Origin of the sequence: Streptomyces sp. NPDC032198 (assembly GCF_040636975.1) — a bacterium.
Lineage (GTDB): Bacteria > Actinomycetota > Actinomycetes > Streptomycetales > Streptomycetaceae > Streptomyces.
This window is the reverse complement of sequence record NZ_JBEZVL010000020.1, coordinates 57,672-111,625: the sequence shown is the minus strand read 5'-3', so window position 1 is coordinate 111,625 and position 53,954 is coordinate 57,672. Positions and strand designations below refer to the sequence as shown.

Genomic DNA, 53,954 nt, shown 5'->3' with positions numbered 1-53,954 from the left:
GAGGAGCGGCACGTGGTCGTGAAGGGTGCCCACCCCTCGCCGCTGTCCGCGAAGAAGTTCTTCGGCTCGCGCCCCTTCACGCAGATCGACGAGGCGGTGGCGGCGCAGGGTCACCAGCCGATCGACTGGCGGATTCCGGATCTGGGCTGACCTCCTCGTGGGCTGGGGTCAGCCGATCTCGTACGTGAGGGTGTACGGGACGGTGGGCTCGCCGTGCCGTGCGGTGAACGCGCCGGTGCCGGAGAGGCCCGTCAACTCGCCTGCTCCCGAGCCGGGTTGCACGGTCAGGACGCAGGTGACCGTGCCGTCGGCGCCGAACGTGCCGCGCTGCTCCAGGACGAGGGAGCCCGTGCGGCCGTCGACGGTTCCTTCGATGAACTCGTAGCCCACGAAGGCGCCGGTGGTCTCGTCGGCGTACACGAGCGTGTACTCGCAGGAGGTGCCGGTGGCCTCGATGGCGCCGGTGAAGTCGTTCGTGACGGCGGCGTGCGCGATGCGGGCGCCGCCCTCCGCTCCGGCGACCGGCTTCTCGTCCCAGTGGGAGAAGGTGAAGGTGCCGGTGGCGATGCTGGTGGCTCGCGTGGTCATGGGGTGCCTTTCTCGGGGCGGTGTTGATGTTGGTGGGGTGCCGGGGTTCGGCGGGCCGGGGTGGCCCCCGGGGTCCTGAGAAGAGCTTGGCGCCCGTACCTGACACCTTCTGTCAGGTACGGGTGCAGACTTGATCCCATGCGTGCCGACCGGCTTCTCGCCCTGCTCCTGCTGCTCCAGAACCGCGGGCGCGTGACCGCGCCCGAACTCGCCGAGGAGCTGGAGGTCTCGGTGCGGACCGTCTACCGGGACGCGGAGGCCCTCGCCGCCTCCGGTGTGCCCGTGTACGCCGAGCGGGGTCCGGCGGGCGGCTTCCGGCTGATGGACGGCTATCGCACCCGGCTGACCGGACTCACGGACGACGAGGCCGACTCCCTCGCCCTCGCGGGGATGCCGGCCGCCGCCGCCGATCTGGGGCTTGGGGCCGAACTGGTCACCGCGCAGCTCAAGTTGGGCGCGGCGCTCCCGGCCGGGCTCGGTGAGCGGTCACGGCGGATCCAGGAGCGCTTTCACCTGGACGCGGAGGGCTGGTTCCGCGCGGCGGATCCCGCGCCGCTGCTGTCCGTCGTCGCCGACGCCGTGTGGCGTCAGCGGCTGCTGCGGGCGCACTACCGGCGGTGGGGCGGTGAAGTGCGGCGCGAGCTGCATCCGCTGGGTCTCGTGCTCAAGGCGGGAAACTGGTATTTGGTGGCAGCTTCGGGTGAGGCCGCCGACGACGCCGTACGTACCTACCGGGTGTCACGCTTCCTGGAGGTGACGGCGGCGGACGAGCCTTCCGCGCGGCCCGCCGGGTTCGATCTGGCCGCCTACTGGGAGGGCGCCGCGCGCGACCTGCGGGCGCGGGTGCTGCAGGGCACGGCGCGCGTGCGGATCTCACCGGCGGGGCTCCGGCTGCTGCCCGCGTTGTTCGGGGCGGCGGGGGAGCGGGCCGTGGAGGCGGCGGGCGAGCCGGACGCGGACGGCCGACGGGTGGTCGACCTGGAAGTCGAGACACTGCCCGTCGCGGTGAGCGACCTGCTGAGGCTGGGCCTCGAGGCCGAGGTGCTCGGCCCGCCCGAACTCCGCGCCGCACTGACCAGGACCGTCACCGGCCTGGCCCAGCGGTATGCGTGAGCGCCTCGCGGCCGATCGCGCCTGACCGTGATTGTCGGTGAGGGCGGATAGCGTCGATGACGGTGTGCACGATGGGCGTACGAGCGTGGAGGACCCGGTGGCGGAGCAGCAGGAGCAGGCGGCGGAAGACGCCATGATGACCCGGATCGGGCAGGCGGTCATGCTGCACCACGGAGGCGACCGTGAGGAGGCGCAGGGCCGCTTCCTCGGTCTGTGGTCGGAGATCGGCGAGGACGGAGACCCACTGCACCGCTGCACGCTCGCGCATTACATGGCAGACACGCAGGAGGACCCGTCGGACGAACTGGCGTGGGATCTGCGGGCGTTGTCGGCGGCGGACGAGCTCACGGACGAGCGCCTGCACGAACACCACGACTCGATCGCGGTCCGGGGCTTCTACCCGTCCCTGCACCTGAACCTGGCCGCGGACTACGCGAAGCTGGGCCGCCCCGAGGCAGCGCGCAACCACATCCGGCGGGCGCGCGGGGTGGTCGGGGCACTGGGGGACGACGGGTACGGGGACGGGATTCGGGCGGCCATCGGACGGCTGGAGTTGCAGTTGGGGGAGGGGAGCGAGGTGGAGTGACCTGCAGTGAGGTGGGAGGGGGCGCGGGCTGAGGTGGGGTGACCGCGTGGGGTGGGGTCAGGGCCCGTAGGCGTCCTGGCAGATGGTTGCCTCGGGGCTGCCCGGCTGCCAGCCGCCGTACTGCTTGCCCAGGGCGCAGAGGTCCGCGGTCGTGGGCACGGCGGTGGGAAGAGCGGGCGGTTCGGCGGCCTCGGGCCGGTGGGCGTGGCGGCGCGGGGGCGGGTCCGAGTGCCGTGCGGGGTGCGCCGTGCGCTGGGGTGCGGCGGGGACGGTCGGGGCGGTGCCGGTGGTGCGGGGCGCCGGGGCGCGGGGCGGGCCGATGAGCTCAAGGGCCTCGCGGGCGGGGGCCTCCACGACCCGGGGGCGGGAGTAGCCGTCGGTGCGGGGCGCCGGGGGCGGGGCGCTCTCGGCGGACGGACCTGGGGCGGGGTGCCGCTCGACGCTCACACAGCCGGAGAGGGCGGTGACCGCCACGGAGGCCAGGAGCGTGGCGGCGGTCGTGGTTCGGTGCATTCGCGCAACTCTGGGGGGCGGGGGGTGCTTTCGGCGAGGGAACGGGCGGAAGTTGGCCCGCATGGGTGAGGTCGCCTCTGGCCGGCGGGGGTACGGGGGGCTGGCTTCCCCCCCCCCCCGCTGCTTCGCCGCTCCGTGGTGGGGGCTGGGGGTTCGTGTCCGCGGGCCGACTCCGCCCTGGCCTGCCGCTGCGCGGCAGATCTTTCCCGCCCACCCACCCGATTACCCGGCGGTGCTGCCCGCGGTGCCGGAGCCTCGTCTCGAGCGCCTGCTGGCAGCCGTCGCGGCCGCCGTATGCTGCGGGAGCAGAACTCGCACAGTGGTAGAGGAGACAGGGACAGTGGTGAAGGTCGGCTGTATCGGACTTGGTGACATCGCGCAGAAGGCGTATCTGCCGGTGCTCACCACCCTGCCGGGGGTCGAGCTGCACCTGCAGACGCGTACGCCCGCCACCCTCGCCCGCATCGCGGGCACCCACCACATCCCCGAGGAGCGCTGCCACACCGACCTGGACGCGCTGCTCGCCCAGGGCATCGACGCGGCCTTCGTGCACGCCTCGACCTCCGCCCACCCGGAGATCGTGACGCGGCTGCTCGAAGCGGGCGTCGCCACCTACGTCGACAAGCCCCTCGCGTACGAACTCGCGGACTCCGAGCGGCTCGTGCAGCTGGCGGAGGAGCGCGCGGTCAGCCTCGCCGTCGGCTTCAACCGACGCTTCGCGCCCGGCTACGCCCAGTGCGTCGAGCACCCGCGCGAGCTGATCCTGATGCAGAAGAACCGCGTCGGCCTGCCGGAGGACGCGCGCACGCTCGTCCTCGACGACTTCATCCACGTCGTGGACACGCTGCGCTTCCTCGCGCCGGGACCGATCGAGCACGTCGGCGTGCGCGCCCGCATCCAGGACGGGCTCATGGAGCACGTCGTGCTGCAGCTCGCGGGCGACGGCTTCACCGCGATCGGCATGATGAACCGGCTGAGCGGTTCCACCGAGGAGATCCTCGAGGTGTCCGGACAGGACACCAAGCGACAGGTGCTCAACCTCGCCGACGTCATCGACCACAAGGGTCAGCCCAGCGTGCGGCGGCGCGGCGACTGGGTGCCGGTGGCCCGGCAGCGCGGCATCGAGCAGGTGGTCCTCACGTTCCTCGACGCCGTGCGCGCGGGCAAGGTGCTCAGCGCCCGGGATGCGCTGGCGACCCATGAGCTGTGCGAGCGCGTGGTTCTTGCGGCTCAGGAGCAGGCTGCCTGAGCCGCCCCTTCACGGGTCCCCGCAGGGACCGCACGCCCTCCGCCGCGCACAGCACCGCGAGCACGGCGAGGGCTGTGTGCACGGGCCAGTCGCCCAGCCTGACGTACGGCGTGACGCCCTTAGCCAGCGGTATGTCGTACGTCGACGTGGCGCTCGCCGAGGTGCCGAGCGGCGCCCCGACCCGCTCGCCGCCCGCGCCGTACACCGCGGAGACGCCGGTGAGCGTGGCGTGCACCATGGGGCGGCCGGTCTCGGCGGCCCGCACCGCCGCGAGCGAGGCGTGCTGCTCGGGTGCCCAGCTGGACTGGAACGACGAGGTGGACGATTGCGCGAGCAGCAACTGGGCGCCCTCACGCGTCAGATGCCGGCTCATGTCGGGGAACGCCGACTCGAAGCACACCAGCGGCCCGACCTTCAGGCCGTCCCCTACCTTCATCACCACCGGACGCTCACCGCGCCGACGGTCCTCGCCCGCCGCTTTGCCCACGGACGTCGCCCAGCCGAGGAGCGAGCGGGCGGGGACGTACTCGCCGAAGGGGACGAGCCGCATCTTGTCGTAGCGGTCGCCGGTCGGGCCCTGGGGGCCGACGAGGACGGAGCTCTTGAAGATGCCGGGCTTGTCCGAGCGGCGGGCATCCACGTTCACCAGGATGTCGGCGCCGACGTCCCGGGACAGTGCGGCTATCCGCCGGGCGATGTCGGGGCGCTCCGCGAGGTCGTAACCGACACTGCTCTCGCCCCAGACGACGAGGTCCAGGTCCCGTCCCGCCAGGCCTCGCGTCAGCGCCTCCTCGCGCGCGAGCCGCTTGTCGGCACCGCCGACCCCGTCCATGACACCCGGCTGGACGACGGCCACGCGCATCGTCCGGCCCGTGGGCTCGGGGCGCGGCGCCCAGACCCAGGCGGAGGTGGTCACGGCGGCCACCGCCACGAGCCCGGCGGTGGCGGGGAGGGTCCTGGCCACGGACGCCCGGGATATACCGGAGACCGCGGAGCTCCTGGGCATCCCCGAGGCACGGGGCACCGTTGATGTGCGTGATGCCCCCGGTGAGCGGGCGGCATGAGCCGCGACGAGCGCGGCGACGGCGGTGTTCATGGTGACGATCAGGGCGCTGACCAGCCACACCCCGCCCACGGACATGAGGCGCAGGGCGGGGGCGACCTGCCACTGACTGGAGCCGAGCAGCCCCCACGGACCGCCCAACCCCTCCCAGGATCTGACCAGTTCGACCATCAGCCAGGCGGACGGCAGGACGACCAGCGCGGCCGTGGTCCGCCCCGGTGTGATCGTCCCGCCCAGGAGCCGGCGCACCAGCCAGCCCCACGGCGCCCACAGCAGGCCCAGCAGCGCGGCGATGACGAGGGTGAACACATGGAGGCTCGGCAGCAGCCAGTGATGCACCGCCACCATGAACCCGAGGCCGCCGAGCCATCCGTCGATCGCGGCCCTGCGTCCGGTCTCCGCCGAGCGTGCCAGCAGGATCCAGGGCACGAGCGCGACGTAGGCGAACCACCACAGCGACGGGGCGGGGAAGGCGAGGGCGGGCAGTGCGCCGGCGAGGACGGCCAGGACGCCGCGCCACCGGGCCGACGCGAGCAGCCGCGAAGCCAAGGAGTCCGAGGAGGCCGAGGATGCCGGGGCGGCCCAAGAGGCCCAGGCGGCCGAAAGGCGTGGCCCCCGCCGGTCCCGGTCGTCGCCGAGAAGATCCATGCAGCGCCTCCCTCGCTCCCCGCCACCCGGTCGTTCCTCCAGTGTGCGCGCCCCGGACGATCTAGGACAGTGCGCCTGCGGTGTGATGTCCCGGTGGTCTCTCCGGCACGTTTTCCTGCACCTTTTCGTCCATGTTTGCCCGCACGTTCTCCGGCATGTTCTCCGGCACGGCTTCTCAGCCGGACGCACGCGTCCGGGACCGCTGCTGGACCTGGCGCCATTTCTCGCGCACGGTCACCTGGCGCAGCCGCCAGCCCTGGTGCGTACGCAGGGCCGTGAAGGCGTAGCGGCCTCCGCAGATGAAGTCCGGGGCCGAGGCCTCCGCGCCGGCCTCGCCCTCATGCCCATCCCCTCCGTCCCCTCCGTCCTCGTGCCCGTCGTCGTTCGCCCCCTCGCTCGTGGCGAAGCGCATGGGGTTCACGTAGTCGGCCTGGACCTGCGCGATGTCGCCGATGTCCTGGTCGAGCGTCCCGAACCGCAGCCTCCTGTTGACGATCAGGTGCTGGCGCATCGGGAAGAGCGCCATCGTCCCCGCCAGCCATCCGGCCACCTCGGCGGCGCTTGCGTCGATGCCGCCCGCCGAGCTGTAGTCGGCGCGTCCGTCCGGGGTGAAGAGCCGCTGGTAGGCGTCCCAGTCGCCGTCGTCGACGGTCACTGCGTACTCGGTGATGAGGGAGTCGATGGCCAACCGGTCCATCACGGCGGCGAGTTCCACGCGCTGCGTCATCGGGTCAGTGTTGGGCACGGGGGGTGCGCAGCCAAGAGGTGTGCGGAAACGTGCCGGAAAGGAGATGGCGGCGCGGCGCGTGTGTTGTGGTCGGTACGGGTCGAGCGCGGACCAACTGCCATATTATGCGGGTCAGTTGAGTGCCCACCGAGCATTCGTGGAGTGTTCATGGAGCGTTCTCGGGGAAGCGTGAGCACTCCGAGCTGGGAGGCCCGGTGAAGAACGAGCAGCGCATCGCGGCGTACGAACGGCAGGGCAACCGCAAGGAACTGACGGGGCGGCAGAAGCACCGTATCGCGAGGAAGGCGCGTCAGGGCAAGGGCTGACGCGGCAGCCGTTGACGGCGGGGCCGCCACTCGGCGAAGGTACGGCACATGAGCCCGCACACCCGCGGCGTACTGATCGACGTCGGCGGTGTGCTCGTCCGCGAGTACCTGCCCGCCGTCGCGGCGGCCTGGGGCAGGCGGCTGGGTATCCGGGACGCCGTCTTCATGGCCGCCCTGTACGAGGGAAACGACTCCGGGGTTCTCATCGGCCGCGTCAGCGAGGACGCGTGGTGGGACACCGTCCGGGGGCGGCTCCGCACGGGGCCGGACGTGATCGCCGAGCTGCGCCGGGACCTGGCGGACGCGGAGCACTGGGACGCGGAGCTCGTGGCGTGCCTGCGCGGCCTGCGGCTGCGGGGCGTCCGGACGGCCGTGGTCAGCAACACCTGGCCCGGTCTGCGGGCACGTATGTCGGCCGCCGGCCTGTCGGACATCGCCGATCACCTAGTGCTGTCCTGCGAGGTCGGATGCGCCAAGCCGGACCGGCGGATCTACGAGATCGCTCTGCGGCTGCTGGCCGTCGAGCCCGCGCGGGCCCTGTTCATCGACGACATGGCCGACAACGTCACGGCGGCGCGGGTGCTGGGGATGGCGGGTCACGTGCACACCGGCACGGCGGAAACCCTCGCGCGTATCGCGGAGTTCACGGCTCAGGGCTGAGCGCTCGCAAGCACCGGGCAGGAGAGCCCGGAGGGCGGCTCAAAGGGCGGGCTCGCAGCGCCCGCAGGGCGCCGGGGCCTCAACTCACCAGCTAGGCCGCCTTGACGACCTCTTCGCGCACGGCGGCAGCCCATGCGGTCACCAACTGCTCGTATTCACGGCGCTGTTCGACCGAGAGGCGTCCACCGGCGCGCATCCACAGACCGCGGATCCGCTCGTTCAGTTCCGCGGCAGACCGTGCGGAACCAGGGGGCTGAGGGGTTAAGGGCATGCGTCAAGCCTAGGGGATGGCTACGACAATCGGAACTCTCAGCTACTGGGCAGATCCTCCAAGTGAGCGGACACACAGCGCCCCGGTGCGTCACACGCCGTCACCCGTACGGCGCAACACCGCGCAGTCCCCGCCCGTGGTCCCTGATATCCAGGGGAGAAGGGACGCGCCGGAAGCCGCGCGCCGTGGGGGATTCATCGCCCTGACGCCGTTGTGGCGGCCGGGCTCATCGAGTGGAGGGCCACTCATGTCCCAGTACATCAGTCTCTCCGTGGACTTCACCCAGGGTCTCAACGACGCCTGGTCGAAGGTCGCGCAATTCGTGCCGAAGCTGATCGGCTTCCTGGTCGTCATGGCCATCGGCTGGTTCGTGTCGAAGATGATCGCCAAGGTCCTCGACAGGCTGCTGCGCAAGGCCGGCTCCGAGAAGCTCGCCGAACGTGCCGGTGCGCACCGGATGCTGGCGAACTCCAAGTACGACATGACGGGGATCGTCTGCAAGGTCGTGTACTTCGCCCTGCTCCTGATTACCCTGCAACTCGGCTTCGGTGTCTTCGGCAGCAACCCGGTCTCCACGATGCTCGACGGCATCGTCTCCTGGATCCCGCGCGCCGTCGTCGCCATCGTCCTGATGGTCGTCGCCATGGCGGTGGCCAACGTCGTACGCGACATCGTCACCAGCGCCCTGTCCTCGATGTCGTACGGCAAGACCGTCGGCACGATCGTCTGGGCCTGCATCGTCGCGCTCGGCGTGATCGCGGCCCTCGGCCAGGCGGGCATCGCCACGACGGTCACCCAGCCCGTCCTGTACGCGGCGCTCGCGGCCGGTGCGGGCATCCTGATCGTCGGCGTCGGCGGTGGTCTCATCGGCCCGATGCGTCAGCGCTGGGAGCGGTGGCTGAACACGGCGGAGCAGGAGACGGCCAAGGCCCGCGGCAGCGTCAGCGCCTACCAGGCGGGGCGCGAGGACGCGATGACCAACCAGCCGGTGGAGGAGCGCGAGCGCTTCGACATCTGACCGGATCCGACCGGTCCGGGGACTCGGAGCGAACCGGCCCGGGCCCTCGGTTCCTCGGTCAGGATCCGGCGGACTCCGGCACCAGGTCGTGCCGCCTCACCAGCCACGAGATGGCGGTGAGGCGGCACACCGCGTAGTCGTGGCCCACCGGCTCCCGCCACCCGTTCTCGGACAGCGCGTCCAGGAACCCCAGGGCGTAGTCCGCAAGGATCTCGGGGTCCGGCGTCGGCGGCACCAGCCCGGCCCCGCCCATCTCGAGCCGGTCCCGCAGCTCCGCGACGTGCTGGTCCACGGCGGCCGTGAACCCGGGCTCGAAGGCGAACTCGGCGAAGCGCGGGGCGTACGAGGCGCTGATGCGGGCGAGGGGCGACATCCCCTCACCGTAGGCCGGTCAAACCCTCCTGAAGAGGGTCTTTTGGCATGCCATTGGTCACACGCTCCTCGCCCCGTCATGGCCGGACAACCTCACCGCCGCGCCGCCAAGGCCGTCCCGCCCCTGGCGCAACCTCCAAGGGTGACGCCCCACACATGCCATGAGGTCTGGTCAATCAGCCAAGCATTCGCCAGCCGTCTATGAGATCGCGCGTGGCAGATGCAAGATAGGGGACGTCGTTCGGGATGCGGAGGCCACCGTCCCGGCCCAGGTCCAGGCCCACGAGGCGAGGTCCCCCCATGGTCATGCGCACCCACGACGGCAGCACTCACCACGGCAGCGCAGGCGGCGTCGACCACGGCAGCGTCCGCTCCGGACTCGGCGCGCACCGGCGCCCGGACGCTCGCATCGCCCGCGTCATCGCCGAGGCCCTGGGCGATGCCCGCACGGTCCTCAACGTCGGCGCCGGCACCGGCTCGTACGAGAACGCGGCACACGCCGTCACCGCAGTCGAGCCGTCCCTGGCCATGCGCGCCCAGCGCCCGGCCGAGCTCGCCACCGCCCTGGACGCCGTAGCCGAGGATCTCCCCTTCGCCGACGGCCGGTTCGACGCCGCGATGACCCTCTTCAGCGTCCACCAGTGGTCCGACGTCGACGCCGGGCTCCGCGAGATGCGCCGCGTCACCCGCGGCCCCATCGCCGTACTGACCTGCGACCCCGCCCGCGTACGGGACTTCTGGCTCTACGAGTACGCCCCCGATGTCCTGGAGGCCGAGGCCCGCCGCTACCCGCCCCTGGGCCGGCTCGCGGCCGCACTCGGCGCCACCACCACCGTCCAGCGCGTCCCCATCCCGCTGGACTGCACCGACGGCTTCAACGAGGCCTACTACGGCCGCCCCGAACTCCTCCTCGACCCCGCCGCCCGCCAGGCCTGCTCCGCCTGGAGCTTCATCGACGACCACGCCCGCCAGGCCTTCGACGCCTCCCTGCGCCGCGCCCTGGGATCCGGCACCTGGGACGAGGCGTTCGGCCACCTGCGCCACCGGCCCACCTACACCGGATCCCTCGTCCTCCTGCGCGCCACCCCCTGACGGTCCGGACTCAGCGGCGCGTCCCGAGGAAATCGATGAGCGCCTCGTTCACCTCGTCCGGGCGTTCCTGCTGGGTCCAGTGCCCGCAGCCCGCCAGCTTGACGGGCTTGCGGTGCAGGTGGGGCATGCGGTCGGGAAGCGTCTCGATGAACTCGGGTGTGCCGGGGAAGGCCGCGACGATGTCCCGGTCGCCGTAGACGTACAGGGCGGGCGGGGTGATGACGGCGTCCTGCCACGGCGCGGTCAGTTCCCAGTTACGGTCGAGGTTGCGGTACCAGTTGAGGCCGCCGGTGAAGCCCCCGGCGAAGCTCTCCGTGAGGACGTCGAGGTCGTCCTCGGTGAACCAGTCCGGCAGGACCTCGGGGTCCGGCATGCCCGCGAGCCAGCCTCGCTCGGGGTCGACCATCGGCTGCATGATCTCGCCGGGAGCGTCACCGGAGGCCGCGTAGAAGAACTTTCGCAGGGCGGTGCGGGTGTCCTCGGCGAACTCGGCGTCGGCGACACCGGGACGGTTGAAGTAGTTCCAGTAGAAGCGCCCGCCGAAAGCCTTGTCCATGGCGGCCAGCGGCGGCTCGGGGCCCCGGGAGGGCGGCGGCACACTGAGCCCGGCCACTCCGAGCACCAGGTCCGGCCGCAGCATCGCGGTGTGCCAGGCCACCGGCGCGCCCCAGTCGTGCCCGACGACGTACGCCTTCTCCTCGCCCAGCGCGTGGACCAGCCCGACGACGTCGCCGACCAGGTGGAGGATGCTGTACGCGTCGACGTCGGAGGGGTGGTCGCTGCGCCCGTAGCCACGCTGGTCGGGGGCGACGACGCGGAAGCCCGCGGCGGCCAGGGGGCCGAACTGGTGGCGCCAGGAGTGCCATGACTCGGGGAAGCCGTGCAGCAGCACGACAAGGGGGCCTTCGCCCTCCTCGGCGATGTGCAGCCGTATCCCGTTCACGTCGATCATCCGATGCTCAACCATGGCCACGAGCCTACGTGTTGTGATCCTCCGACGGTGAGATCCGTACACGCCGCGCGCAGGGCGCTCGCCCGCAGCCGGCCGCCCGGAGAGCCGGCGTCCGCGCCCCGCTCAGTCCGCCGATTCGCCCGCGTGCGGGCTCAGCGCGTCCGTTCCCACCAGCACGAACAGGGCGATGCCCAGGGCGATGCGGTAGTACACGAACGGCATGAAGGACTTCGTAGTAATGAACTTCATGAACCACGCGATGACCGCGTAGCCGACGATGAACGCGATGATCGTCGCGAAGATGGTGGGGCCCCAGGACACGTGCCCGCCTTCGCCCGCGTCCTTGAGCTCGAAGGCGCCGGAGGCGAGGACGGCCGGGATGGCCAGCAGGAACGAGTAGCGGGCCGCGGCCTCGCGGGTGTAGCCCATGAGCAGGCCGCCGCTGATGGTGGCACCGGAGCGGGAGACGCCCGGGATCAGGGCCATCGCCTGGCAGAAGCCGAAGATCAGGCCGTCGCGGACACCCAGTTCCTTCAGGCTCTTGCGCTCCTTCACGGCACGGTGCTTGCCGCCGGTCTCGTCGCGGGCCGCGAGGCGGTCGGCGATGCCGAGGACGATGCCCATCACGATGAGCGTCGTGGCGATGAGCCGCAGATCGCGGAACGGGCCCTCGATCTGGTCCTTGAACGTGACGCCGAGCACGCCGATCGGGATCGAGCCGACGATGACGAGCCAGCCCATCTGCGCATCGTGGTCCGAGCGTGGCACCTTGCCGAAGAGGGAGCCGAACCACGCGGAGATGATCCGCGCGATGTCCTTGCGGAAGTAGATCAGCACGGCTGCCTCGGTGCCGATCTGGGTGATCGCGGTGAACGCGGCCCCGGGATCGTGCCAGCCCGCGAAGGCCGCGGTCAGCCGCAGATGCGCGCTGGACGAGATCGGGAGGAACTCGGTCAGTCCCTGGACGAGCCCGAGAATGAAGGATTCAAGCCAAGACATGGAAACTGCGCCGTCCAAGTACGGATCATGGGCTGCGGGTGCGGTCATGTGCTGGGAGATACGGAAGGTATGAGCGCGAGGGGTGATCACTCCCTTGCCGTGGGCAGCGTAGCGTCACTTGGTTACGAGATCGCCGGAGGGCCGCTGTCCGGGGGCGGCGGCCCTCGGTGTGCCGGGCCCGGCGCTCGCTCCGTCAGGACCGTCGCGTCTGCGGCCACAGGCGCAGTTGCAGCATGGCGGCGAAGCGCGCGTCGGTGTCCGTCAGGTCGATGCCGCCCACCTCCGCGAGGCGCCGCAGCCGGTAGCGGAAGGTGTTCGGGTGCACATGAACGGCGGTGGACGCGGTAGCGACGTCGCCGAACGCGTCGAGCCAGGCCCGCAGCGTCTCGACGAGACAGGTGTGGTGCGCCGCGTCGTACGCGCCGAGCCGGGCCACGGGGCCGGACGGCGGATCGCCGCGTTCGGCGATCGCGTCCGTGAGCTCCAGGAGCAACGACTCGACGAGTACGTCGCTGATGCGGGCCACCGAGCGGTGGCCCTCGCCCGCCCGCAGCACCCGCAGCGCCCGGTCGGCGCCGGCCCGGGACGCGGGCAGGGCGGCGCTCTCCGGCGCGCGCGGGCCGACCCCGACGAGCAACTCCTGCCGCTCGCCCACGCGTTCGAGGAACTCCTCGGCGACCCGGGCGGCCCGCTCCTCGGCGTCCGGCCGCCCGGCAGGGGCCGGGACGATGCCGTAGACGACGTCACCGACGAGCGCGGCGGCCGAGCGCGGGTGGACCGCCGTCAGATGCATCGCGAACGCGTCGGCGAGGCGCTGCCGTTCGGCCACGTAACGGACGTGCCGCGCGGCGGACCGGTCGCCGTCCCCGCGGTCGGCGAAGGCGAGGGCGAGCACCGCGCCCGGCTGTTCGGCGAGCCCGAGGCGGGCGACGGCCTCGGCCGCGCCGGGCCCGCCCTCCAGGGCCGTGCCCACGAGGTCGGCGCGCAGCCTGCGTTCGACGTCGGCGCCCGCCCGCAGCCGCAGCAGATGCAGCGCGACCAGCTTGGCGGCGTCGCGCAGGGCCTGCTCGCGCTCGGCGCTGAGCGGACCGTGGACCGCGGCCCAGATGGAGCCGAGTATCTCGTCACCGGCGCGCACGGCGAGGGCCACGCGCGGCAGGCTGAGATCGCCGCCCTCCACCTCCACGAGGGGCTCCACGTAGACGGGCCGGTCGCTGCGGTACATGGCCTGGAAGACACCGCGCTCCTCCAGGACGCGCGTGAAGCGCTCGGGCACCTGACGGCCGAGGATGGTCTCGACGCGCGAGGAATCGGCCTCGTCCTGCCGCCCGGAGAAGGCGAGCACCCGCCAGCTGCGGTCCTCGATGGTGACGGGCGCGTCCAGGAGCGCCCCGACGGCGTTGGCCAGCGCGAACAGGTCGCCGGACGACACCCCGCCCAGGGTCTCCTGGCCCGTCTCCCCGACATCCCCCTCCGCGATGAGCGCGCGCAGCATCGCGGCGAGCTGTGCCCACGAGGCGCCGCGCGTCAGACCGAGCAGCGCGACCCCGGACCTCCGCACCGCCTCGGTGACCTTCTCGTCGGCGGCGACCGGCGCACGGACGACGAGCCCCGCGGCGCCCTGCGTGCCGAGGGCGTCGAGCAGGTGGACGATCTGCACCGGATCCTGCACGGCGACGCCGAGCACGAGCGCCTGCGGGGGCGGCACCGGTTCGTCGTGCGGGTCGTGGATGACGACGCCGCCGATGTCGTCGGCACCGTCCGGGTCGCCGCACACGAGGTCCAGGAGGGTGGGGCCCAGATCCTCCAGGACGCGCCGGAGGCTGGCTCGGGGATGGGTGGTCACCGGGACGAGCACGCTTCCTCCTGCAGGGGGTGGGAATCGGCCGGGGGGTGAGAATCGGCGTCGTGCGCGGCCAGTCGTACGCCGCAGGGGTCAGGAGGCGGGTCTGCCCAGGCCGTCGCGGAAGAGGCGGAGCACATTGCCGCCGAGGATCCGGGCGATGTCGCCGTCGGCCCAGCCGCGCCGCAGCAGCGCCTCGGTCACCAGGGGAAGCCCGGCGGGGCCCTCAAGACCGGGCAGGAACTGGTCGGTGCGCACGCCTTCGACGACCGGGTGCGCGCAGCAGGGCGGGGTGGTGTCGGCCATCACTTCCTGGACGAAGTCCGGTCCCAGGCCCACGTGTTCGAGGCCCGCGACGTCCACGAGGTGCTCGATGTGATCGACGAGGCGGTCGAGGGTGTAGTCGCTCTCGTGGAGGAACGGAGCGAAGAAGTTCACGCAGATCACGCCGCCGTTCGCGGCGGTCGCCCGCACCTGGTCGTCGGTGAGGTTGCGGTGGTGGTCGCGGAGCGCACGCGCGGCGGAGTGCGTGGCGATGACCGGCCGGGACGCCAGCTCCAGTACGTGGTCGACACCGGCGGCGCCGAGATGGCTGATGTCGAACATCATGCCGATGCGTTCCATCTCGGCGAGCGCGGCCACACCCGCCCGGGTCAGCCGGCTCCCGGCCGCGTCCTCTCCGCTGCCGTCGGCGAGCGGCGTACGTCCGAAGTGCGCGAGCGACGCGATCCGTACGCCCAACCGGTGCAGCGTCTCCAGGAGTTCGATGTCGTCGGCGACGCCCGGCGCGCTCTCCAGGGCAAGCACCAGGGCGATCCTCCCGTCGGCCAGGGCGGCGTCCACCTCCGTGCCGTCGCCGCAGAGCCGGACGGCGTCGGCGTTGCCCTCCGCGAGGCGGTGCGCCGCCTCGACCATGCGCAGAGTCCGCCGCAGCGCTCCCTCGGGCCGGTAGGTGTCGTCGATGAACACGGGCAGCACCTGTACGTCGACGCCGCCCGCCAGGAGCTGGGGCAGCCACCGCTCGCGGAAGAACCCCGCCCACCGGTCGACGGGCCGTGCCGTCACCGCGCAGAGCAGGTCGTTGTGGGTGTCGGCGACGACGCTGCGCCGGTGCAGTGCGGCGGCTTCATCCGATGCCGTGGTCATGTGCGGGTTCCCTTCGGCCGGCGGTCACGGAGGCGCCGGGGTCCTCCTCGATCAGCGAGTGTCGCGTCGATCGGGGAGGCGGCGATTCGTTCCCGCGCACAAGAAAGAACAGGGCGGCTGGTGCCGCACGACAAGCGAGTCCGGGCCGCCGTGGAACCCGACGATCATTCAGCCGGAGGGCTTCGGGCGGCTAGCGGCCGCGCAAGTGGTGGCGCTTGCACCACGCGACCACCGCGCCCGCGAGCCCCGTCACCGCGATGAAGCCCATCGCGACGAGGAAGGCGGGGGAGGTCGGCGTCGACGCGCGGGCGCCCGCGATGACGTACGCGGCGGTGTTCGGGATCGACCCCAGGCCCGTCGCGAGCAGGAACGGCAGCCAGCCCATGCGGGACACCGCCGCACAGTAGTTGGCGGCCGCGAACGGCACCCCGGGGAACAGCCGCGCCGCCAGCATCGACCGGAAGCCGTGCCTGCTCAGCTGCCCGTCGGCCGCTTTCAGCCAGCGCCCGCGGAGCAGCGGGCGCAGCGCGTCCTGCCCCAGCATCCTGCCGAGCCCGAAAGCGATCCCGGAGCCGAGGACCGTGCCCGCGAGCGCCGCGGCCAGGCCCGCCTGCGAACCGAAGAGGGCGCCTGCCGCCAGATTGAGCAACGGACGCGGCACGAACGCGGTGGTGCACACGCCGTACGCGACGGCGAAGACCACCACCGCCGCGGCGCCGCCGAGCTGCGCGGGCCAGCCGTCGGACAGGAGCCGCTGCGGCTCGAAGAGCAGCACGCACGTTCCGGCGGCCGCGAGCAGCGCCACCAGCAGGGACAGCCGCGACCACGGCGAGAGCAGCACTCTGGTGCAGCGCTCGGCGAGACCCTGCGGGCGGGCTGCGGCTGAGTCGAACATCCGGGGAGACTAACCGACATATGTGTGTGATCGCCGTATGGAGCGTCTCACGCACGTCACAGTTCTAAGGTGCGTCCCATGAGCGTGACCGTTCCGCACAGCCCCCTGGCCGACACCGTCATGGAGCGGCTGACCGCGACGTACGCGGCGTCGGCCGACCCGGCGCGGGCCGCGCAGGCGCAGGCGTACATGAAGGACATCGCCCCCTTCCTCGGCCTGCCCACACCCCTGCGCCGCGAACTGTCCCGCACGGTCCTTGCCGGGCTCCCGCGCCCGGACGAGGCGGACTGCGCGGCCATCGCGCTGCGCTGCTGGGAGCTGCCGGAGCGCGAGTACGCGTACTTCGCGGTGGACCATCTGCGGCGGCACGTGAAGCGTCTCTCGCCGGGCTTCCTGCCGGTCGCCCGGCACCTCGTGACGACGGTTTCCTGGTGGGACACGGTCGACGCGCTGGCCGCGCACGTCGTGGGCGGCCTGGTCGCCGCCGACCCGGAACTCAAGGCCGCGATGGACGCGTGGATCGGCGACGAGGACCTGTGGGTGGCCCGCACCGCCCTCCTCCACCAGCTCCGTTACAAGGACGCCACCGACAGCGAGCGCCTCTTCGCCTACTGTCTGCGCCAGTCGGGGCATCCCGACTTCTTCATCCGCAAGGCCATCGGCTGGTGCCTGCGCGAGTACGCCAAGACCGATCCGGACGCCGTACGCGGCTTCGTCGAGCGGGAACGCGGCCGCCTCGCGCCGCTCTCGGTGCGCGAGGCCCTGAAGAACCTCTGAGGGCACCGCACTTCACGTACCGCCCCAGCCGTCACACCGCCGGTCGGCCGGGTGAAAACCATTCGACGAACCCCTGCCCGTCGGCGATGATCTGCGACATGTTCCGGTACGCCTTTCACGCAGACACGTCCGCAGTCGCGGACGTCGCGAAGGCTGCCGTCCTCCTCTGCGCCGCGTTTCCCGTCGACGGCGCCCGACGCTGACCCTCCCCGGACACTCCGGCGGACCCCATAGGGGGAGGGTCGGTACGGCCCCGGGGTCCCCGTCCCGAGCGCGCACGCGACGCCGTGCGCCCCGGACTTCAGCTTCGAGTTCCGAAGAAGGAACCGCCATGCCCAAGACGGCTTACATCCGCACGAAACCCCACCTCAACATCGGCACGATGGGCCACGTCGACCACGGCAAGACCACCCTGACCGCCGCCATCACCAAGGTCCTCAGCGAGCGCGGCACCGGCACGTTCGTGCCCTTCGACCGCATCGACCGGGCCCCCGAGGAGGCGCAGCGCGGCATCACCATCAACATCGCGCACGTCGAGTACGAGACCGACACCCGGCACTACGCGCACGTGGACATGCCGGGCCACGCCGACTACGTGAAGAACATGGTCACCGGCGCCGCGCAGCTCGACGGGGCGATCCTCGTCGTCTCCGCGCTCGACGGGATCATGCCGCAGACCGCCGAGCACGTCCTGCTCGCCCGCCAGGTCGGCGTCGACCACATCGTCGTCGCGCTCAACAAGGCCGACGCGGTCGCCGACGGCGAGGACGCCGTGCTGACCGACCTCGTCGAGCTGGAGGTGCGCGAGCTGCTCTCCTCGCACGGGTACGGCGGCGACACCGTCCCCGTCGTACGGGTCTCGGGGCTGAAGGCGCTGGAGGGCGACCCGCGGTGGGCCGCCGCCATCGAGGCGCTCCTCGACGCGGTGGACACCTATGTGCCCATGCCCGAGCGGTACGTCGACGCGCCCTTTCTGCTGCCGGTGGAGAACGTGCTCACCATCACCGGGCGCGGAACCGTCGTCACCGGGGCCGTCGAGCGCGGCACGGTGCGGGTCGGCGACCGGGTGGAGGTGCTCGGCGCCGAGACGGAGACCGTCGTCACCGGCCTGGAGACGTTCGGGAAGCCGATGGAGTCCGCGCAGGCCGGCGACAACGTCGCGCTGCTCCTGCGCGGGGTGCCACGCGACGCCGTACGACGCGGGCACGTCGTGGCGGAGCCGGGCAGCGTCAGTCCAAGCCGCCGTTTCACCGCCCAGGTGTACGTCCTGTCGACGAAGGAGGGCGGCCGGTCGACGCCGATCGCGACCGGCTACCGGCCGCAGTTCTACCTCCGCACCGCGGACGTGGTCGGCGACGTCGACCTCGGCGGAGCCGCCGTCGCCCGGCCCGGCGACACCGTCACCATGACGGTCGAGCTCGGCCGCGACATGCCCCTGGAGACGGGCCTCGGCTTCGCCATCCGCGAGGGCGGTCGCACCGTCGGCGCGGGCACGGTCACCGAGGTCGGCTGACGTCCGACGCCCGCCTCCCGCGGGGATCCACCCCCGGGGGAGGCGGGCACAATGGAGCGGTGACAGAGGACGAACGCGCGGACGAGCCCATGGCCGTCATCAAGGACGTCGATCACGGCACGGCCAAGCTGATGCCCGACGTGGACCGGCCGCACGCCTGGCTGCTCACCGTCGACGGGGCACCCCAGTCGTACGTCGATCTGGACGAGCCCACCTACCTGGAGTTCGAGTACGCGCAACGGCTCGCCCATGTTCTGGACACCGCGGGCGACGCCGACCGCCCGCTGGACGTGATCCACCTCGGCGGCGGCGCGCTCACCCTGCCCCGCTACGTCACCGCGACCCGGCCCGGCTCCCGGCAGGACGTGGTGGAAGCGGACCGGGGGCTGCTCGAACTGGTCACCGAGCGGCTGCCGTTGCCCGACGGCTCCGGGATCACCGTGCACGGCGCGGACGCCCGGCAGTGGCTGGAGGCGGCGGCCCCGGACAGCGCCGATGTACTCGTCGCCGATGTCTTCGGCGGCTCGCGGGTGCCCGCCCATCTGACGTCGGTGGCCTACGCGCGCGCCGCGGACCGGGTACTGCGCCCGGGCGGCCTCTACGCGGCGAACCTCGCCGACGGGGCGCCGTTCGGCTTCCTCCGCTCCCAGCTCGCCACGTTCGCCGAGGTGTTCGGCCAGGTCGCGCTGATCGCCGAACCGACCGTGCTGCGCGGTCGGCGCTTCGGCAACGCGGTGCTCGTCGCCTCGCACGAGCCCATCGAGGTCGAGGCGCTGGCCCGGCGGACGGCGGCCGACGTCTTCCCGGCACGCGTCGAGCACGGGGCGGCGCTCAGTCTGTTCACCGGTGACGCGAAGCCGGTGCGGGACGAGGACGCCGTCGCCTCACCCGAGCCGCCCGACGGGGCCTTCAGCATCGGCTGAGGGACCGGTCGCGGGCTCGGCCGCGGGCCCGTCCGCAGGAGCGGACGAGGGCTCGACCGGGAGCCCGGCCGCCAGCTCGGCCGACGGCTCCACCAGGGGCGTGGCCGCCTTGGCGACCTCCTTCGACGACGCGCGCCGCGTCAGATTGCGCACGTCCGGCACGAAAAGCACCAGCGCCGTCACCAGGACCACCAGCGCCGCGCACCCCCACAGTGACGCCGAACGCCCGAAGGCGGTCTCCGCCGGGCCCGCGAGCGCCGTGGCGAGGGGGACCATCGCGACCGAGCCGAACCAGTCGTACGCGGCGACGCGCGACAGCTTCTCCTCGGGGATCTCCTGATGCATCGCCGTCATCCACGAGACGCCGAACACCTCGATCGCGACGCCGCTGACGAACATCACCGCCGCGAGCCCCCACACCGGCAACGGCACCGCCAGCGCCGCCGACGGCGCGGCGAGCGGGAAGACGCAGAGGGTGCCCGCGAGGAGCAGGCGCCGCGGCTTCCACCGCATCATCAGGAACGCGCCGCCGACCGTGCCCGCACCGAACGCGCCGAGCGCGAGCCCCCAGGGTCCCGCGCCGCCGAGCTCGTCCCGGGCGACCAGCGGCCCGAAGACCGCCTCGGCGGCGCCGACCACCGCCACCACCACGGAGAACTGCGCGACGATCGCCCACAGCCACGGCCGGCCGATGAACTCCCGCCAGCCCTCCCGCAGATCGGAGAGCAGCCCGCCGCCGGGTACGCGCGCAGGAATGTGACTCACGTCGAGGAACGACCGCAAAGATCCGGCCACCGCGAACGCCACCGCGTCCACCGCGAGCACCCAGCCGGGCCCGAGCCCGGCGACCATCAGACCGCCGAGGGCCGCGCCGCCGAGGCCCGCCCCCTGCATCGCCATGCGGTACAGCGCGAAGGCGCGGCTCGCCTGTTCGCCGCTGACGGTCGACATCAGCATGCCTTCGGCGGCCGGGCCGAAGAACGCCTGGCCAGTGCCGCCGAGCGCCGTGAGCAGCATCATCGACCACAGCGGGGGAGTGCCGGAGATGACGAGCACCGCGAAGACCGCCTGCGAGAGGCAGTTGAGGGCGTTGGCCGCGACCATCACGTGGTGGCGCGGCAACCGGTCGGCGACGGCGCCGCCGATGAGCAGGAACAGCACGAGCGGCAGCGTGCGGGCCGCCGCCACCAGACCCACGTCCCCGCCGTCACCGCCCGAGTCGAGCACGGCGAACGCCGCCGCGATCAGGGCACCGTGGCTGCCCAGATTGGTCACGATCGCGGCGGCGGTCAGCAGGCTGTAATTGCGCCCGGCCCAGGAGGGGCGGCGAACGGCGGCGGGTTTGGTCACCAGGGGACTATCCCCGCCGGAACACCGACTTGCCAAACCGTTTCCGTACGGGGCCGGAACCCCTCCGAAGGCTCGGCGGCTCAGGACTCCGAGGGGTCCCCGTGCAGCCGTACCGTGCTCAGGATCTTCTGCACCGTCGCGTCGGGGATCTCGTCCTTCACGCCCTTGGCGCCGTACAGCGACCAGGCGACGTACTCACCGTCGGCGTTCTTGAAGGAGAACGTCGTGGCCTTGCCGTCCGAGTCGCACTTGTCCTCCTTGACGACGCCGGAGGTCGTGGAGGTGGCGACGCTTCCCTTGATGCCCGACGCGGTGGTGTACGACTTCACCTTGCTGATCTTGATGCGCTTCTTGTCGGCCTTCTTCTGGCCCGTGTAGCCGCCGAAGACCCACCAGGCGGAGTCGTTGCGCGCGACATCCTTGGTGTTCTTGGCGCCGTTCTGGCCCTTCGTGCCGACGGCGCCGAGGGCGGTGTCGTCCTTCGTGCCGTCCTTGTCGTCGTCCGAGGAGCACCACTTGGACTTGTAGTGCGCGGGCGCGGACATGCCGATGAGCACGCTGCCGTCGCCCTTCTCGTTGTCCTCGAAGCCGATGAAGGTGTCCGGGGTGTCGACCTCCCAGTCGGCCGGGACGTCGAAGGCCGTGCCCCACTTGGGGTTCACGACGACCTGCCAGCCCTTGACCGTCGGCTTCGGACCCTTGTCCGTGCCGCGCTCGCTGCCGCCGTCGCCCGTCGGGCTCGGGGTCGGCTTCGGGGCGGCGGACTTGGCGGGAGTCTTCTTGTCCGCCTGGTCGTCCTTGTCGCCGCCCAGGACCAGGAAGCCCGTCACACCGGCGGCCACCAGGACGGCCAGGGCCGCGACGATCGCGGTGACCTTCGTCTTGTTTCCGTCCCCGCCACGGCCGCCGCCCGGCTGGGGCGGCATGGGAGGCGGCGTGGGTGCGGCCCACTGCGGCTGCTCAGGCTGCGAGAAGGCGCCCGGGTGCGGCTGCTGCTGGTATCCCGGCTGCTGATACGGGTTCGGCTGCTGGTACCCCGGCTGCTGGTACGGATTGGGATTCTGGTCCTGCGGGTTCTGCTCGCCCCCGGGCGGCTGCTGTCCTGGCCACATGGGCAGTAACCATAGAGGGGCTTGTGGCCTGATGTCATCGCTGACCCCCCTGGGGGACCGGCACATCGGGTCACAAGCCCCGGTGGGGTACGAAACGCCTCAGGATTCCGTGGGGTCCCCGGACAGCCGGACCGTGTTGAGGATCTTCATCACCGTCGCCTCCGGGATCTCGTCCTTGACGCCCTTCGCCCCATAGAGACTCCATGCGACGTACTCGCCGTCGGAGTTCTTGAAGCCGAACGTGATCGCCTTGCCGTCCGAGTCGCACTTGCCGTGCTGCGGCGTGTTCTTCGACTGGGCGCGGGCGATGCTGCCCTTGATGCCGGTCTTGGTGGTGAAGGGCTCTGCCTTCTTGTCGGACGTGACGCTCTTCTTGTCGGGCTGGGTGTACCCGCCGAAGACCCACCAGGGCACCTGGTTCACCGCGACCTCGTCGGTGGACTTCGCGCCGTTCGCGCCCTTCGTGCCGACGGCGCCGAGGGCGGTGTCGTCCGCCGTGCCGTCCTTGTCGTCGTCGGAGGTGCACCACTTCGACTTGTAGTACGCGGGTGCGGACATCGTGATCAGCGGCTTGGCGTCGGCGCCCTTGCTGGCGTCCTCGAAGCCGATGAGGGTGTCAGGGGTCTGCACCTCCCAGTCGGCCGGGACGTCGAAGGCCGTGCCCCACTTGGGGTTCACCACGACCTGCCAGCCCTTGACCACCGGCTTCGGACCCTTGTCCGTGCCCCGCTCGGAGCCGCCGCCACCGGTCGCCGGGTCCGTCTCCGGCTTCTTCGGGGCGGACTTCGCGGGGGACTTGGACGGCTTGGCGTCCGCCTCGTCGTCCTTGTCGCCGCCGAACACCAGGAAGCCGGTGACACCGGCGGCCACCACGACCGCCGTCGCCGCGACGATGGCGACCAGCTTGGTCCTGCCGCCGTCGCCCCCGCCTCCGCCGGGCTGCTGCGGCACACCCAGAGGTGCGGTCGGCGCACTCCACTGGGCCTGCTGCTGATACGGGTTGGGCTGCTGATAACCCGGTTGCTGGTATCCCGGCTGCTGATACGGGTTCGGCTGCTGGTACCCCGGCTGCTGGTACGGGTTGGGATTCTGGTCCTGCGGGTTCTGCTCGCCCCCGGGCGGCTGCTCTCCTGGCCACATGGCCGGAAACGATACGGGGTGTTGGAGCGGACACGTCACGCCCGCGCGGGAGACGAGGCGGCCGTGACGGTCCGGCCGTTCAGGACTTCGGCTGCTTCATCTCCCGCACCGTGCCGAGCATCTTCCTGACGGTCGCGTCCGGGACCTCGCCGCTCACGCCGGTGGCTCCGTGGAAGGACCAGGAGGCGAAAGCGCCCTCGGAGTCCTTGAACGCGAAGACCGTGGCCTTGCCGTCCGAGTCGCACTTGTCCTTCTTCTCCACGCCCGAGGACGAGGCGTTCACCACACTGCCCTTGAGGCCCGACTTCGTGGTGAAGGGCTCGGCGGCCCCGGTACTGACCTTCTTCTTGTCGGGCTGGGTGAAGGCGCCGTAGACCCACAGCCCGGCGTCCTTGCTCGCGGCCTCCTCGGTGCTCCTGGCCCCGTTGTTGCCCTTGGTGCCCGCCGCCGCGAGGGGCGTGTAGTCCGTGGTGCCGTCCCTGTCCTCGTCGGTCCCGCACCACTCCTCCTTGAGGTACGCCGGTGCGGCGAAGGCGACGATGGGCTTCTCTTCGGGGTCGTCCGCCTCCGCGACCCAGCCGGCCCAGTCGGCCGACTTCAGCTTCCACCCCGGGGGCACGTCGAAGGCGATGCCGCGCTTGGGGTTCACGACGGTCTGCCAGCCCGGGATCGTCGGCTTCGGACCGCGGTCCTTGCCGCGCTCCGATTCCCCGGACCTGGTTGGAGCCGCGGACGAGGACTGCGCGGGGTCCGGCTTCGCGCTGTCGTCCTTGTCACCACCGAGCACGACGAAGCCCGTGACGGCGGCGGCCACCACGACCGCGGCCGCCGCGACGATGGCGATGACCTTGGTCCTGTTGCCGCCGCCTCCTCCGCCCCCGCCGTTTCCTTGCGGCGCCTGGGATGGGCCACCGGGCACGGTGGGCGCGTTCCACGGCGCGGGCTGCTGATACCCCTGCTGCTGATAACCCGGTTGCTGATACCCCGGCTGCTGGTACGGATTCGGCTGCTGGTCGGGCCCGCCCCCGGGCTGCTGCTCTCCTGGCCACATGGGCAGCAACTCTAGGTGACCGCGATCTACGCCGAGCACGCTCCTGGTCAAGAACGCTACTCGTGGGTAACATCCCGGTCATGAGCGCTGACCAGATGTCGATCGGCGAGATGCTCGCCGCCACCGTGCCGATGGCCCGGACCCTGAACCTCGAGTTCCGTGAGACCACGCCCGAGAAGGCCGTGGTCGCCCTGCCCGACCAGAGCGAATACCACAATCACGTCGGCGGGCCGCACGCCGGAGCGATGTTCACGCTGGGGGAGTCGGCGAGCGGGGCGATCGTGCTCGCCGCGTTCGGCGAGCAGCTCTCGCGGGCCGTGCCCCTCGCCGTCCGCGCCGACATCGCGTACAAGAAGCTCGCCATGGGGCCGGTGACCGCCACCGCGACCCTCGGCCGCCCGGCCGCCGAGGTCGTCGCCGAGCTGGACGCGGGGCAGCGCCCCGAATTCCCGGTGGCGATCGCGATCCAGCGCGAGGACGGCGCCGTGACCGGCGAGATGACCGTCGTCTGGACGCTGCGCCCCAATAACTGAGTCGCGTAAGGGCGTTCGCTTCCGTACGTTCGTTGAACACACGGCGTCGCGTCGGCCGGGTCACGGGGGTCCCGACCGGCGTGGCGCCGTTCCCCCTCCCTGAATTCCCGCCATTCCCACCGGTCTTCTGTTCACTTCATTGACACGAGTCAGTGGCCGTCATAGTTTTCCCGCCGCCAGTGGGCCGACGTCGTTCAGGGGAGTCGCCGCATGAGTCGCAGGAGAAGAACGGGAAGAACGGGACGCAGCACGTCCGCCTTCGTCGTCATGGCCGCCGCCGCGGCCCTGCTCACCCCGCACACCGCGCAGGCGGCCCCCGAGGACGCGTCCCGGCCGGGCGGCGGCACGCTCGTCCGTACGGACGCGGGCTGGCTGCGCGGTGAATCCACCTCCGAGGGGCGGCAGTTCCTCGGCATCCCGTACGCACAGCAGCCCGTCGGCGGCCTCCGCTGGAAAGAGCCACGTCCCGCCACGTCCTGGCACGGCGTGCGCGGTGCGACCTCCTTCGGCAACCGCTGTGTACAGACGTCCAGTTGGGACCCCGGATACGAGAACCCCAGCCACACGGAGGACTGCCTCGACCTCAACGTCTATGTCCCCGAGGGCAAGCGCGAGCCGCGTCCCGTCATGGTCTGGCTGCACGGCGGCGGGCTCACCGCGGGCGCGGGGGAGGACATCGTGCCCGACGCCTTCGCCCGGCGCACCGGCACGGTGGTCGTGACCGTCAACTACCGCCTCGGCGCGATGGGTTTCCTCGCGGGCAAGGGCCTCGACAAGGAGGCGTCCGACCACGTGTCGGGCAACTACGGGATGCTCGACCAGCAGGCCGCGCTGCGCTGGGTGCGCGCCAACATCGGCTCGTTCGGCGGCGACCGGCAGCGCGTCACCATCGCGGGCGAGTCGGCGGGCGGCCGCTCCGTCTGCACCCAGCTCGCCTCACCCACCGCCAAGGGCCTCTACCGCGGGGGCATCGTGCAGAGCGGCGCCTACGGAGACTGCGCGGCCCGTGAGCGCGAGGAGGCGCTCACGCAGGGCGCGGCGTTCGCGAAGAAGGCGGGCTGCCCGGACCAGGCCGCCGCCCCCGCCTGCCTGCGCAAGAAGCCCGCGGCGGAGATCCTCGCGGCGCAGGCCGGGTTCGACTGGGGCCCGGTGGCGGGCGGTGACTTCCTGCCGGTACAGCCGACGGACGCGTACCGCGAGGGGACCGCATCCCGCGTGCCCGTCCTGAACGGCGCGAACAGCGACGAAGGACGGCTCTTCGCCTACGGTCAGTTCGACGGGCAGGGCAAGCCGCTCACCGAGGCGCAGTATCCGGGCGCGCTCACCCGGACCTACGGCGCGGAGCTCGGGGCGAAGGTCCTCCAGCGCTATCCGCTCGCCGGGTATGCCTCACCGACGCATGCGTACGCGGCCACCCAGGGCGACCAGATGTTCGCCTGCTCGGCGCTGCGCATGGACAGGTCGCTCGCGGGCCGCGGGCCCGTCTACGCCTACGAGTTCGCCGACCGCACCTCGCCGCCCTTCGCCTCGATCCGCGACGCGGGCAGGACGTTCGACTTCGGGGCGACCCATGTCAACGAAGTGCAGTACCTCTTCAAGCACTTCGGTCTCGCGTCGCCGCTCAATGCCGAACAGCGTGACCTGGCCCGGCAGATGGTCCAGTACTGGGGTTCCTTCATCCACGGCGGTGCGCCGCGCGCCGATGACCAGCCCACCGCGCCCGACCAGCGGACGCGGCCCGGCCAGGTGCTCTCGCTGCGCACCGCGTCCGCCGGCGGGACCGAGCTGAGCACCGCCGTGGGGCGCGAGCACCGGTGCGACCTCTGGGACCGCCAGGGTGCGACCCCGGCCGACGCCGGGTGAGCGGGTAGGCTGCCCGGCGTGCGCGGCCCTGGGGGGAGCGCGCACGCCGGGTACAGACACACCAGCACAGGAGGAACCGGCCTTGCACGTCCAGGAATGGCTGGAGACCGTACCGGCCGTCAGTATCTACGCGCTGGTGGGCGTGGTCATCGGTCTGGAGAGCCTGGGCATCCCGCTGCCGGGTGAGATCGTCCTCGTGTCCGCCGCGCTGCTCTCCTCGCAGCACGGCGAGCTCAACCCCGTCGTCCTGGGGATCTGCGCCACCGCGGGCGCCATCATCGGCGACTCCATCGGGTACGCGATCGGACGCAAGGGCGGCCGGCCGCTCCTGGCCTGGCTGGAACGGAAGTTCCCCAAGCACTTCAGCGCCGCGAACGTCGGAAGCGCCGAGCAGTCGTTCCAGAAGTGGGGCATGTGGGCGGTCTTCTTCGGCCGCTTCGTCGCCCTGCTCCGGATCTTCGCGGGTCCCCTGGCCGGTGTGTTGCGCATGCCGTACTGGAAGTTCCTCATCGCCAACGTCCTGGGCGGCATCATCTGGGCGGGCGGCACCACCGCCGTCATCTACTACATCGGTGTCGTCGCCGAGGACTGGCTCAAGCGGTTCTCGTACTTCGGCCTGGCCATCGCCGTGCTGATCGGCGTCGGCTCCATGCTGCTCGTCAAGCGCCGCGCCAAGAAGGCGGCGGCCCGCTCCGCGGAAGAGGCCGGGAGCGGTGCGCAGCCGGCGGCCGATCCGGTCTCCGTCCCGGCCGCCGACTGACGTCACTTGGCGTGGGCGTCCCGGTGGGCCTTGGCCAGCTCGACGTACATCGTGCCGTTGAGGGTGATGCCCGCCCGCTCCTCGTCGGTGAGCGGGCGGCGCACCTTGGCGGGCACGCCCGCGACGAGTGAACCGGGCGGCACGACCATCCCCTGCGGCACAAGGGCCTGCGCCGCGACCAGCGAACCGGCGCCGATCACCGCGCCGTTGAGGACCGTCGCGCCCATGCCGATCAGACAGTCGTCCTCGACAGTGCAGCCGTGCAGGACGGCGTTGTGGCCGACCGAGACCCGCTCGCCGATGGACATCGGGAAGCCCAGGTCGACGTGGAGGCTGCAGTTGTCCTGGATGTTGCTTCTCGCGCCGACGACGATCGGCCCGCCGTCCGCGCGGAGCACCGCCCCGTACCAGGTGCTCGCACCCGCGTGCAGCGTCACCTCGCCGATGACGACCGAGGTGGGCGCGGTGAAGGCGTCCTGATCGATCTTCGGGTCCTTGCCGCCGATCCCGGTGATGAGTGCCTCGTGGCTCATCGGATGTCTCCATTCGTACGTGACGCGCGCCTGGCGGAACCGTACGGGACGGGGGCGGGTGTGCCGCCCCGTGGGGTGAAGATCACAGGGGGCCGGGACTGCCGGGCGGCGCGGGGCTGAGTAACGTGAGCGCGTGCCGAAGAACAGGAACACGTTCTCATCCGCGGTCGCCGACTGGCGCCGCCGCGCGACCCAGCGCGCCGTCCACGCGGGCTGGGCATGGGTGCAGCGGACGGGCGCCGTCACCGCGCAGCGGCCGGGGCGGCTGCGGTTCGGCGCGCTCGGCGACCACACGAAGCTCGCGTTCCCGCAGGGGACCGTCTTCGGTGAGCCGTGGATCCGGATCGGCGACCACTGCATCATCGGCGAGCAGGTCACCCTCACCGCCGGGATGATGCCCGACCTCGACCTCGGCCCCGACCCGATCCTGCGCATCGGCAACGGCGTCGTGCTCGGCCGCGGCAGCCATGTCATCGCCGACACCACGGTGACGATCGGCGACGACTGCTACTTCGGGCCCACGGTGTACGTGACGTCCACGAACCACTCGTACGACGATCCGCATACGCCCATCGGCAAGCAGTGGCCGCGCATGGAGCCCGTCGAGATCGGTCCGGGCTGCTGGATCGGCACGAACGCCGTGATCCTGCCGGGGGCGCGGATCGGGCGCAATGTCGTGGTGGCCGCGGGCGCGGTCGTGCGGGGCTCCGTGCCCGATCACGCCGTGGTGGCGGGAGCCCCCGCTCGCGTCGTGCGCACGTGGGACGCGGACAAGGGGTGGCAGCCGCCGCTGCGGACGCCCGCGCCGGTGCCTATTCCTGACGGGGTCACGCCGGAACAGCTGGTCGCCCTGGGCGAGCTGGACGATCTCGACCTGGGCGAGCAGGTCTGACACGGCGCGGCAGCGGTCAGCTGGCCAGCAGCACCGTGCCCACCAGCGCGAGCCCCGCGCCCGCCGCCTGCACGCCCCGCAGCCGTTCCTTCAGCACCGCACGTGCCGCGAGCGCGGTGATCACCGGGTAGGTCGAGGAGAGCACGGCGGCCAGGGTGACCGGGCCGTTCTGTGCGGCCAGCGAATACGTGCCGTTGGCCGCGACATCGGCCAGGCCGACGAAGGCGAGCGCCGGGAGGGCCGCCCAGATGAGCCCCATGCCCGTGCCCTCGGGGAGCGCGAGGCCACCTCGCCGCACGGAGACGAACAGCGCGGCCCCGCCCGCCGCCACGTTCGTCACGCGCTGCACGAACAGGGCGAGGAACAGCCCGGTCAGGTTGCTCGAAGCCTCGGAGATGAGGGCGAGTACCGCGCCGAAGCCGAAGGCCGCGAGCAGCGTGAGCAGGACCGCCTGCCGCTGCACGGGGGCGCCGCGCAGCTCGGGGCCGCCCGCGAGCACGATGCCCACGATGGCGACCGTGAGCCCGGCGAACTGCGGGACGCCCGGCCGCTCGCCCAGGAAGAGGCCGACCCCCACCGGTACGACGACGCCCACGGAGGCGAGCGGTGAGACGACGCTCATCGGGCCGATGGCCAGGGCCTTGTAGAAGGCGAGCATCGCCACCGGGCCGAGCAGGCCCGCGGCCACCGCGAACCACAGCTGCGGCCCCCACTCCGTCCAGCCGCCGGTGGCGACGACGATGATGCCGAGGACGAGCACGGCGATGGTCTGCGAGGCGACGACGACGGTGAGCGCGGGGATGCGCCGGGTCAGCAGTCCGCCGCCGAAGTCGGCAAGGCCGTACATCAGGCTGGTGGCCAGAGCGAACAGTGCTGTCATCGAAGATCCTCGCAGTACAGTGTGGTGAACCTTTAGGTGCACCACACCGTAGTTCAGTATCGTAAACCCTGTCATCCAAAATATTGGACGGAATGTGTCTGACCTTGATCAGCTCACGCAGTCGCTCGCCCGCAACCTCAAGCGCTGGCGTTCGGAACGGGGCTTCACGCTCGATGCGCTCGCGGCCCGCGCGGGCGTCAGCCGCGGCATGATCATCCAGATCGAGCAGGCCAGGACCAACCCCAGCGTCGGCATCACCGTGAAGCTCGCCGACGCCCTGGGCGTCAGCATCACCACGCTCCTCGACTACGAGCAGGGCTCGCACGTCCGCCTCGTGCCGCCGGAGCAGGCGGTGCGCATGTGGTCCACGGAGGCGGGCAGCAGCACGACCCTCCTGGTCGGGACCGAGGCGCGCGGGCCCTTCGAGCTGTGGGCGTGGAAGCTGATGCCCGGGGACGGCAGCGACTCGGACGCGCACCCGCCGGGGACCATGGAACTGCTGCACGTGTCGGCGGGCGAACTGACGCTCGTCGTGGACGGCGTGGAGCATCTCGTGCCCGCGGGATCGGCCGCCTCGTTCGAGGCGAACGTGGGGCACGGCTATCACAACAAGGGTGCCGAGCCGGTCGAGATGACCATGTCGGTGTCGGTGCCGCCGGCCCACGCCTCGTCGTACTGACGCCTTCCTTGGCCTGTTAGCGTGCGGCCATGCGTGCACCCATGGGAAATTTCGACGACGTCCGCCCCGCGCCCGAGGTCCTCGGCCTGCTGGTCGCGCCCGTCGCCGACGCCGTGCGCGGATGGAGCGGGACCGTACCCGCCGAGCAGGTCCTGCACGTCGACACCGAGCCGGCGTGGGCCGACACCGCCACGTTCGTGGAGCACTACGGCCAGGACATCCTTGAGCAATCCGCGAACTGCGTCGTCGTCGCGGGCAAGCGCGGCGGCGAGACCTCGTTCGCCGCGTGCCTGGTCCTCTCCACGACCCGCGTCGACGTGAACGGCGCCGTGCGCCGCCAACTCGGCGCCCGCAAGGCCTCGTTCGCGCCGATGGACACGGCCACCGGCGAGACCGGCATGGAGTACGGCGGCATCACCCCGATCGGCCTGCCCGCCGACTGGCCGCTGCTCGTGGACGCCGCCGTCGTCGACCTGCCGTACGTCCTGGTCGGCAGCGGCAGCCGCCGGGGCAAGCTCATCGTGCCCGGCAAGGCGTTCGCCGAGCTGCCGAACGCGGTGGTGCTCGAAGGGCTCGGCACCGCCTGACGCGGGAGGGGCTCCGGTAGCCCGGCACGGGCGGGTTCAGGCCCCGCTCACCCGCACACCCCTCCCTCGCGCAGCCGGGCGATGGCGTCGGGGCCGCGCCCCAGCTCGCCCAGGATCCGCTCGGTGTGCTCGCCCGCGGCCGGCACCGGATCCATGCGCGGGGCCACGCCCTTCAGGTTCGCGGGCGGCACCAGCGCCTGCACGGGGGACGAGTTGCCCGGAATCGCGACCTGCCGCCAGCGGTCGCGCTCGGTGAGTGCGGGATGGTCGAGGAACTCGGCGACCGAATTGACGCCCGCGTTGGCGATGTTGGCGCGATCGAGCAGCTCCATCGCCTCGTCGCTGCCGAGTCCGGCGAAGCGCGCCGAGATGATCGCGTCGAGTTCGTCGCGGTGCGCGACCCGGTCCGAGCCGGTGGCGAACTGCGGATCGTCGGTCAATTCGGGTCGCCCGACGACCTGTTCACACAGCGCGGCCCACTCGCGCTCGTTCTGCACCGACAGCAGGACGTCCTTGCCGTCGGACGCGGTGAAGGGGCCGTACGGCGCCACCGTCGCGTGCCGGGCGCCGACGCGCGGCGGCTGCGTGCCGCCGTAGCGCGTGTAGTACGCGGGCTGGCTCATCCACTCGGCGAGCGCGTCGAAGAGGGAGACCTCGACGGCCGGTGCGCGCCCGGTGGTCGCCCGGGTGAAGAGCGAGGTGAGGATGCCGCTGTAGGCGTACATCCCGCCCGCGATGTCCGCGACCGAGATCCCCGCCCGCACCGCCTCGTCGGGTGTGCCGGTCAGCGAGAGCAGCCCGGTCTGGCACTGGACGAGCAGGTCGTACGCTTTTCGCTCCGCCCAGGAGCCGCTGGTGCCGTACCCGCTGACGGTGCACGGGATCAACGAGGGGTAACGGGCCTGGAGTTCCTCCGCGCCCAGGCCCAGGCGGTCGGCGGCGCCGGGGGCGAGGTTCTGCACGAACACGTCGGCGCCCGCGAGGAGTTCGTGCAGGATCTCCTTGCCCTCCGCGGACTTGAGGTCCAGGGTGAGGGACTCCTTGGAGCGGTTGAGCCAGACGAAGTAGCTGGCCTGGCCGTGCACCGTGGTGTCGTAGCGCCGGGCGAAGTCGCCGCCCCCGGGGCGCTCGACCTTGATCACGCGGGCGCCGAGGTCGGCGAGCTGGCGGGTGGCGAAGGGAGCGGCGACGGCCTGCTCCAGGCTGACGACGGTGATGCCCTCCAGGGGGAGCTGACCGGCCGGTTCGTGGTGCGTCGTCGCCATGACTGCCTTTCGTTCGCGGGTGTTGCCTGAGTCTGTACGGTCACACGGGACGCCCCATCATTCGCCGTCGCCCACCACCGACTTGGACACGAGCCGCCCGTCGGCGAAGCAGAGGCGGTAGCCGTCGGCCGACATGAAGCGTGTGCTGAAGTACGCGCAGTCCTGGCCGCGCGGCGTCGCGGGCGCGCCGTCCGGCGGGCCGTCCCGGGTGAAGTCCGGCAGCCGGGACTCCACCTCGTCGCGCGGCTCACCGGCCGTCAGGCCGTCGTACACCTCCCGGTCGAGGACGGAGAAGACGGAGCTGATCAGGCTGAGGGGGATCATGAGCAGCAGGATTCCGGCGAGGACCGCGAGCGGGGCCAGGACCGCCTGGGCGAGCCGCCGTCTGATCTGCCGCCTGGCCTGCTCCAGTTCACGGGCGGACGTGGTCGGCCGGGGTGTGCCGACGGCGCGCGGGGCGGCCCCCGCCGCGGGGAGTTCGGCACTCACCTCGAAGCCGCCGTCGTCCGTGGGGCCCGCGCGCAGCGTGCCGCCCGCCAGGCGTACCCGTTCGTCGAGGCCCACGAGTCCGCTGCCGCCCGATGCCACTCCGGGCAGGCGGCCCGCCGGGGCCCGGTCGTTCACCACCGTCAGGCGCAGCGTGTCGCCGTCCCGCGTGAGGCGGACCCGGGCCGCCGCTCCGGGCGCGTGCTTGGCGGCGTTCGTCAGGGACTCCTGGAGCACGCGGTGGACGGCGAGCCCGACCATCGGCGGCAGGTACTCCGTGGCCCCCGACCGTTCGAGTGTGACCTCGACGCCGGAGGCCCGGGCGCGTTCGACCACGGTGTCCGCGCTCTCCTCCGACGGCGCGCGCGGTGGCACATCGTCGTCGGCCCGGAGCACGCCGATGATCTCCCGGAGCCGTTCGGTCGCCGCGCCCGCCGCCTCGCGCAGCTCGCCGACGGCCGCCTGCTGGCGGGCGTCGAGGGTGGGATCGACCTCAAGGACGGCCGCCCGGACGGCGATGAGCGTCAGGTCGTGGCCGAGCGAATCGTGCATGTCGCCCGCGATCCTGGCCCGTTCACGGATCCGGGTGCGGTCGGCCACGGCCTGCTGCTCGTGCTCCATGCGCTCGGCGAGCCGCCAGCCGGTGGCCATCAGGTCGGCGTACTGACGGCGGTACCGGCCGAGCAGCCAGGGCAGCACCACGCCGATGAGCAGCGTCAGGAGCATCGTGGGCCAGCCCCACAGATCGTTCGACACGAGCGCGCAGAGCACGAGCCCGGCCACGGCTGCCGCCCCGAAGAACCACAGCGCGGGGCGCACCGCGATCGTACGGCTGCCGGCGAGGTACCCGAGGACGGCGAGGGCCGCCCAGTACACGGGCGTCAGCATCTCCGGGTCCGTCATCAGGCTCAGGGCCACGGGCACGGCGAGCGCGACGAGCGGCCACCGCCTGCTGAACGCCACGGCGCCCCCGAGCAGCGGGACACCCACGGCCGCCACGACCGCGTCACGTCCGTCCAGTCCGAGGGCGAGCGAGACCGGTGGCGCGCACACCACGAGCCACAGCCCGATGTCGAAGAGCCGGGGAAGCCAGCCGTGTATGCCGCGCATCGGCTCAGCATCGCCGATCATGCCCGTCCCGCGCGCCCCACGAAAGTAGGGGATCACCCGGGAACCCTTGCCTCCGTGGCGCGTTCCGCAGAGCTCACTCCTCGCCGACGAGTCCCGCCTCGTACGCGAGGATCGCGGCCTGTACCCGGTTCTTGAAGCCGAGGCGGGCCAGGACCTGGCTGACGTACGCCTTCACCGTGCCCTCGACGACGTGCAGCCGCCCGGCGATCTCCGCGTTCGACAGACCGGCCCCGACCAGCGCGAGCACCTCGCGCTCGCGCGCCGTCAGTGCGTCGGTGCGGGCCCGCGCGGTGGCCTGCTTGCCGAGCTGCCCCGCGCCGAGGTGGGAGATGACCCGCCGCGCGATCGACGGGGAGAGGTACGCGCCGCCCTCGGCGACGGCCTGCACCCCGGCGATCAGCTCGCGCGGATTGCCTGACTTGAGGAGGAATCCGGCCGCTCCCGAGCCGAGCGCGCTCGCGATGTACTCGTCCTCGGAGAACGTGGTGAGCATCGCCACCGCCGTGCCGGGGGCCACTTTGTGCAGTTCGGCCGCCGCCTGGAGGCCGTCGAGCCGGGGCATGCGGATGTCGAGGAGGCACACGTCGGGGCGGTGCCCGAGCGCCAGATCGATCGCCTCGCGCCCGTCGGCCGCCTCGGCGACGACCTCGATGCCCTCGGCGGTGCCGAGGATCGCCCGCACCCCGGCCCTGATCATCGCCTCGTCGTCGGCAAGCAGCACTCGGATCATGCGAGCACGCTACCCCGGCCGCCGGGGACCTTACGAAAGTCGGGGGCAGGCGCTGACCAAGGTCCCCTGCCCCCGCCCGCACCGCTTCGTAGCGTCCCTCTTGTGACCGCCCGTGCCACCGAAGACGCGGGCACCGAGAGGGACTTGGAGGAGGTGGGGGCGATGCTCACGCCCGGAGCACCCCGCGTCGGGCCGACTTCGTACAAGGGGCGGGCCGGGTGTTTGCGATCGCCGTTCATCTGATGCTCATGAGGGTCCTGACCATCGGCCTCGCGGCCATCGTGCGCAGTTCAGCCGGGGCCAGCACCGTGCTGTTCGTGCTGCTCCTCGCGGCCTGGACGGCCGCCTCCCTGACTCTGGCCATGGTGATCCTCAGGCGCCGCGACGCCTGAGACCTCCTCCGCCCTTCTCCGCCCTCCTCCGCCCAAGACCGCCCCTCCCCGAACGGAGACCAGATCTGTCATGCCCTCGACATCCGCTTCCTCTCTGATGCCCCCCTCCTCGACGTCCTCCGCTCCCGCCGCCTCCAGTCCCGCCGTCTCCAGCTTGTACGTCACCTCCATCGCCGACTCCGAGGAGCAGATCCGGGCCGCCCAGCGGCTGCGGTACCGCGTCTTCGGCGAGGAGATGGGCGCCACGCTCCACACCTCCCTGCCCGGCCACGACATGGACGCCTTCGACGACCTCGTGGACCACCTGATCGTCACGGACACCTCCACCGGTGAGGTCGTCGGCACCTACCGGCTGCTCCCGCCCGGCCGGGCCGAGCGGTCCTACTCCGACAGCGAGTTCGACCTGCGCGCGCTGGAAGGGCTGCGGTCCTCCACGATCGAGACGGGCCGCTCCTGCGTGCACCCCGACCACCGCTCCGGTGCCGTGATCAACCTGATGTGGTCGGCGCTCGCCCGCTACGTCCTGCTCTCCGGCCACCGCTACCTCGCGGGCTGCGCCTCGGTGCCGCTGTCCGACGGCGGCAGGGCGGCGTCCAGCGCCTGGCTGCTCGGCACGTCCAAGCACGCGTCGCCGCCCGAGCTGCGGGTGCAGCCCCGGCGCCCCTGGGTGCCCACCGCGCCGCCGGTCGAGCGGCCCTCCTATGCCGATCTGCCGCCGCTCCTGAGGGGGTATCTCCGCCTCGGCGCGTGGATGTGCGGGGCGCCCACGCACGACCCCGAGTTCGACGTGGCAGACTTCTTCGTCCTCCTCGACATGGACCGGCTCGGCGACCGCTACCGCCGCTACTTCCTCGGGGACACGCAATGAGCCCCACGGCGGCCCCGGCAGCCCCGGCGGTGTTGTGCACCCCCGCCTGCGTCACCCCCTCGGCGCCGGAGGTCTCACCGGCCGAACTGGCCCGCCGGTACGCCGCGTTGGCGTACGAGATCGGCATCGGCGTGGCGCAGGGTGAGCGGCTCGCCGAACCGCGCGCGCTGCGGGCGCGGGCCCGGGGCATCCTGGGCGCGCTGGGCGTACGCCTCGAGGCGGGGCCGGAGCGGCTGACGGTGACCGGTTCCCGTCCCGGCACCCTGATCGTCGCCAATCACATCTCCTGGCTCGATGTCGTCAGCCTCCTCGCCGTCGAACCGGTGACGGTCCTCGCCAAGCGGGAGGTGGGCCGGTGGCCGGTCATCGGCTCGCTCGCCCGGCGGGCCGGGTCCCAGTTCATCGACCGCGACGAACTGCGTCAACTGCCGCACGTAGTGGACGAGTTGTCTTCGACCCTGCGCTCGGGCCACTCCGTCCTCGTCTTCCCGCAGGCCACGACCTGGTGTTCCGTGGCCGGTGGCCGCTTCCGACGGGCCACCTTCCAGGCGGCGGCCGACGCGGGCGCCCCCGTACGCCCGGTGACCATCCGCTACTACCAGCACGGCGTCCGCAGCACCACGGCCGCCTTCCTCGGCGACGAGACCTTCGGGGCCTCGCTGCACCGTGTGGCCCGCGCCCGGGGACTGACCGTGCGGGTTACCCCGCACGCCTCGCTGCGCCGCTCGGACCGCCGCGAGCTGGCCGCCGAGGCCCAAGCGGCCGTCGGGGCCCATGAGATGCCCGCGCATGTCTGAGCTGCTCGGCCGCCTGGCCGACCTGCTCCAGGCCCGACTCGACTCGCCCTGGCTCTGGCTGATCGTCTTCCTCGTGGCCGCCCTGGACGCGCTGCTGCCCCTGATGCCGAGCGAGACGACCGTCGTGATGGTGGCCGTGCTCATCGGCCCCGAACTCCCGTGCCTCGCCCTGCTCGCCGCCGTCGCGGCGGCGGGTGCGCTGTGCGGCGACTGTCTCGGCCACGGCGTGGGCCGGTGGCTCGGACCACGGGCGGTGACCCGCCTGATGCGGGGCGAGCGGGGCAGGCGCTACGAGTGGGGCCGCGGGTGGCCGAACGGCACGCCGTGGCCCTGGTGGTCGCGGCGCGCTTCCTGCCCGGCGGTCGCGTGGTGGCCGCCTTGTCCACCGGCACCATGGGCTTCCCCTTCCGCCGCTTCGTCGCCCTGGACGCGGCGGGGGCAGGGCTGTGGGCGGTCAGCAGTACCGCCGTCGGGCTGGTCGGCGGGGCGAGCTTCGGCGACCAGCCGGTGAAGGGCCTCGGGCTCGCCTTCGCCCTGGCGCTGGTGGTCGTCGCCGGAGCCGAGGCGGTCCGCAGACTGCGCGTACGCCAGGTCACCCCCGGCGGGCGGTGTCCGTCAGAGCTCTGACCGGCGTCACCTCGCGGACGTGCGCCACGGCGTCGAACCACTCCGCGAGGGAACCGCCCGACAGGTGGTGGTCCGCGTCCTCGCGGGCGTCGTAGAAGGGGCCGACGAGCAGGGTCCTTGCGGGGGCGCCGAGCCAGGCGTCCACGGGTGCGGGGCGCCCCGCGCGCAGGTCCCAGGAAGTAGGCGGGCAGATCGGTCGCGCCGAGCATCGCTTCGGCGAAGTCCGCCGGCGGCACCGGGTACTGCGTGCCGTGGTGGAAGGTCAGCCCGATGGAGGCGTAGCCGTCGCCGATGTGCTCACGCAGGTAACCGCCCGCGTTGCGGTGTGTCTGGGCGTCGGGCGAGGACACCGTCCGGGGATTGCCGACCGCCGTGTGGGTGAGGCCGCCCCAGTAGACGGTCTTCTGCCGGGTGCCCTCGTACCACCGGATCGTGTCGTCGGCCAGGGCCCGCTCGACCTCCGCGAGGCCGCCACCGGGCGGCAACGACCGCAAGGGGAGCGCGGCCAGTTGGACGGGGTCGTGCGGATTGCGTTCGTTGTGGCCGCGCATCCAGCGCAGCACGTCGAGGATCTCCCCGGTCCGCAGGAAGGAGCGGGCTTCGGAGAGCAGGGCTTCGGGGTCGCCCGCCCCGGTCAGGACGTACGCGTCGAGGCCGAGCCGCGCCGGGTCCTCCCCTTCGAGGACGAGCGAACGGAACCCCTGCTCCTCGACCAGGAACCGCAGCATCCGGTGCTGGACGACGGACAGTTCATGCGTGGCGCGGGACCCCACGCCGAGCGCGACGATCCCGGCACCCGCCACCGCGTCGGCGAGCGGGCGCAGATCCTCCAACTCGCCGAGGGGATCAGATGCGTCGAGGGGGTGGGCGTGCCGGTCCAGCCAGTCGGCTGCCGCTTCGGTGATTGCTTCGGTGGTTGCTTCTGCTGTCCGGTTCATGAGCGAAGGCTCGTACCTGAAGCGTGATTGAGGTCAAGTGCCGCGTGCGGCACGGGAACTCGGGCCCCTCCGCGGCCGACTCCTGAACTGGCGCGGGCGCGACGGTTCCGCGCTGTGGCGTTCACGAGCATCGGTTCACGAGTGTCAGGAGAGCGGCCATGCGCGACCGCACCCAACTGCCCCTGCTCTGCGGGTTCCTCGCGTTGCTGGCGGTGATCTTCGCGGTGTCGTACGCCGTGGGTGCGGCCGTCGGACCGGCCGCACCCGGCACACAGCGCACCGAGACGGAGACGGAGACGGACTTGGACACCCACAAGGATCCCGGCGGTGACATGCAGGACATGCACTCCGGTGGCGACATGGACGACATGCATTCCGGAGGCGACCGATGAACGGGTCCGGAGAAACCGGGATCGGAGAGGGCCGCCGCCGGCTGCTGCGGGGTGCGGTGGCCGGGACGCTGGGCGCGGCCGGACTCGCCGCCGCCTCGGACCAGTCGGCGTACGCGGCGGACCGTGACGCTCCCGGACGGGACACCGGGCGGGGCGAGGGGGACACGAGTTCGCTGAGTGTCGCCCTGCTGCTCTACGACGGATTCACCGCCCTCGACGCTGTCGGGCCGTACGAAGTGCTCTGCCGCGTGCCGGGCGTCCGCGTGACGACGGTCGCCCGGAAGGCGGGCCCGGTCCGTACCGACACCGGCGAACTGGCGCTGGTGGCCGAGCGGACCATGCGTGACATCACCCGGGCCGACGTACTGCTCGTGCCCGGCGGCGGCGACCGCGGGGTGATGGCGATGATGGAGGACACCGACGCCCACCGGTGGATCCGCCGCATCCACCGCCACTCCACGTGGACCACCTCGGTCTGCACCGGCTCCCTGATCCTCGGCTCGGCGGGACTGCTCCGGGGACTCCCGGCCACCACCTACTGGGCGTCGCGCCCGTACCTGGAGAAGGTCGGCGCCGTGTACACCCCGGGGCGTTTCGTCGAGACCGGGAAGATCATCACGGCGGCGGGTGTCTCCGCGGGCATCGACATGGGCCTGCACCTCGCGTCCCGCCTCGCCGACGAGAAGGTCGCCATGGCGATGCAGCTGGCCGTCGAGTACGACCCGGACCCGCCGTACGACACGGGCAGCCCCGAGAAGGCCGACGCGGAGACGGAGGCCCTGGCGCTGAAGCTGCTCGCGGACTCCGCGCGCTAGTTCTTCCCCCTCAGGGGTCGGGGTGGAGGGCCGCCCAGTTCCCGCGGGTCGATGTGCCGTGGCTCACATGTCCGGTGGGGCTGAGCGGTCCGGGTTCATTTCGCGTACCCGTCCGTGAAACGAGTGGCGCGAATGCAAGGATGGCCCCGCCATGACTGCTGGGTGGTGTTCTCGCGCGGTACGGGCTGCGGTGTTCGCGGCCGCCTGTGTGCTGCTCGCTGCCCTGGGCCACGTGCTGATGTCGGGGACTCCGGTGCCCTGGTGGACGCTGGGTGCCGGAGCCGCCGGCGTCGGCGGCACGGCGTGGCTGCTGGCCGGGCGCGAGCGGGGACTGCCCCTGGTCGTCTCCCTCGCGGTGGCCGCCCAGGCCGCGCTGCACTCGGGGTTCTCCCTGGCCCAGGCCGCCGCGCGGCCCGCGGGCGGGGTGCCGCTGGTGCGGCGCTGGGTGCAGCACATGCTCTGCGCCGCTCCCATGGGACCCGACTCCATGGGGGCCATGGGGAGGGGCCAGGGCTCGGCCATGTCGGCGTCTGTGCCCGGGTCGGGAGCGACGCCCATGCCCGCCATGCCCACGTCGTCGATGGCCTCTTCCATGGAGCACATGGATCACATGGGCGGCGGCCACGACATGGGCGGCATGTCGCCGGCCGGCATGCTCGCCGCCCACCTTCTCGCCGCGCTCCTCTGCGGCCTCTGGCTCGCGCACGGCGAACGCGCGGCCTTCCGCGTCGCGCGCGCCTTCGCCGGGTGGCTCGTCGCCCCGCTGCGGGTACCTCTCGCTCTGCCCACGCCCGCGCACCGGCCCCGCATCCGGCCCCACCGCCGCCCTTCGGCGGGCCGGCCGCGGCAGTTGCTCCTCGTGCACGCCATCACTTCTCGGGGTCCGCCCGCCGGGACCGCTGTCGCCTGACAGCTGGTTCCCCGACGCCGTTCCCGCGCGCCACGTCGCGCGTCCCGACGGCTCGGGCATCGGCCGTACGCACTCGCGCGCGGCCGTACCCCCCTCACCGGACCGCCGGACGCACCTGCGAACGCAGGGTGTGTCCGGGGCCCGGATCTCCGGGTTACCGGATTACCGAGAAGGACACCAGGTGATCATTCCTGCCCTGCCCAGCTCACCCGACGAGTCGATAACGGCCTGGGCGCTCGCCGCCCGCGCCGGAGACCCCGAAGCGGTCGAGCATTTCGTACGCGCCCTGCACCGGGACGTCCGCCGGTACGTGACGTACCTCGGCGGCGACCCGCAGGCCGCCGACGACCTGACGCAGGACACGTTCCTGCGGGCCCTCGGCAGCCTGCACCGTTTCGAAGGGCGCTCGTCCGCCCGTACGTGGCTGCTGTCCATCGCCCGGCGCGCGGTGATCGACAGCCTGCGGCACGCCGCGGCCAGGCCCCGCCTCTGCGACACGGACGACTGGCAGTCGGCCGCGGAGCGGGCCCAGCCGAGGGGTCTGCCGGGCTTCGACGACGGCGTGGTCCTCGCCGACCTGCTGGCGACGCTGCCCGACGAACGGCGTGAGGCCTTCGTCCTCACCCAACTCCTCGGGCTGCCCTATGCGGAGGCCGCGCTGCTCACCGGCTGTCCGGTGGGCACGGTCCGCTCGCGGGTGGCGCGGGCCCGCATCGCTCTGATGGAGCGGCTGCGGGAGGCCGAACGCCCGGCGCTGGTGGGCGCCGCGGCCTGACACGCTGACCGGCCGCTCGACTGCTCGGCCACTCGGCCGCTGTGCTGCCCGGCCGTCCGGCTTGTGCTGCCGGGCGGCCGTCAGCCGGCTCGGGCGGCCGGCTCCGCGCGCGCCGCCCGCATCTCGTCCACGGCTTGGCGGTGCCCGTCCTCGGCGGCGCAGCGCTCGGCCCGGTCGAGGAGGACGTGGGCGCGGTCCGGGTCGGCGGCCGTCCGCACCCGGGCCAGCGCCGTGAGGGCGAAGGCGAGGACCGTGCCGCCGAACGGCTCGGCGAGCCCGACGGCCGCCCCCGCCAGCTGCTCCGCCTCCTCGGCCTCGCCGAACAGCAGATGGGCCTCGCCGAGCAGCAGATGCAGCTCGGCGAGGCTGGCGCGCTCGAACGCGGTGCCGGTGGGCCGCCCGGCCTGCTCGGCGAGGGTGAGGGCACGCCGCCCGTGGCCCAGCGCCTCGCGGTGCCGCCCCGCCCGGCGCGCGTTCTCGCGCAGGACGGACAGGACGGATAGGACGGACAGGACGGTGGCGAGGTGGGCGTGGTCGACGCGGTATCCCCCGGGCCCGCCGTTGCGCGACACCTCGCGGCTGACGGTCGATGTCGGCCTGTCGATGCGCCGGGCGATCTCGGCATACCCGAGCCCCTCGGCGAGGCCCGCGCCGATGTGCCGGCGGTCCTGGTGGGCCGGCCTGCCCCCTGGCATGAGCGTCGCCCCCTTGGAGCCTTACAGCATGGGGAGTTCGATCGCTGGGCAGCGGTCCATCACCATGTCCAGGCCCGCGGCCCGCGTCCGCTCGAACGCCGCCTCATCGATGACGCCCAGCTGGAACCACACCGCCTGCGCCCCGATCGCGACGGCTTCCTCGGCGGCCTGGCCCGCTAGGGCGCTGTTGAGGAAGACGTCGACGACGTCGATCTTGAAGGGCACGGCGGAGAGGGACGGATAGCCCTTCTCGCCGTGCACCGTCTCCGCCTTCGGATGGATCGGGACGATCCGCTTTCCGTAGCGCTGCAGGACGCCCGCGACCCCGTACGCCGCTCGCTCCTCGTTCGTGGACAGGCCCACGACCGCCCAGGTGTCCCCGAGTTCCGTAAGGATCTTGCGCACTGTTGCCGGATCGCCGTACACGTCCCGCTCCTTCTGCCGCTGGTGGTCGGATGACTGCGCGTCTGTGTCAGACCGGTACGTCAGACACGTACGTCAGACACGTACGTCAGACGCACCTATGTCAGACACGGACGTCAGCTCGTACGTCAGACGTTGACGCCGAAGTCCGACGCGATGCCGCGCAGCCCACTCGCATAACCCTGGCCGACCGCACGGAATTTCCACTCCGTGCCGTGCCGGTAGAGCTCGCCGAAGACCATGGCGGTCTCGGTCGAGGCGTCCTCGGAGAGGTCATAGCGGGCGATCTCCGCGTTGTCGGCCTGGTTGACCACGCGGATGAAGGCGTTGCGGACCTGGCCGAAGCTCTGGCCGCGGTTCTCGGCGTCGTGGATGGAGACAGGGAAGACGATCTTCGTGATCGTGGCCGGGACCGCGGCGAGGTTCACCTTCACGGCCTCGTCGTCGCCCTCGCCCTCACCCGTGAGGTTGTCGCCGGTGTGCTCGACCGAGCCGTCGGGGCTCTTGAGCTGGTTGTAGAAGATGAAGTGCTGGTCGGAGACGACCTTCCCCGAGTCGTCGCAGAGCAGTGCGCTGGCGTCCAGGTCGTAGTCCGTGCCGGTGGTCGTGCGGACGTCCCAGCCCAGGCCGACCAGGACGGCGGTGAGGCCGGGGGCCTCCTTGCTGAGCGAGACATTGCCGCCCTTGGCCAGGGAAACTCCCACGATGTCCTCCTGAAGTCCTGAGGTGAATGCGTACCGGCCGTGGTCAGGGCCGGAACGTAAAATCTACAGCACTGTAGAAATGGTGGTGGCTGGGGTGGCGTCCCCCGCTACCGCGTCCCGTTACGATGTGGCGCTCCTCGACGAGCCGTCAAGGGCGCCGTCAAGGGCGCCGTCAAGGGCGCCGTCAACAGGGCCGTCAACAGCGCCGCCGGGAGTGCCGTCGGGAGTGCGGTCGCGAGAGCCGTCGCGGCAGGAGAGGTGCGGGCGTGGAGCGGTATGAACGCGAAGCGCGGCAGCGCCCCCGCCTCCGGCGGCGCGCGCAGGGCGAGTTGGAGGCACAGGTGCTCACGGCGCTGCACGGCGCGCCCGGCCCGGTGAACGCGGCCTGGGTGCAGGAACGTATCGGCGGAGATCTCGCGTACACCACGGTGATGACGATCCTGACCCGGCTGCTCGCCAAGAGCACCGTCACGCGCGAACGCGCGGGTCGCTCCTTCCTCTGGAGCTCGGCGGCGGACGAGGCGGGCCTCGCCGCGCTGCGGATGCGCAAGGTGCTCGACGGCGAGAGCGACCGCGGGGCCGTGCTCGCCAGCTTCGTCACCACGCTGTCGCCCGACGACGAGCGGATGCTGCGCGGGCTTCTCGGGGGCGGGCGGCACCCTCAAGTGGCCCCGCCCGCCCCTCAAGTGGCCCCGCCCGCCCCGCAAGAGGCCTGGCGCCCGCCCCGATAAGGGCCTGACGCCCGCGTCGCAGTTCGAAAATCAGAGGTCGAACTCGTGCGGCGGCAGGTCCAGCGCGAAGCACGCCTCCCGTACGACGGCCCGCTCCGTCGCGTCGAAGTCGCCGTCCGCGCCGCCGATGACGATGCCGATCTGCACCACGGCACGCGCCTCGGCGGGCTTCTTCTTCGCCTTGGCGACCTCCTGCAACACGCTGACCTTGCCGAACGCGAAGTCCGCGGTCAGCTTGTCGAGGTAGTCGTCGAAGCGGCGCCGCAGGTCGTCGGCGGGAAAGTTCTGCAGCACCTCGTTGGTCGCGATGAGCTGGGCCACGCGCTGCCGTTCGGACGGATCGATCGTGCCGTCCGCGGCCGCCACGAGGGCACACATCGCCATACTGGAGTCGCGGAAGGCGCCGCTCTTGAGGTCGTTCTTCTTCGCCATGAGCTGGGTCTGCATCGTCGATGCGGATTCCTTGACGCGGTCCCACAGGGCCATGAGAGCTCCGTACGTTGGTTTCTAGTTTCTACAGCAGTGTAGAAACTAGCAGGCGGGTCGAGAAGTTCCGCCGAACGCAGGGAGGACGGACGATGACACGGACCGCACAGGAGCTGCTCGACGGAGTGGTGGCACGGCTCGCGCCCGATCCGGCGGCCAATCCGCTCGTCCCGCGCCTCGCGGACGGCACCGCGAACCCTTCCGTGATCACCGCTCTCGCTCTGGAGCAGCGCTCTGTGATCCCGGCCGACCGCCGCTCCTTCCTGCACCTGGCCCAGCGCTCGGCCGATGCGGGAGAGGCCGAGTGCGACGCCTTCTTCCGCACCCTCGCCGAGGGCGAGACGCTCGCCCTCGACCGGCTCGGCGCCCTGGTCGAGGCGTGCGGCGTGGGCAAGACGGACGCCGACGCGTACGAGCCGCGCGCGGGCTGCCAGGCCTATCCGGCGTACGTGGCCTGGCTCGCCCTGAACGGCTCGCCCGCCGACGCGGTCCTCGCCCTGACCGCCAACTTCGCCTCCTGGGGCGCCTATTGCGAGACGCTCGCCGACGCGCTGCCGACGCACTACGGCTTCAGCGCAGAGGCCTGCGGATTCTTCGCCTTCTTCGCCGAGCCCGCGCCCGACCTGGAGCGGCAGGCACTCGCCGCGGTGCGCGCGGGCATGGACCGGGGCCTCGACGTGACCGGGTCAGCCTTGCGCTACGGGAAACTCCTGCAACGCTACGAGGCGATGTTCTGGGAGACGCTCGCCAACCCGGCGCGCGGCCTCTGACCACCACCCCTGCCTGCCTCCGCACGCCCCCAACATCCCCCCGGGCGCGCCCCCGCTACCCCCTGACCACCTCAGACGCCAGGCACCGGCTCAAGAAAGGCCGCCATCCGGCATCCTCGGCGTGATGCTGATGCAGGCGCTCGCCGCGCTCGCGGTGTACGGATTCTTCCGGCGCGACCGCAGGGGGATGCCCGCCTGGCGGGTGGTCGCGGCCCCGCTGACCGCGTGCGCCGGCCTGGCCGTACTGATCGCCCTGGTGTGTGCCAACCTCGATCTCCTGACGGGCGCTTCGGGCGGCGTCAACGCGCCGCTCATCGCGCCGCTGCCCGTGCTGTTCGTGGCGGGGGCGGCGCTGGCCCTGCGGATCCGGCGGCGTGCGCCGGGGGCGTACGAACGGCTGACGACAGTGGACGCGGAGAGCGTGTGACGGAGGGGCGGGACAGCATGGCGGACGAGACGGCGACGCGGGTCTTCCTGGGGGCGGTCCGTACGGGAAGCGACATCCACGGGGACACCACGGCACTCGCCGTGCGCGACGGACGTGTCGTCGCGCTCGGGGACGAGGCCCGCGCACTGGCCGAAGTGGCGGACGAGGTCGTCGAGTTGGGGGACGGGCTGCTCCTTTCCGCCTTCGGCGACGGCCACGCCCACCCCCTCTTCGGAGGGTTGGAGAGCTTCGGCCCGCAGATCAAGGACCTCGCATCGGTCGACGCGATCGTCGCGGAGGTCGGGCGGTGGGCCGAAGCGCACCCGGACGCGCAGTGGATCGTCGGCGCGTCCTACGACCCCGCGCTCGCGCCCGACGGCGATTTCGACGCCCGGTGGCTGGACGCGGCGGTGACGGAACGGCCCGTCGTGCTGCGCGCCCACGACTACCACACGGTGTGGTGCAACTCGGAGGCGCTGCGCCGGGCCGGCGTACGGGACTCGACGCCCGACCCGCGCCTCGGCTGGATCGTCCGGCGCCCCGACGGCTCACCGATGGGCACCCTGCGTGAATGGCACGCCTGCGACCTCGTGCTCGACCAGGTGCCCGCACGCGAGGAGGCCGAACTGGTCGAGGCCGTGCGCCGCGCGGGCCGGGCGTACGCGCGAGCGGGCATCACCTGGGTACAGGATGCCTGGGTGGAGCCGGAGATGGCGGAGGCCTATCTCGCGGCGGTCCGGCACGACGCGCTGAGTGTCCGCGTCGACCTGGCCCAGCGCGCCGACCCCGACCGCTGGCGCGAACAGCGCAAGCAGTTCGACGCGACGCGCGGGCGTGTGACCGCCGAGGGCGGGCCGCTGCTGTCCGCGGGCACGGTGAAGTACTTCAGCGACGGCGTGATCGAGGGCGGTACGGCCGCCCTGCTCGACCCCTATCTGGACGCGCCGCACAGCTGCGGCATGCCCGTGTGGGAGCCGCACGCGCTCGCCGAAGCGGTGTGCGCCTTCGACGCCGACGGCTTCCGGACGCACATCCACGCCATCGGCGACGCGGGCGTACGGGCCGCGCTCGACGCGGTGGAAGCCGCGGTCCTCGCCAATCCGGCCTGGGACCGGCGGCCGGTGATCACCCATGTGCAGCTCGTCGACCCGGACGACCTGCCGCGCTTCGCCGCACTCGGCGTCATCGCCAACTTCGAGCCCCTGTGGGCGCAGCCCGACCCGCTGCAGACCGATCTGTCGATGCCGCGGATCGGCGCCGAACGGTCCGACCGGCAGTATCCGATGGGGGAGTTGGCACGCGACGGGGCGCGGCTCTCCTTCGGCAGCGACTGGCCCGTCAGCTCGTACGAGCCGCTGGATGGCATCCAGGTCGCCGTCACCAGGCGTACGTTCGACGGGGAGCCGGAGGCCGGCTGGACCCCGCACCAGCGGCTCACCGTGGAGCAGGCGCTTGCCGCGGCCACCAGCGGTGTCGCCCACCAGGCGGGCGCGGACGACCGCCTCGCACTCGTGCCGGGGGCGCCCGCGGACCTGGTCCGGCTCTCCGCGGATCCGCGCACCGTGGACCCGATGGCCATCCGGCAGGTGCGGGTGCTCGGCACCTGGCTCGGCGGAGTTCCTACGTACCGGCCGGGAGAGGAGTGAGGGGCAGAACGATGGCGGTGACCGCTATGCCGTCCCGTATGAGCCAGTTGCCCGCGAAGCCCGTGACCTCGCGCCCCGCCACCACAGGGCCGGGGACGAGGAGCGCCGCGGTGAACGTGCCGTCCGGGGCGAGTGTCACCCGCGCGTCCTCGAAGCCGAGCCAGCTGCCCATGAGCGGGAACCACGTCTTGTAGACGGACTCCTTGGCGCTGAAGAGCAGCCGGTCCCAGGGGACGTCCGGATGCCGGATGCCCAGTTCGGCGAGGGACGCGCGTTCCGTCTCGTCCGAGACCAGCCGCAGGACGTCGGCATCGGCGAGCGGAGCGGCCGGCTCCGCGTCGATGCCGATGGACGTGACGGCGGAGGCGCGGGCCACGACGGCGGCGCGGTAGCCCGCACAGTGCGTCATGCTGCCGACGATGCCGTCGGGCCACCGCGGCGCACCCTTGGGCCCCGGCAGGATCGGCACGGGCGGCACGTCGAGCTCGGCCAGGGCCGCGCGGGCGCACTGCCGGACCGTGGCGAACTCGGTGCGCCGCTTGTCCACGGCCCGCGCCACGGCATCCATCTCCTCGGGAAACAGGAAGGGATCGGCCGGGTCGGCGCGGGTCTCCGCGACGCTGACGGGCGCGGCGCCGAGCAGCGACGCCAACACGTCGGTACCGCCGGGGACTTGGTGCACGGGATTCGAGGGTGTCGTCACAACGGATCACCGTACCGGGGTCGCGCCCTGAACGGGGGCCTACCCTGGCGTGATGCACGACGAGTACCGCACAGTGGCCCGCGAGGCCGTGCACGAGACCGAGATCAACCGCTCGCGCTTCCTGTGCGCCCTCGCGCCTGCGGCCACCGAGGCGGAGGCCCAGGACTTCGTCGCGCGCATCCGCAAGGAGCACCCGTCCGCCTCGCACAACTGCTTCGCGTACGTCATCGGGGCCGACGCGGGGGTCCAGAAGGCGAGCGACGACGGGGAGCCCGGCGGCACCGCCGGTGTGCCGATGCTCCAGATGCTGCTGCGCCGCGACATGCGGTACGTCGTCGCCGTCGTGACCCGCTACTACGGAGGAGTCAAGCTCGGCGCCGGCGGGCTGATCAGGGCCTACGGAGGCGCGGTCGGCGAGGCGCTCGACGCGGTCGGCACGCTGACCCGCAGGCGCTTCAGGCTCGCCACGGTCACGGTCGACCACCAGCGCGCAGGCAAGATCCAGAACGATCTGCGGTCGGCGGGGCGCGCGGTGCGTGACGTGCGGTACGGGGACGAGGTGACCATCGAGATCGGCCTTCCCGACGCCGACGTCGAGGGCTTCACGGCCTGGCTGGCGGACGCGACCGCGGGCAGTGCGGTGTTCGAGCTCGGCGGAGAGGCTTACGGGGATGCCTGATGCTGGGTGGGCGCCCGGGCCCGGCGCCCCCGCCCAGGCGTAGATGCCCGCAAATGGGTAGAATTCGAGCATGGGAGAGCGGCCTGTAGCGCCGACTGCGCCCGAACTCGTCCTTGAGACCGACACCGGCTCCACGGTGATGAGTCCGAGCCGGGACTATCACGTCGGGCGCGATCCATTGAGCGACATCGTCATCGACGACGCCCGTGTCTCGTGGCACCACGCCGTCCTGCACGCCGAGCTCGACCACTGGACGATCGAGGACGAGCACAGCACGAACGGCACCTACGCCGACGGGCAGCGCGTCCAGGAGCGGGGCGTCGGCCCGGGCAGCGTGCTGCGGTTCGGCAGCGTCGCGGACGGCCCGCGCGCGGTGCTCGTGGGCCGCGCACCTCCTCCGCCCGCCCCCGCCGCTCCCGAGCGGCCCTCGGTCGTCCGCACGCCCTCGGCCACCGGCACCTTCCGGCAGCCGACGACCGTGCGCCCGCTGCCCACCCGTACCGTCCGCATCGGCCGTGCCGCCGACAACGACCTGGTCATCGACGACCTGGTCGTTTCACGCCGCCACGCCGAACTGCGGGTCCTCGCGGACGGCACGTACGAGATCGTCGACCTCGGCAGCCACAACGGGACCTACCTCAACGGCCAGCCCGTCGGCCGTGCCCCGGTCGCGTCCGGGGACATCGTCGGCGTGGGCCACCGGGCGTACTGCCTCGTCGGTGACCAGCTCCAGGAGTATGTCGACACCGGCGAGGTGTCGCTCGACGTGCAGGAGCTGACGGTCGCCGTCGACCGGGGCCGCAAGACGCTCCTCGACCGGATCTCCTTCCCCGTCGGCGAGAAGTGCCTGCTCGCCGTGGTCGGCCCCAGCGGCGCCGGGAAGTCCACCCTCCTCAACGCCCTCACCGGCCTGCGCCCCGCCGACGACGGCACGGTCCTCTACGACGGCCGCGACCTCTACCGCGACTACGCCGAACTCCGGCAGCGCATCGGCCTCGTGCCGCAGGACGACATCCTGCACGCGCAGCTCACCGTGCGCCGGGCCCTCGGATACGCCGCCGAACTGCGCTTCCCCCAGGACACCGAGAAGGCGGAACGCCGGGCCAGGGTCGACGAGGTCATCCGCGAACTCGGCCTCGAACAGCGCGTCGACCAGCCCATCCACAGCCTCTCCGGCGGACAGCGCAAGCGCGTGAGCGTCGCCCTCGAACTCCTGACGAAGCCGTCCCTGCTCTTCCTCGACGAACCGACGTCCGGACTCGATCCCGGCATGGACCGCTCCGTGATGCACATGCTGCGCGGTCTCGCCGACGACGGCCGTACGGTCATCGTCGTCACGCACAGCGTGCTCAGCCTCGACGGGTGCGACCGGCTGCTCGTGCTCGCCGCGGGCGGCCGGATCGCCTACTACGGGCCGCCGCGGGACGCGCTCCCGTTCTTCGGCTTCGAAGAGTGGCCCGAGGCGTTCGAGGCCTTCGAGGGGGACCGCGACCGGGACTGGGCGGGGGAGTACCGGAGCTCGCCGTTCCACCAGCAGTACATCGTCAACTCCTCGGCGCAGCCGCCCCTGCCGCAGGGCGCCGCGGGTCCGGTCGCCGCGTTCGCCCCGCCGCCGAAGGCGCAGAGCTGGGGATCCCAGCTGCGGACGCTGGTGCGGCGGTACGCGGCTGCCCTCGGCGCCGACCGGACGTTCCTCGCGATCATGATCGCGCTGCCGTTCGTGATGGGCGCCATGGCCCGCGCGCTGGCCGGGAGCAGGCTGACGCAGGAGACGGCGATGAACGCGCTGCTGATTCTGTGCGTGGGCGGAGTCCTGACCGGCGCGGCCAACGCCGTGCGGGAACTGGTCAAGGAGCGGGTCATCTACCGGCGCGAACGCGCCGTGGGGCTCTCCAGATCCGCGTACCTGATGTCCAAGGTCGTCGTACTCGGCACGATCACCGTCCTGCAGGCCGTCGTACTGACCTTGGTGGCGCTGCTCGGCGTCGACCTCAACCCGCCGGGCGGTGAGGGGGTGTTGCTGCCACCCCTGGTAGAGATCACCGTGGCGGTGGCCCTGCTGGCGTTCACGGCCATGATGCTCGGGCTCCTGGTCTCGGCGCTCGTGCGCAAGGAAGAGGTGACGATGCCGCTGCTCGTGCTGCTTGCCATCGTGCAGGTGGTGTTCTGCGGGGCGCTCCTGAAACTCCACGGGGTGCCCGGGGTGGAGCAGTTGGCGTGGCTCGTGCCCTCCCGATGGGCGCTGGGCGCGATGGCGGGGACCATCGGCCTCGGCAGGATCGTGCCGGGGGAGCTGACCGCCGATCCGCTGTTCCGGCACTCCGCGGGGGTGTGGCTGCTCAACATGGGCATGCTGGTGGCCCTTTCGGTCGTGTTCGGTTACGTGGTCGCGAGGCTGCTGAGACGGCATGAGCCCGCGGTGATGCGGAAGTAGCGGGAGCTGGACGCTGAGCGCGCTTTGCGCCGGGTGCCGGGTGCCGGGTGCCGGGAAGAGCCGAGGAGCAGGAGCTGAACAGATGACGACCGCGGACTTCCGCCCCACACATGTCGTCCCCCAGGACGGGCTGCCCGCCTGGGAGGCGCCGGACGTGAACCGCCCGACGGCACCGCTGGACGCGCTGCTGCCCGTCCAGTTGGTGGACCGGCTGGGCGACTGGGCGAGGATCGTCTGCGCGAACGACTGGTCGGCCTGGGTCGACGGCCGCCTCCTGATCGCCGTCCCGGCCGACCCGCCCGCGGCGAGCCACCCCCTGACCCGCACGGCGGACCCGGCCCCGCTCCTCGCCCGGACGGAGGAGGCACTGAGCCGCTACCGTCACGCGACCGGGCAACTGGCATCCGGCGACACCGACGCCGAGTCCTTCCGCGGCCGGACGCGGGGCTTGCGGGTGGGCGTGATCGTGGACGGCGAGTCGATATGGCTCTACGACGCGGAACACGAACGCTGGGTCTACTGCGACGGAACCCACCTGAGCACGTACGCGGCGGCCAAGCCCCCGAGCGCCCACGGAGACGGACCGGCCGGGGGCCCGACCCCGAGACAGCCGGCACCCGCAACGCCCCAGTCCGCGGATGCCGACACCCCCACGCACCGGGAGCCGCCCGCGAGCGCGGGGAGCCAGGTTCCGGACGGCGCCGGGGGCCCGGAACCAACCCAGGTGGTTCCCGCAACGAGCCAGTCCGATCCCCAGCCCGCGGACGCCGACACCCCCACGCACCGGGATCCGGCCGCGACCGCCGGGCGCATGGCTCCGGACGGCGCGGGAGGCCCGGAAGCACGCGTAACGAGTCCATCCGATCCCCAGGCTGCGGACGCCGACACCCCCACGCACCGGGACCCGGCCGTGAGCGCCGGGGGTCTGGCTCCGGACGGCGCGGGAGGCCCGCAGCCGACTCAGGTGGTGGACCCCGCAACGAGCCCGTCCGGGGCTCAGGTCGCGGAGGGCGACGCCCTCACCCGCCGGGAGTCGGCCGCGAGCGCCGGGGGATTGGTTCCCGACGGCACCGGAGGCCCGGAAGCGACCCAGGTGGTGGATCCCCCAACGAACTCGTCCGAGCCCCACGCAGCCTCCATCCACCGGGAGTCGCCCACGAATGCTGGGAGCCCGGTTCCGGACGGCACCGGAGGCTCGGAAGCAACCCAGGTGGTGGTCACCGGAGCGAGCCCGTCCGAGCCCCGGGCCGCCGACACCCCCACCCACCGGGAGCCGGCCGCGAGCGCGGGGCCCGTGGTCCCGAACGGCACCGGAGGTCCGCAGCCGACCCAGGTCGTCGAGTCCGTGCCCGACCCCGGAGACGCGTCCCGAGAAGGCCCCGCCCAGATCCCCGTCGCGCAGCCCGACGGCCCCGGTCGCGATTCGTCCGCCGGAGAGCCCACCCGTCGTATCCCGCCTTTCACGGTCGACCGGGGCGGTGACGGGTGATGGGGAGTGTGCCGGGGGGTGAGGCGGCGGTGGGTGGTTCGAGTGGTTACTCCGGGCGGCCGTCCGCCTTGGTCGGGAAGCAGATCGCGGGGTACCGGGTCGAGGATGAGATCGGACGGGGCGGGATGGCCGTCGTCTACCGGGCCAAGGATCTGCGGCTGGAGCGGACCGTGGCGCTGAAGCTGCTCGCCCCCGAGCTCGCGCGCAACGACACCTTTCGGCAGCGCTTCACGCACGAGTCACGCGTGGCCGCCGCGATCGAGCACCCGCACATCGTGCCGGTCTTCGAGGCGGGCGAGACCGACGGTGTGCTCTACATCGCCATGCGGTACGTCCCCGGGCTCGACCTGCGGCACCTGCTCGACGACTCGGGCCCGCTCCCCGTGGGCGCCGCCCTCCGCATCGCCGCGCAGGTCGCCTCCGCGCTCGACGCGGCCCACGACCACGGCCTGGTGCACCGCGACGTCAAACCCGGCAACATCCTCGTGGCCAAGGGCACGGACAGCGACCACCCGGAGCACGTCTACCTCACGGACTTCGGTCTGACGAAGAAGTCGCTCTCGCTGACCGGCTTCACGACCGTGGGCCAGTTCGTCGGGACCCTCGACTACGTGGCTCCGGAGCAGATCTCGGGACGTCCCGTGGACGGCCGGTGCGACGTCTACAGCCTCGCCTGCGTCGTCCACGAGACCATGGCCGGCGGGCCGCCCTTCCAGCGCGACGACGACATGGCACTGCTCTGGGCCCATCAGTACGACCAGCCGCCCCGCCTCACGGAGACGCGTCCCGAAGTCCCCGCCGCCCTCGACGGCGTCCTGGCGAAGGCCCTCGCCAAGAGCCCCGAGGACCGCTACGGCTCCTGCCTCGAATTCGTGGCCGCCCTGCGCGCCGCGGCCACGGGAAGCGCCGAAGGGCATGCCCCCACCCAGGTGGACCTCCGGGTCGTCGGAGCAGCGGCGGAGACGGGCAGCCCCCCGGAGCCGCCCGACTGGGCCCGGCCCGTCTTCCGGCGGCTGCCCGGCTAGGAACGTGGACCGTCCCGCTCCACCTCGCCGCGCCGGTGGACCCGCCGCGCCAGCAGACCGCCGATGAAACCGGTGACCAGACCCCACGCCACGGCCAGGATCAGCGCGGTCCCCAGCTTCGGGTCCAGCTTCACGCGGCCGGACAGGCCGCCGCCCAGGTCCCCGATGCCCAGGAGCGACAGGCCGTAGTGGGCGGAGACGCGGGCGAGCAGGCAGACGGCCAGCACCGTGAGGGCCAGCGCCACCGCCATGTGCACGGCGTGCTGCCAGGCCCGCATCCGGGCGGGTGAGCGTGCCGCCATCAGGAACGCGGCCCCCAGGACGAGGACCGCCGCGACGGCAAGGAGCCACCACACCCGCCCGTCGTGTTCGGAGAGCGTGTGCAGGTTCAGCGTGGAGTCGTCCGGGGTGCGCAGCACGTCGCCGAGGACCTTCGGCATGGGCAGCCCGAACGGCCCGTCCACGCGGCCCTCCCAGGATCCGCCGAGCCCGAGGGTGAAGGCGAGCCAGACGAGATTGGGCAGCCCGAGCAGCAGCACCGCGAGCGTCTCGGCGGCATGCCCCCGGGTCACCGCCACGATCACGCCGGTGACGAGCCCCAGGGCCACGTACGCGAGCAGCAGCACCACCATGGCGTACGCGGCGGGACGCACCGACTCCTGGAAGCGCAGCAAGCGGCCCGGCAGCGGGGCTCCGCGCGAGACCAGCAGCGCCACGGCGAGCACACCCGTGAGCCACAGCAGCCCGAAGAGGATGGTCAGCGGCACATCCGTCTCGAAGCCGACCTCGGGCGACGCGCCAAGGGCATCGCCGATGTCGGCCGCGGTCCCCTCGCCGAGCCCGATCGTGAACCGGTGGCGGGCCAGCAGGCCGAGGCCGACGAGGAGCAGCACCCACAGCACCGCGATCCGCGCGGCCCATCCGGCCAGTTCCCTGGTGTCGGCGACAGCGCGGTGCCGCAG

Annotated in this window: 57 protein-coding genes and 1 pseudogene (2 of these 58 cut by a window edge); 31 read left to right on the top strand and 27 right to left on the bottom strand. The window is 72.2% G+C overall.

The window, feature by feature from the left end; all coding sequences use genetic code 11:
• A protein-coding gene (gene ung, locus AB0E78_RS38845) for a uracil-DNA glycosylase (RefSeq protein WP_361843477.1) crosses the window boundary here: on the top strand, positions 1 to 150 show its end. 534 nt of this gene lie to the left of the window's left edge; only the last 150 of its 684 coding nucleotides appear in the window; its start codon lies beyond the left edge, outside the window; it ends in the stop codon at positions 148 to 150.
• Positions 151 to 168: 18 nt separating this feature from the next.
• Here ung and AB0E78_RS38840 read toward each other — a convergent pair whose 3' ends face one another.
• Positions 169 to 588 (bottom strand): DUF3224 domain-containing protein, encoded by a 420-nt coding sequence (locus AB0E78_RS38840; protein ID WP_361843475.1) that lies wholly within the window; start codon positions 586 to 588, stop codon positions 169 to 171.
• Between the two features lie 138 nt (positions 589 to 726).
• Between AB0E78_RS38840 and AB0E78_RS38835 the strand changes: the two genes are divergently transcribed.
• Positions 727 to 1,701 carry a WYL domain-containing protein gene (locus AB0E78_RS38835; RefSeq protein ID WP_361843472.1) on the top strand — a complete coding sequence of 325 codons (975 nt, stop codon included), beginning with the start codon at positions 727 to 729 and terminating at the stop codon, positions 1,699 to 1,701.
• A 97-nt stretch (positions 1,702 to 1,798) separates the two neighbouring features.
• Entirely contained in the window at positions 1,799 to 2,287 is a 489-nt protein-coding gene (locus tag AB0E78_RS38830) for a hypothetical protein (RefSeq protein WP_361843469.1), read from the top strand.
• A gap of 57 nt (positions 2,288 to 2,344) precedes the next feature.
• Here AB0E78_RS38830 and AB0E78_RS38825 read toward each other — a convergent pair whose 3' ends face one another.
• Entirely contained in the window at positions 2,345 to 2,800 is a 456-nt protein-coding gene (locus tag AB0E78_RS38825; RefSeq protein WP_361843466.1) for a hypothetical protein, read from the bottom strand.
• 343 nt (positions 2,801 to 3,143) lie between these two features.
• Here AB0E78_RS38825 and AB0E78_RS38820 point away from each other — a divergent pair, with 343 nt between their 5' ends.
• Positions 3,144 to 4,049 carry a Gfo/Idh/MocA family oxidoreductase gene (locus AB0E78_RS38820; RefSeq protein WP_361843463.1) on the top strand — a complete coding sequence of 302 codons (906 nt, stop codon included), beginning with the start codon at positions 3,144 to 3,146 and terminating at the stop codon, positions 4,047 to 4,049.
• Here the strand turns inward: AB0E78_RS38820 and lnt are convergent.
• Together lnt and AB0E78_RS38810 are read right to left on the bottom strand one after the other, a co-directional pair.
• Positions 3,973 to 5,760, bottom strand: coding sequence for an apolipoprotein N-acyltransferase (lnt, locus tag AB0E78_RS38815; protein ID WP_361843460.1), 1,788 nt, complete (start codon positions 5,758 to 5,760; stop codon positions 3,973 to 3,975). The two genes, AB0E78_RS38820 and lnt, sit on opposite strands and share 77 nt — an antisense overlap.
• A 175-nt stretch (positions 5,761 to 5,935) precedes the next feature.
• Positions 5,936 to 6,487, bottom strand: coding sequence for a nuclear transport factor 2 family protein (locus AB0E78_RS38810; protein ID WP_361843457.1), 552 nt, complete (start codon positions 6,485 to 6,487; stop codon positions 5,936 to 5,938).
• Positions 6,488 to 6,861: 374 nt separating this feature from the next.
• On the opposite strand from AB0E78_RS38810, the gene AB0E78_RS38805 reads away from it, so the two are divergent.
• On the top strand, positions 6,862 to 7,473 hold the full coding sequence (locus tag AB0E78_RS38805; protein ID WP_361843454.1) for an HAD family phosphatase: 612 nt from the start codon (positions 6,862 to 6,864) through the stop codon (positions 7,471 to 7,473).
• Positions 7,474 to 7,564: 91 nt separating this feature from the next.
• On the opposite strand, the gene AB0E78_RS38800 is transcribed toward AB0E78_RS38805, so the two are convergent.
• Positions 7,565 to 7,744, bottom strand: a complete 180-nt coding sequence (locus tag AB0E78_RS38800; protein WP_361843452.1) for a hypothetical protein — start codon at positions 7,742 to 7,744, stop codon at positions 7,565 to 7,567.
• A 247-nt stretch (positions 7,745 to 7,991) separates the two neighbouring features.
• On the opposite strand from AB0E78_RS38800, the gene AB0E78_RS38795 reads away from it, so the two are divergent.
• Entirely contained in the window at positions 7,992 to 8,762 is a 771-nt protein-coding gene (locus AB0E78_RS38795; protein WP_361843450.1) for a hypothetical protein, read from the top strand.
• Positions 8,763 to 8,820: 58 nt separating this feature from the next.
• Here the strand turns inward: AB0E78_RS38795 and AB0E78_RS38790 are convergent, their stop codons facing one another.
• On the bottom strand, positions 8,821 to 9,135 hold the full coding sequence (locus AB0E78_RS38790; protein ID WP_361843447.1) for a DUF6401 family natural product biosynthesis protein: 315 nt from the start codon (positions 9,133 to 9,135) through the stop codon (positions 8,821 to 8,823).
• 299 nt (positions 9,136 to 9,434) lie between these two features.
• Here AB0E78_RS38790 and AB0E78_RS38785 point away from each other — a divergent pair, with 299 nt between their 5' ends.
• On the top strand, positions 9,435 to 10,226 hold the full coding sequence (locus AB0E78_RS38785; protein WP_361843444.1) for a class I SAM-dependent methyltransferase: 792 nt from the start codon (positions 9,435 to 9,437) through the stop codon (positions 10,224 to 10,226).
• 10 nt (positions 10,227 to 10,236) lie between these two features.
• On the opposite strand, the gene AB0E78_RS38780 is transcribed toward AB0E78_RS38785, so the two are convergent.
• From AB0E78_RS38780 to AB0E78_RS38760, 5 genes are all read right to left on the bottom strand, one after another.
• Positions 10,237 to 11,193, bottom strand: a complete 957-nt coding sequence (locus AB0E78_RS38780; protein ID WP_361843442.1) for an alpha/beta hydrolase — start codon at positions 11,191 to 11,193, stop codon at positions 10,237 to 10,239.
• A 108-nt stretch (positions 11,194 to 11,301) separates the two neighbouring features.
• Positions 11,302 to 12,177 (bottom strand): undecaprenyl-diphosphate phosphatase, encoded by an 876-nt coding sequence (locus AB0E78_RS38775; protein WP_361843439.1) that lies wholly within the window; start codon positions 12,175 to 12,177, stop codon positions 11,302 to 11,304.
• Positions 12,178 to 12,370: 193 nt separating this feature from the next.
• Positions 12,371 to 14,035, bottom strand: coding sequence for a helix-turn-helix domain-containing protein (locus AB0E78_RS38770; RefSeq protein WP_361843437.1), 1,665 nt, complete (start codon positions 14,033 to 14,035; stop codon positions 12,371 to 12,373).
• 78 nt (positions 14,036 to 14,113) lie between these two features.
• Complete coding sequence (locus tag AB0E78_RS38765; RefSeq protein ID WP_361843434.1) at positions 14,114 to 15,166, bottom strand: dipeptidase; 1,053 nt, start codon at positions 15,164 to 15,166, stop codon at positions 14,114 to 14,116.
• A 190-nt stretch (positions 15,167 to 15,356) separates the two neighbouring features.
• Complete coding sequence (locus tag AB0E78_RS38760) at positions 15,357 to 16,061, bottom strand: VTT domain-containing protein (RefSeq protein WP_361843432.1); 705 nt, start codon at positions 16,059 to 16,061, stop codon at positions 15,357 to 15,359.
• Positions 16,062 to 16,139: 78 nt separating this feature from the next.
• Here AB0E78_RS38760 and AB0E78_RS38755 point away from each other — a divergent pair, with 78 nt between their 5' ends.
• The 3 genes from AB0E78_RS38755 to AB0E78_RS38745 all read left to right on the top strand — a co-directional run bounded on the left by AB0E78_RS38755 (position 16,140) and on the right by AB0E78_RS38745 (position 19,274).
• Positions 16,140 to 16,838, top strand: coding sequence for a DNA alkylation repair protein (locus tag AB0E78_RS38755; protein ID WP_361843430.1), 699 nt, complete (start codon positions 16,140 to 16,142; stop codon positions 16,836 to 16,838).
• Between the two features lie 331 nt (positions 16,839 to 17,169).
• Positions 17,170 to 18,351 carry an elongation factor Tu gene (gene tuf / locus AB0E78_RS38750; RefSeq protein WP_361843427.1) on the top strand — a complete coding sequence of 394 codons (1,182 nt, stop codon included), beginning with the start codon at positions 17,170 to 17,172 and terminating at the stop codon, positions 18,349 to 18,351.
• 89 nt (positions 18,352 to 18,440) lie between these two features.
• Positions 18,441 to 19,274 (top strand): fused MFS/spermidine synthase, encoded by an 834-nt coding sequence (locus AB0E78_RS38745; RefSeq protein WP_361843579.1) that lies wholly within the window; start codon positions 18,441 to 18,443, stop codon positions 19,272 to 19,274.
• Here AB0E78_RS38745 and AB0E78_RS38740 read toward each other — a convergent pair.
• The 4 genes from AB0E78_RS38740 to AB0E78_RS38725 all read right to left on the bottom strand — a co-directional run bounded on the left by AB0E78_RS38740 (position 19,236) and on the right by AB0E78_RS38725 (position 23,927).
• A complete protein-coding gene (locus AB0E78_RS38740; RefSeq protein WP_361843576.1) occupies positions 19,236 to 20,627 on the bottom strand; it encodes an MFS transporter in 1,392 nt (463 codons plus the stop codon). The two genes, AB0E78_RS38745 and AB0E78_RS38740, sit on opposite strands and share 39 nt — an antisense overlap.
• A gap of 77 nt (positions 20,628 to 20,704) precedes the next feature.
• Complete coding sequence (locus AB0E78_RS38735) at positions 20,705 to 21,736, bottom strand: hypothetical protein (RefSeq protein ID WP_361843424.1); 1,032 nt, start codon at positions 21,734 to 21,736, stop codon at positions 20,705 to 20,707.
• 99 nt (positions 21,737 to 21,835) lie between these two features.
• Positions 21,836 to 22,876 (bottom strand): hypothetical protein, encoded by a 1,041-nt coding sequence (locus tag AB0E78_RS38730; protein WP_361843421.1) that lies wholly within the window; start codon positions 22,874 to 22,876, stop codon positions 21,836 to 21,838.
• 79 nt (positions 22,877 to 22,955) lie between these two features.
• A complete protein-coding gene (locus AB0E78_RS38725; protein WP_361843418.1) occupies positions 22,956 to 23,927 on the bottom strand; it encodes a hypothetical protein in 972 nt (323 codons plus the stop codon).
• Between the two features lie 80 nt (positions 23,928 to 24,007).
• Between AB0E78_RS38725 and AB0E78_RS38720 the strand changes: the two genes are divergently transcribed.
• From AB0E78_RS38720 to AB0E78_RS38710, 3 genes are all read left to right on the top strand, one after another.
• The gene (locus AB0E78_RS38720) at positions 24,008 to 24,460 is read left to right on the top strand and encodes a DUF4442 domain-containing protein (RefSeq protein WP_361843415.1); all 453 of its coding nucleotides are present in this window, start codon (positions 24,008 to 24,010) and stop codon (positions 24,458 to 24,460) included.
• Positions 24,461 to 24,670: 210 nt separating this feature from the next.
• Positions 24,671 to 26,323, top strand: coding sequence for a carboxylesterase family protein (locus tag AB0E78_RS38715; protein WP_361843412.1), 1,653 nt, complete (start codon positions 24,671 to 24,673; stop codon positions 26,321 to 26,323).
• A gap of 82 nt (positions 26,324 to 26,405) precedes the next feature.
• On the top strand, positions 26,406 to 27,083 hold the full coding sequence (locus tag AB0E78_RS38710) for a DedA family protein (RefSeq protein WP_361843409.1): 678 nt from the start codon (positions 26,406 to 26,408) through the stop codon (positions 27,081 to 27,083).
• Positions 27,084 to 27,085: 2 nt separating this feature from the next.
• Here AB0E78_RS38710 and AB0E78_RS38705 read toward each other — a convergent pair whose 3' ends face one another.
• On the bottom strand, positions 27,086 to 27,616 hold the full coding sequence (locus AB0E78_RS38705) for a gamma carbonic anhydrase family protein (RefSeq protein ID WP_361843405.1): 531 nt from the start codon (positions 27,614 to 27,616) through the stop codon (positions 27,086 to 27,088).
• A 133-nt stretch (positions 27,617 to 27,749) separates the two neighbouring features.
• Between AB0E78_RS38705 and AB0E78_RS38700 the strand changes: the two genes are divergently transcribed.
• Positions 27,750 to 28,508, top strand: a complete 759-nt coding sequence (locus AB0E78_RS38700; RefSeq protein ID WP_361843402.1) for an acyltransferase — start codon at positions 27,750 to 27,752, stop codon at positions 28,506 to 28,508.
• A gap of 16 nt (positions 28,509 to 28,524) precedes the next feature.
• On the opposite strand, the gene AB0E78_RS38695 is transcribed toward AB0E78_RS38700, so the two are convergent.
• Complete coding sequence (locus AB0E78_RS38695; RefSeq protein ID WP_361843399.1) at positions 28,525 to 29,388, bottom strand: DMT family transporter; 864 nt, start codon at positions 29,386 to 29,388, stop codon at positions 28,525 to 28,527.
• Between the two features lie 94 nt (positions 29,389 to 29,482).
• Here AB0E78_RS38695 and AB0E78_RS38690 point away from each other — a divergent pair, with 94 nt between their 5' ends.
• Positions 29,483 to 30,067, top strand: a complete 585-nt coding sequence (locus AB0E78_RS38690; RefSeq protein ID WP_361843396.1) for an XRE family transcriptional regulator — start codon at positions 29,483 to 29,485, stop codon at positions 30,065 to 30,067.
• A 29-nt stretch (positions 30,068 to 30,096) separates the two neighbouring features.
• Positions 30,097 to 30,654 (top strand): YbaK/EbsC family protein, encoded by a 558-nt coding sequence (locus AB0E78_RS38685; protein WP_361843394.1) that lies wholly within the window; start codon positions 30,097 to 30,099, stop codon positions 30,652 to 30,654.
• Between the two features lie 47 nt (positions 30,655 to 30,701).
• Here AB0E78_RS38685 and AB0E78_RS38680 read toward each other — a convergent pair whose 3' ends face one another.
• The 3 genes from AB0E78_RS38680 to AB0E78_RS38670 form a co-directional block, all read right to left on the bottom strand.
• Positions 30,702 to 31,919, bottom strand: coding sequence for a CaiB/BaiF CoA-transferase family protein (locus AB0E78_RS38680; protein WP_361843392.1), 1,218 nt, complete (start codon positions 31,917 to 31,919; stop codon positions 30,702 to 30,704).
• 57 nt (positions 31,920 to 31,976) lie between these two features.
• The gene (locus tag AB0E78_RS38675; RefSeq protein WP_361843389.1) at positions 31,977 to 33,515 is read right to left on the bottom strand and encodes a histidine kinase; all 1,539 of its coding nucleotides are present in this window, start codon (positions 33,513 to 33,515) and stop codon (positions 31,977 to 31,979) included.
• A 94-nt stretch (positions 33,516 to 33,609) separates the two neighbouring features.
• Positions 33,610 to 34,266 carry a response regulator transcription factor gene (locus AB0E78_RS38670; protein ID WP_361843386.1) on the bottom strand — a complete coding sequence of 219 codons (657 nt, stop codon included), beginning with the start codon at positions 34,264 to 34,266 and terminating at the stop codon, positions 33,610 to 33,612.
• A gap of 248 nt (positions 34,267 to 34,514) precedes the next feature.
• On the opposite strand from AB0E78_RS38670, the gene AB0E78_RS38665 reads away from it, so the two are divergent.
• From AB0E78_RS38665 to AB0E78_RS38655, 3 genes are all read left to right on the top strand, one after another.
• Positions 34,515 to 34,658, top strand: coding sequence for a hypothetical protein (locus tag AB0E78_RS38665; RefSeq protein ID WP_361843384.1), 144 nt, complete (start codon positions 34,515 to 34,517; stop codon positions 34,656 to 34,658).
• A 70-nt stretch (positions 34,659 to 34,728) separates the two neighbouring features.
• Positions 34,729 to 35,526 (top strand): GNAT family N-acyltransferase, encoded by a 798-nt coding sequence (locus AB0E78_RS38660; RefSeq protein ID WP_361843381.1) that lies wholly within the window; start codon positions 34,729 to 34,731, stop codon positions 35,524 to 35,526.
• Positions 35,523 to 36,323 carry a lysophospholipid acyltransferase family protein gene (locus tag AB0E78_RS38655; RefSeq protein WP_361843379.1) on the top strand — a complete coding sequence of 267 codons (801 nt, stop codon included), beginning with the start codon at positions 35,523 to 35,525 and terminating at the stop codon, positions 36,321 to 36,323. Before AB0E78_RS38660 ends, AB0E78_RS38655 begins: the two co-directional genes overlap by 4 nt.
• A gap of 140 nt (positions 36,324 to 36,463) precedes the next feature.
• Here AB0E78_RS38655 and AB0E78_RS38650 read toward each other — a convergent pair whose 3' ends face one another.
• Positions 36,464 to 37,888: an erythromycin esterase family protein gene (locus tag AB0E78_RS38650; protein ID WP_361843378.1), complete on the bottom strand. Its 1,425-nt coding sequence runs from the start codon at positions 37,886 to 37,888 to the stop codon at positions 36,464 to 36,466.
• Positions 37,889 to 38,046: 158 nt separating this feature from the next.
• On the opposite strand from AB0E78_RS38650, the gene AB0E78_RS38645 reads away from it, so the two are divergent.
• The 4 genes from AB0E78_RS38645 to AB0E78_RS38630 all read left to right on the top strand — a co-directional run bounded on the left by AB0E78_RS38645 (position 38,047) and on the right by AB0E78_RS38630 (position 40,780).
• Positions 38,047 to 38,280, top strand: coding sequence for a hypothetical protein (locus tag AB0E78_RS38645; RefSeq protein ID WP_361843375.1), 234 nt, complete (start codon positions 38,047 to 38,049; stop codon positions 38,278 to 38,280).
• The gene (locus AB0E78_RS38640) at positions 38,277 to 39,095 is read left to right on the top strand and encodes a DJ-1/PfpI family protein (protein ID WP_361843372.1); all 819 of its coding nucleotides are present in this window, start codon (positions 38,277 to 38,279) and stop codon (positions 39,093 to 39,095) included. Before AB0E78_RS38645 ends, AB0E78_RS38640 begins: the two co-directional genes overlap by 4 nt.
• 151 nt (positions 39,096 to 39,246) lie before the next feature.
• A complete protein-coding gene (locus AB0E78_RS38635) occupies positions 39,247 to 40,005 on the top strand; it encodes a hypothetical protein (protein ID WP_361843370.1) in 759 nt (252 codons plus the stop codon).
• A 181-nt stretch (positions 40,006 to 40,186) separates the two neighbouring features.
• Positions 40,187 to 40,780: a sigma-70 family RNA polymerase sigma factor gene (locus AB0E78_RS38630; protein ID WP_361843367.1), complete on the top strand. Its 594-nt coding sequence runs from the start codon at positions 40,187 to 40,189 to the stop codon at positions 40,778 to 40,780.
• An 80-nt stretch (positions 40,781 to 40,860) separates the two neighbouring features.
• Here the strand turns inward: AB0E78_RS38630 and AB0E78_RS38625 are convergent, their stop codons facing one another.
• From AB0E78_RS38625 to AB0E78_RS38615, 3 genes are all read right to left on the bottom strand, one after another.
• A complete protein-coding gene (locus tag AB0E78_RS38625; RefSeq protein ID WP_361843364.1) occupies positions 40,861 to 41,475 on the bottom strand; it encodes a helix-turn-helix domain-containing protein in 615 nt (204 codons plus the stop codon).
• Between the two features lie 21 nt (positions 41,476 to 41,496).
• Positions 41,497 to 41,901, bottom strand: coding sequence for a CoA-binding protein (locus AB0E78_RS38620; protein ID WP_361843361.1), 405 nt, complete (start codon positions 41,899 to 41,901; stop codon positions 41,497 to 41,499).
• Between the two features lie 125 nt (positions 41,902 to 42,026).
• Positions 42,027 to 42,602: a TerD family protein gene (locus tag AB0E78_RS38615; RefSeq protein WP_361843358.1), complete on the bottom strand. Its 576-nt coding sequence runs from the start codon at positions 42,600 to 42,602 to the stop codon at positions 42,027 to 42,029.
• A 266-nt stretch (positions 42,603 to 42,868) separates the two neighbouring features.
• Here AB0E78_RS38615 and AB0E78_RS38610 point away from each other — a divergent pair, with 266 nt between their 5' ends.
• Positions 42,869 to 43,333 (top strand): BlaI/MecI/CopY family transcriptional regulator, encoded by a 465-nt coding sequence (locus tag AB0E78_RS38610; RefSeq protein WP_361843356.1) that lies wholly within the window; start codon positions 42,869 to 42,871, stop codon positions 43,331 to 43,333.
• A 30-nt stretch (positions 43,334 to 43,363) separates the two neighbouring features.
• Here AB0E78_RS38610 and AB0E78_RS38605 read toward each other — a convergent pair whose 3' ends face one another.
• Positions 43,364 to 43,819, bottom strand: a complete 456-nt coding sequence (locus AB0E78_RS38605) for a TerB family tellurite resistance protein (RefSeq protein ID WP_361843353.1) — start codon at positions 43,817 to 43,819, stop codon at positions 43,364 to 43,366.
• 92 nt (positions 43,820 to 43,911) lie between these two features.
• Between AB0E78_RS38605 and AB0E78_RS38600 the strand changes: the two genes are divergently transcribed.
• The 3 genes from AB0E78_RS38600 to AB0E78_RS38590 all read left to right on the top strand — a co-directional run bounded on the left by AB0E78_RS38600 (position 43,912) and on the right by AB0E78_RS38590 (position 46,662).
• Positions 43,912 to 44,589 carry a transcriptional regulator gene (locus tag AB0E78_RS38600; RefSeq protein ID WP_361843351.1) on the top strand — a complete coding sequence of 226 codons (678 nt, stop codon included), beginning with the start codon at positions 43,912 to 43,914 and terminating at the stop codon, positions 44,587 to 44,589.
• Positions 44,590 to 44,713: 124 nt separating this feature from the next.
• Complete coding sequence (locus AB0E78_RS38595) at positions 44,714 to 45,016, top strand: hypothetical protein (RefSeq protein WP_361843348.1); 303 nt, start codon at positions 44,714 to 44,716, stop codon at positions 45,014 to 45,016.
• A 17-nt stretch (positions 45,017 to 45,033) separates the two neighbouring features.
• Positions 45,034 to 46,662 carry an amidohydrolase gene (locus AB0E78_RS38590; RefSeq protein ID WP_361843346.1) on the top strand — a complete coding sequence of 543 codons (1,629 nt, stop codon included), beginning with the start codon at positions 45,034 to 45,036 and terminating at the stop codon, positions 46,660 to 46,662.
• On the opposite strand, the gene AB0E78_RS38585 is transcribed toward AB0E78_RS38590, so the two are convergent.
• Positions 46,637 to 47,344, bottom strand: coding sequence for a 4'-phosphopantetheinyl transferase superfamily protein (locus AB0E78_RS38585; RefSeq protein ID WP_361843343.1), 708 nt, complete (start codon positions 47,342 to 47,344; stop codon positions 46,637 to 46,639). The two genes, AB0E78_RS38590 and AB0E78_RS38585, sit on opposite strands and share 26 nt — an antisense overlap.
• Before the next feature lie 73 nt (positions 47,345 to 47,417).
• Here AB0E78_RS38585 and AB0E78_RS38580 point away from each other — a divergent pair, with 73 nt between their 5' ends.
• From AB0E78_RS38580 to AB0E78_RS38565, 4 genes and pseudogenes are all read left to right on the top strand, one after another.
• Positions 47,418 to 48,044 (top strand): YigZ family protein, encoded by a 627-nt coding sequence (locus AB0E78_RS38580; protein ID WP_361843340.1) that lies wholly within the window; start codon positions 47,418 to 47,420, stop codon positions 48,042 to 48,044.
• A 70-nt stretch (positions 48,045 to 48,114) separates the two neighbouring features.
• Positions 48,115 to 50,478: an FHA domain-containing protein gene (locus AB0E78_RS38575; protein ID WP_361843337.1), complete on the top strand. Its 2,364-nt coding sequence runs from the start codon at positions 48,115 to 48,117 to the stop codon at positions 50,476 to 50,478.
• A gap of 82 nt (positions 50,479 to 50,560) precedes the next feature.
• Positions 50,561 to 51,031 (top strand): annotated as a pseudogene (locus tag AB0E78_RS38570) (hypothetical protein); the annotation flags it as partial.
• Between the two features lie 965 nt (positions 51,032 to 51,996).
• Positions 51,997 to 52,992, top strand: a complete 996-nt coding sequence (locus tag AB0E78_RS38565) for a serine/threonine-protein kinase (protein ID WP_361843334.1) — start codon at positions 51,997 to 51,999, stop codon at positions 52,990 to 52,992.
• Here the strand turns inward: AB0E78_RS38565 and AB0E78_RS38560 are convergent.
• Positions 52,989 to 53,954: the 3' portion of a streptophobe family protein gene (locus AB0E78_RS38560; RefSeq protein ID WP_361843573.1), read on the bottom strand. The gene runs 228 nt beyond the window's last position; only the last 966 of its 1,194 coding nucleotides appear in the window; the start codon falls outside the window, past its right edge; the stop codon is at positions 52,989 to 52,991. The genes AB0E78_RS38565 and AB0E78_RS38560 overlap by 4 nt on opposite strands.

Excerpts from the sequence above, each read along its gene's own strand:
- AB0E78_RS38840 (WP_361843475.1), bottom strand. The coding sequence starts at position 588 with ATGACCACGCGAGCCACCAGCATCGCCACCGGCACCTTCACCTTCTCC.
- AB0E78_RS38835 (WP_361843472.1), top strand. The coding sequence starts at position 727 with ATGCGTGCCGACCGGCTTCTCGCCCTGCTCCTGCTGCTCCAGAACCGC.
- AB0E78_RS38825 (WP_361843466.1), bottom strand. The coding sequence starts at position 2,800 with ATGCACCGAACCACGACCGCCGCCACGCTCCTGGCCTCCGTGGCGGTC.
- lnt (WP_361843460.1), bottom strand. The coding sequence starts at position 5,760 with ATGGATCTTCTCGGCGACGACCGGGACCGGCGGGGGCCACGCCTTTCG.
- AB0E78_RS38810 (WP_361843457.1), bottom strand. The coding sequence starts at position 6,487 with ATGACGCAGCGCGTGGAACTCGCCGCCGTGATGGACCGGTTGGCCATC.
- AB0E78_RS38805 (WP_361843454.1), top strand. The coding sequence starts at position 6,862 with ATGAGCCCGCACACCCGCGGCGTACTGATCGACGTCGGCGGTGTGCTC.
- AB0E78_RS38800 (WP_361843452.1), bottom strand. The coding sequence starts at position 7,744 with ATGCCCTTAACCCCTCAGCCCCCTGGTTCCGCACGGTCTGCCGCGGAA.
- AB0E78_RS38795 (WP_361843450.1), top strand. The coding sequence starts at position 7,992 with ATGTCCCAGTACATCAGTCTCTCCGTGGACTTCACCCAGGGTCTCAAC.
- AB0E78_RS38790 (WP_361843447.1), bottom strand. The coding sequence starts at position 9,135 with ATGTCGCCCCTCGCCCGCATCAGCGCCTCGTACGCCCCGCGCTTCGCC.
- AB0E78_RS38785 (WP_361843444.1), top strand. The coding sequence starts at position 9,435 with ATGGTCATGCGCACCCACGACGGCAGCACTCACCACGGCAGCGCAGGC.
- AB0E78_RS38780 (WP_361843442.1), bottom strand. The coding sequence starts at position 11,193 with ATGGTTGAGCATCGGATGATCGACGTGAACGGGATACGGCTGCACATC.
- AB0E78_RS38775 (WP_361843439.1), bottom strand. The coding sequence starts at position 12,177 with ATGTCTTGGCTTGAATCCTTCATTCTCGGGCTCGTCCAGGGACTGACC.
- AB0E78_RS38765 (WP_361843434.1), bottom strand. The coding sequence starts at position 15,166 with ATGACCACGGCATCGGATGAAGCCGCCGCACTGCACCGGCGCAGCGTC.
- AB0E78_RS38760 (WP_361843432.1), bottom strand. The coding sequence starts at position 16,061 with ATGTTCGACTCAGCCGCAGCCCGCCCGCAGGGTCTCGCCGAGCGCTGC.
- AB0E78_RS38755 (WP_361843430.1), top strand. The coding sequence starts at position 16,140 with ATGAGCGTGACCGTTCCGCACAGCCCCCTGGCCGACACCGTCATGGAG.
- tuf (WP_361843427.1), top strand. The coding sequence starts at position 17,170 with ATGCCCAAGACGGCTTACATCCGCACGAAACCCCACCTCAACATCGGC.
- AB0E78_RS38745 (WP_361843579.1), top strand. The coding sequence starts at position 18,441 with ATGGCCGTCATCAAGGACGTCGATCACGGCACGGCCAAGCTGATGCCC.
- AB0E78_RS38735 (WP_361843424.1), bottom strand. The coding sequence starts at position 21,736 with ATGTGGCCAGGACAGCAGCCGCCCGGGGGCGAGCAGAACCCGCAGGAC.
- AB0E78_RS38730 (WP_361843421.1), bottom strand. The coding sequence starts at position 22,876 with ATGTGGCCAGGAGAGCAGCCGCCCGGGGGCGAGCAGAACCCGCAGGAC.
- AB0E78_RS38725 (WP_361843418.1), bottom strand. The coding sequence starts at position 23,927 with ATGTGGCCAGGAGAGCAGCAGCCCGGGGGCGGGCCCGACCAGCAGCCG.
- AB0E78_RS38720 (WP_361843415.1), top strand. The coding sequence starts at position 24,008 with ATGAGCGCTGACCAGATGTCGATCGGCGAGATGCTCGCCGCCACCGTG.
- AB0E78_RS38715 (WP_361843412.1), top strand. The coding sequence starts at position 24,671 with ATGAGTCGCAGGAGAAGAACGGGAAGAACGGGACGCAGCACGTCCGCC.
- AB0E78_RS38705 (WP_361843405.1), bottom strand. The coding sequence starts at position 27,616 with ATGAGCCACGAGGCACTCATCACCGGGATCGGCGGCAAGGACCCGAAG.
- AB0E78_RS38695 (WP_361843399.1), bottom strand. The coding sequence starts at position 29,388 with ATGACAGCACTGTTCGCTCTGGCCACCAGCCTGATGTACGGCCTTGCC.
- AB0E78_RS38685 (WP_361843394.1), top strand. The coding sequence starts at position 30,097 with ATGCGTGCACCCATGGGAAATTTCGACGACGTCCGCCCCGCGCCCGAG.
- AB0E78_RS38680 (WP_361843392.1), bottom strand. The coding sequence starts at position 31,919 with ATGGCGACGACGCACCACGAACCGGCCGGTCAGCTCCCCCTGGAGGGC.
- AB0E78_RS38675 (WP_361843389.1), bottom strand. The coding sequence starts at position 33,515 with ATGCGCGGCATACACGGCTGGCTTCCCCGGCTCTTCGACATCGGGCTG.
- AB0E78_RS38670 (WP_361843386.1), bottom strand. The coding sequence starts at position 34,266 with ATGATCCGAGTGCTGCTTGCCGACGACGAGGCGATGATCAGGGCCGGG.
- AB0E78_RS38665 (WP_361843384.1), top strand. The coding sequence starts at position 34,515 with ATGAGGGTCCTGACCATCGGCCTCGCGGCCATCGTGCGCAGTTCAGCC.
- AB0E78_RS38660 (WP_361843381.1), top strand. The coding sequence starts at position 34,729 with ATGCCCTCGACATCCGCTTCCTCTCTGATGCCCCCCTCCTCGACGTCC.
- AB0E78_RS38655 (WP_361843379.1), top strand. The coding sequence starts at position 35,523 with ATGAGCCCCACGGCGGCCCCGGCAGCCCCGGCGGTGTTGTGCACCCCC.
- AB0E78_RS38650 (WP_361843378.1), bottom strand. The coding sequence starts at position 37,888 with ATGAACCGGACAGCAGAAGCAACCACCGAAGCAATCACCGAAGCGGCA.
- AB0E78_RS38645 (WP_361843375.1), top strand. The coding sequence starts at position 38,047 with ATGCGCGACCGCACCCAACTGCCCCTGCTCTGCGGGTTCCTCGCGTTG.
- AB0E78_RS38640 (WP_361843372.1), top strand. The coding sequence starts at position 38,277 with ATGAACGGGTCCGGAGAAACCGGGATCGGAGAGGGCCGCCGCCGGCTG.
- AB0E78_RS38635 (WP_361843370.1), top strand. The coding sequence starts at position 39,247 with ATGACTGCTGGGTGGTGTTCTCGCGCGGTACGGGCTGCGGTGTTCGCG.
- AB0E78_RS38625 (WP_361843364.1), bottom strand. The coding sequence starts at position 41,475 with ATGCCAGGGGGCAGGCCGGCCCACCAGGACCGCCGGCACATCGGCGCG.
- AB0E78_RS38605 (WP_361843353.1), bottom strand. The coding sequence starts at position 43,819 with ATGGCCCTGTGGGACCGCGTCAAGGAATCCGCATCGACGATGCAGACC.
- AB0E78_RS38600 (WP_361843351.1), top strand. The coding sequence starts at position 43,912 with ATGACACGGACCGCACAGGAGCTGCTCGACGGAGTGGTGGCACGGCTC.
- AB0E78_RS38595 (WP_361843348.1), top strand. The coding sequence starts at position 44,714 with ATGCTGATGCAGGCGCTCGCCGCGCTCGCGGTGTACGGATTCTTCCGG.
- AB0E78_RS38590 (WP_361843346.1), top strand. The coding sequence starts at position 45,034 with ATGGCGGACGAGACGGCGACGCGGGTCTTCCTGGGGGCGGTCCGTACG.
- AB0E78_RS38580 (WP_361843340.1), top strand. The coding sequence starts at position 47,418 with ATGCACGACGAGTACCGCACAGTGGCCCGCGAGGCCGTGCACGAGACC.
- AB0E78_RS38575 (WP_361843337.1), top strand. The coding sequence starts at position 48,115 with ATGGGAGAGCGGCCTGTAGCGCCGACTGCGCCCGAACTCGTCCTTGAG.